Raw genomic sequence first — 57,671 nt, forward strand, 5'->3', positions numbered from 1 at the left:
CCAACCAAACAGCCTCCGGGGTTACCGGCGCGGTTCAGCAGCCGATTCCAGATCGCCATCACAAAGATACTCGACATCCAATGCGGCCGCGGCTTGCAGGCATTCTTCACGGCGGATCTTGTAGCGCCCGTCAGCGAGCGCCCTGCCGATACCGGAATGGATTACCGCGATGCTCCAGTCTTCTGGCACTGGTATGATCTGGTAGGAGCAGTCGCGCGTGTCGAGCGCCAGCACGTTCCCGGTCTTTCCGACCGCGACGGCCATCTGATCCATGATTCCGCAGGGTACTCCGATGAAGTCATTTTCGATCGATTTGGCGGCATCCGCGATGAAGACAGGATCGGTATCTGGCAGATGAGCACTCGCCGCTTTCAGGGTGGCGACGATTGTCGCCGCCGATGACGACAGGCCGGCGCCAACCGGTATGGAACTCGCGAGGGTGACATCCTGGCCGCCGGTGATCCAGCCTTGCGCGCGCGCAAATTGCAGGCCGCCGCGGACATAGTCCGACCAGTGACCGGCAGCAGGCGCTTCGATATCGAAGTCGTTTCGATCCGGAAACTGCGCCGACCGCACACGGTCGACGTTCAAGCGATTGGCGCCCAGTTCGAGCTCTACAGACTGCGCAAGTGCCATCGGCAGCACCGTGCCACCGTTGAAGTCGATCCACTCGCCGATCAGGTTCACCCGGCCTGGGACGCGCGCGCGGTTTGTTGTATCGGGTCTCGAAACAGTCATAGCGCCCTCAGCCGCTGGGCGGCGTCCTCAGGCACGACATCTACGGTAAAGACGCCGGTGAACTGCTCGACACTGGCCAGAAACTTGAGGCGCTCAGCCGCGCGAAGCACCGGGAAGAACTGCGCCGTGAACTGGAAGCTTGCCTCCGCACCCCTCGGGGCGGCCTGGAAACTCATCATGTAGGGCATCGCCTCGCCAAACAACGCATCGAGTTTGCGGGGCACCTCGGCGAGCAGGCGCGCTAGCGAATGGATGCCGCTGGCGGACAATGCCCAAGGGCCGGAGCAGGGCACGCCCGGCATGATCCAGGTTTCGTAGGGAAAGCGGGCAAAAGGCGGGCAGAACGCGAAGAGGTCGCCGTCCTTTGCCACATCAAACGCCCCATCCCATGACGCGTGCGCAGCGATCAGGTCGTACCCGTTCTCAAACGCCCGAGCTGCCGCAGCCTGTGGCCCCGGAACGTCGGCGAAGGCATAGATCTGGCCGTGCGGATGCGGCAACGTCACCCCGACCTGGGAACCACGGTTCTCAAACGGCAGGACATAGGCAAATCCGGCTTCGTGGAGCTGCCGGTACCGGTCGATCAAGGCCTCGATCAGAAGCACGCGGCGCGCCTCGCTCAGCGAGCCCAGGCTGCCGACCTCGTCTTTCGAAAAGACGACAACGTCGCACTGGCCATGGGCAGGCCCGCAGGACCATGGACTTGGCGCCGCCGCCGGACCGTTTGCTGCAAGGCTGGGGAACCGGTTCTCGAAGATCGCCACTTCGAAATCCTCGAAAGGGATCTCGGTCGCCGGCGCGCCCGGTCGTGCGGGGGCCAGGGGGTCTTCAGCCGACGACGGCTGGAAGGTTCGGGTTTGGCGATGGGGCGCATAGATGGCCCAGGTGTTGCGCAGCGGATCCCGGCGCAATTCGCCCGGAACGGTTTCAGGCCGCAGCAATTCGTCGAGCGCGGGGCCTTCGTGCGGCCTGTGCCCGTACAGCGACAGGAGCCGGCCGTCCGCCTTGCGGTGGTCGCGCCGATAAAACGGCCCCGTCATCCCCTCGAGTTTTCTGGCTGGCAGTGTAGATGACATGAGGCCTACGTTTGTTTGACGTTTGAAAGAAGGATGATGGACAGCCGGACCAATTCGCAGCAGGGCGATGGATCAAGAAGACCGCACACCAAGGGTACCGACGCGAGCGATGCAGAAATGACAAATAGCCTGTACATCCATGGCGGCGGTATTGCCCTGAAAATGATCCACGAGGAAGGGGGCGGCTTCAGGCTGACCTACCTCGGACCTGAAGCAGGCGCCGCGGATGCGCCTTCGGCGGCCGTGCCGGTTCTTCCGGCCGGGCCCGACGCGCCGCCGGCCGCGTCGCTCCTCGCGCAGAGGGGCCACGGCTATGCGGGGGCTGGGCACGCGGATGCGGTGCGCATGACTGATGGGCGCTCGGCTCGGCTCTCGCCTGTGTCGATTGAAAGGCTGGCAGCCGACCGCCTGGTCTTGAGATCGGCCGACGCCTCGCTCGGCCTGTCGGCGGACGTTGAACTCCACCTGTCGAACGGTCTGATGCGGGCTCGGACCCGGTTGCGCAATGCTGGCCCGCATCCGATCCTGCTGATCCGATGCGCAGCGCTTCAGCTGCCTTTGATGGACTGGGCAACCCAAGTCATCACGTCCCACGGCGCCTGGGCGCGAGAGGGGCACGAACTACGGCGCTCATTTGAGGGTGGCTTCGTCGGCAGGACCTCTCGCCTTGGCCGGTCAGGCTTTGACGGCCCGCCCGGCGTGACCGTCTGCGACGCCAGCACGACGGACTCGGCGGGTCGCGCGCTGGGCGTTCAGCTGGCCTGGAGCGGCAGCTATCTTATACAGGCAGAGCGCCAGCGTGATGGGGCAGCTGAACTGGGCGCCGAGGCGCTCTACGAGCCGGGCGAAGTGGTTCTCGAACCCGGTGACCAGTTCGAAACGCCCGAGGTCCTGGTCGCAGTCTCCGCAGCGGGATTCGATGGCTTGAGAGACGTGTGGCACAGCCATGCACGCTGCCTCGTACGGCCCGTTTCCCGCCCCGTGCATTTCAACACGTGGGAAGCGCGCTATTTCGATTTTGATGAGGCGTCCCTCATCGACCTGGCCGCCCAAGCCAGAGATCTCGGTGTCGAGCGCTTTGTGCTTGATGACGGCTGGTTCTCCGGGCGGCGGAATGACAAGACGTCACTCGGAGACTGGACGCCGGACGTGGAGCGGTTTTCGAATGGGCTGGCACCTCTGATCGCAGCCGTTCACGGACTGGGCATGCAATTCGGCCTGTGGGTCGAGCCCGAGATGGTGAGCCGGGAGAGCTGTCTTTACCGGGCGCATCCCGAATGGGCGTTGGGATATCCCGATCCCGAAGCCCCGACCGGCCGGAACCAATTGGTTCTTGATCTCGGAAACCCCGAAGTTTGCGACTTTCTCTTCGAGGCGTTGGCAAACCTGCTTCGTCCGGGAGGGATCAGCTATCTCAAATGGGACTGCAATCGAGAGCTCTACCCCGCCACGAGCAGCGGATCCTTTCGTGCCAATGCACAGGTGCTGGGATTGTACAGCCTGCTCGACCGTCTGCAGGCGGAGTTTCCTGATGTTGAAATCGAGAGCTGCGCCAGCGGCGGTGGACGGATCGATTTCGGCATCCTGCCGCGCGTGATGCGCTTTTGGGCCAGCGATGCAACCGATGCTGAGGACCGTATCCGCATACAGGACAGCCTTTCACGCTATATCCCCTTGGAACTGATGGGCAGCCATGTAGGCCCGTCGCCGAACCCGATCACCGGCCGAAGCTTTCCGATGCTGTTCCGTGGTCTCGTGTCTGTGTTCGGCCATTTTGGTGTTGAACTCGATCCAGCCAGATTGAGCCTGGACGACCGGAATATGCTGGCTGGACTGATCGCGCTGTACAAGCGGGTCCGGCCCGTCGCCGTGCGCGGGACCTACCGGGTACTGAGCGCTATTGATCCGGCCGTACATGCTTCGACCATGACAAGCGAAGACGGCAACGAGTTTGTATTGCGTGTCCTCAGAACAGCGATGTCTGACTACCCGTTGCAGCCGCGTATCGTCATACCGGATTTGCCGGCGGGCGCGCGGTACCGGGCGGTTGAACTGCTTCCGGGCAACGATGCCAGGACGGACGCGGGTGAGTATTCATCAGAAGCGCTTGCCTGGACGGGATTTGGCGGCGACCCGCGCAGGCCGCATCACGGCCGTCTGTTTCATTTCGTTCGAATCCAGTGAGCATCTCCATGAAGCTTGGCGTTTGTTACTACCCGGAGCATTGGCCCGAAAGCGACTGGGCCGAAGACGCGCGCATGATGCGCGAGGCGGGGCTCACCCATGTACGTATCGGTGAGTTCGCATGGGCAAGGATAGAGCCGTGCCGAGGAGAATTTGATTGGGGTTGGCTGGACAGGATCATCGATCTTCTTCATGCCGCTGGCCTTGAGGTCACGCTGGGAACACCCACCGCGACACCCCCCAAATGGCTGATCGATGCGCATCCGGATATCTTGCCCCGCGATGAACATGGCCATCCCCGCAGGTTCGGATCCCGGCGCCACTATTGCTTTTCATCGCGAACCTATCGTGCGGAAAGCAGCCGGATCGTCGAAGAGCTGGCGCGCCGTTACGGTGAGCATCCGGGCGTCACAATGTGGCAGACGGACAATGAGTACGGTCATCACGGGTCGGATGAAAGCTTCTCGAGCGACGCTGTCGAGGCGTTTCGCGGCTGGCTTGCGGCGAGGTACACGGACATCCAATCGCTGAACATGGCTTGGGGAACGGTCTTCTGGTCTCAGACCTATAACGGCTTCGACGAGATTGACCCGCCCGGCGCGACGGTGACGGAAGCCAATCCGTCCCACAGGCTGGATTGGCGCCGCTTCTGTTCAGACCAGATGTGCAGCTTCAACCAGGCGCAGGTTGATATAATCCGGCGCTACAGCCCGGGGCGTCCGGTCACGCACAATTTTATTGGTGACTTCTTCCGGCTGGATCATCGCGACATTTCCCGATCACTTGATATCGCGTCCTGGGACAGTTACCCCATCGGATTGTTGAGCGAGAGCCAGGCGCCTAAAGAGCACAAGGCACGTTGGCTGAGGTCAGGCGACCCCGATTTTGCGGCGTTCAACCACGATGTCTTCAGGGCCTGCGCGCCCCGCTGGGCGGTCATGGAGCAGCAGCCCGGGCCGGTGAACTGGGCCACCTACAACGCCGCCCCCGCGCCCGGAATGGTGCGTCTGTGGACCTGGGAGGCCTTTGCCCACGGCGCCGACTTCGTAAGTTACTTCCGATGGCGGCAGGCCCCGTTCGCACAGGAACAGATGCACGCGGGCCTTCTGGCGCCAGACAGGCCGCCCCAACCGGTGCAGGAAGAAATCCGCCAGGTCGGCCACGATGCTGCGCAAATTCCGGCGCTAAAACAAAGCAGGGCGGACGTCGCGATCCTCCTGGACTATCCGAGCGCGTGGCAACATGAAATCCAGCCTCAGGGAAATCTGCGCGGGCCACTCGAGCCAACCCGCGCTGTCTACACAGCCTGTCGGCGACTGGGCCTTAACGTGGATTTCGTTTTCGATGACAGTGACATGGACGGTTACAAATTGATCCTGCTTCCCAGCGTGCCGGTCATCTCCGATGCGGCGTGGAACAACTTGAAGTCCTCCGGGGCGACCGTCTTCGCCACGGCGCTGACCGGATCCCGGACGATAGACGGCCGCATTCCGGACGGCCTTGCGCCCGGCCCGCTTCGGCCCGATCTTGGTCTGCGCGTTGAGCAGCTTGAATCACTGCCGTCTTTCGAGAAATGCAGTGTGCGGATTGAAGATAAAAACTACGGTTCAGGTCGCTGGCATGAGACGATAACCACCGACGCGGAGGTGCGGGCGCGATTTTCGGATGGAAGCGCTGCCTGGGTCCGCAGTGGCCGGTTTCAGTATCTTGTCTGTTGGCCGGAGGAAGACCTGATGCGGGAACTTTTGGAACGTCTGTGCCGCGAGACGAGCATCCAATGCCGGGACGTGGGGCCGGACCTGCGTCTGCGGCGGGCCGGCGACCTGACGTTCGCTTTCAATTATGGTCCCGATGCGCTCGATCTTTCGCAGATTGGCGCGCCGGCCGACAGCGGTGGATACAAGATCGGATCCCGGCACCTGGCGCCATATTCATTGGCGGCTTGGAACGCGGGCCTCTGACGCGGCGCGCCGCCAGGCATTCAGGCAGTCCTCAGTTGTGCGTCCACTCCAACGCTTTGCGCATCAGAATTCCGGCCCCGTCAGCTGGGCAGATCGGCCTTGATGGCTGATCCGGTCCGTCCGCCGAGGCGCTGCCGGATTGCGGCGCGGCGGCCGAGGCCGACCCGGATCAGATTTCCGGCCGTTGTCCGCAGCTGCAGGCCCTCGCGTCCCAGTCTTTCTGTCCCGACGATATGGGCCACGTTGACCAGAGCGGAGCGGTGCGCCCGGATGAAAACGTCAGGGTCCAGACGCGCCTCGAGGCTCGCCATCGTTTCACGGAGTATGTGCGTCCGGTGCTCGGTATGGACCAGCATGTAGTCGCGCGCCGCTTCAACCCAGACCACTGAAGACGTCGGAATTCTCGACAACCCGCCCGCGCGCGGAGCCCACAATTCCTCATCATACTTCTGCTTGGCGCGGCCCTTCCCCTGGGAATCGCGCAGGGCGTTGACGACAAGTTCGAGTTCCTCGACACGCTGGCTCGCGAGGCGGGAGTCGCGCCGCCGGATGGCCCGGTGTACGGCGCTTTCGAGCCGGTCGAGCCGCACCGGCTTGACGAGGTAGTCCGCAGCGTCGACTTCAAAGGCCTCGCTCGCAAAGCAATCGAACGCTGTCACGAAGACGATTTCAGAACCCTGTCCCTGTGCCTTCAGTGAGGCCGCGACTTCCACGCCCGACAAGCCGGGCATCTTCATGTCCAGGAACACAAGATCTGGCTCCAGGTCGCAGATCTCCCGTATTGCGGCCGCGCCGTTGCAGGCCGATCCGACCACTTCGGCGCCCTTTACGGCGCGCAGTACCTGTTTCAGCCGGTCCACTGCCAGGGGCTCGTCGTCCACAATGAATATGCGCAGGTCGTTCACCGATTGGCCTCCGTTGCCGGGATATCAGAGAAAGGCAGGGTGATCGTGACCTGAAATCCGGAGCTGCGCTTGTTCACGTTCATGCTCGCAGAGGCGCCGTAGAGGGCTTCAATCCGGCTACGGACATTCTCCAGGCCGACGCCTTCGCCCGGCGGTGTGTTTCCGGCCGCCGATGTGCCGGTGTCCTCGACCGACACATGCAGGACATTGTGGGTGCGGCTGGACGAGATTGTGACATCCACAGGCTCCGTCGAGGGCGCGACAGCATACTTGATCGCATTCTCGACCAGAGGCTGGAGCAGGAAACTCGGAATGAGCCCGGCGCCGGATCCCTCGCCCATGACAATGCTGGCCTTCAGCCGGTCCGGGAAGCGGAGCTGCTCCATTTCAAGATAGGATTCCAGCATTTCCAGCTCATCGGCCACGGTTACCAGCTGCCGGCGCTCGGCGGCGAGACTTGCCCGGAAGAACTCGGACAGCCGCATCAGCGCTTCCTCCGCCTCCTCGTACCGGCCGATCGTCATCAGGGACGATATCGCATTCAGCGCGTTGAAGAGGAAGTGCGGGTTCACCTGCGCGCGAAGCGCGGACAGCACCGCTTTCTGCGCCTGGCTTTCGGCCTCGGCGAGGCGACGCTCCTGCTCCACGATCAATTGCGACCGGATAATGGTCCACGCGAATGCGGCAAAGAACGCATGGATCCAGATGAAGAACTCGAACGTTTGGCCACTGAAAAACAGCAGCTGCGAATACGTTTTGGAGGGTTCGTCGGTGAAGCTGCGCACGAGCTTGGGAAAGTCCCGGAGCGCATCGGCCATCAAGGTGTCGATGGTGGAGTGTACCGCCGCAATCAGGACGATCGAAACAATGAGGAAGGACGTTCTGCGAAAGCCTGACAGGTTCCAGGAACGTACAACAGCATACTGGACCGGGCCGCTGAAGATGAAGCCGAGAGCGCTCGTCGCCAGGAAGATGTAGAGTATCGACCAGTCGGCCCGGCCGGCGAACATGAACATCGTGAAGTACATTAGGCCGGCCGCCAGCCAGATAAGGGCACGGACGGTCAGCAAGGTGCGGCGGGGAAGTCTGGCGATTTCCAAGTTTGGCTCCGGTTCTCGAGCTCGGAATATAGGCGGATCCGGCGCTGCGGGCGCCTGCTTTTGTCGCTCGAAAACGCAGGTTTATCGCAAAGTTCCCGGTTTTGCCGCTCGATTTTCGGCCTTGATCGTAAACCGGAAGCGGGAATCGGAGCTGCCGCCTAGGTCTCTTGGTCATGACGCCGCGCGGGGCGGCGTACACTTGCAAAATCCAGGGGAAAAAATTGACCGATACCAAAGGAAAACGCTCCCAGTTGAAGCGGCCGGCTGCGGCCAGCCGCGTGATCGCCAGTGCCTTGGCGATCATGGCGCCGGCGGCTGTGGTTGCCGGCGTGACGGCGCCGCTACCGGCCAGTGCGCAAAGCTACACGACAGGCGCACTGAACGGCACGTTGCGGAATGAGACCGGCGCGGCCATTGCCGGCGTCGACGTGTCTGTGACCTCACTCAGCCAGGGTTTCACCAGGACGTCGCATACCGACGCTGGCGGCGCATTCCGCATCGGCGCATTGCCGGCTGGGGAATACCGGGTGACGTTCACCCTGCCCGAAGGCGGCACGCTTGAAGAGACCGTCAAGGTCCAGGTCGGCGCAGATACCGCCTATGGCTTCACGGCCGAGACCATCCGCAAGCTGGATCAGGTTGTCGTCAACGGGACAGCGTCAAAGGAATTGACGTTTGCCCAGACAACGTCCGGGATCACCGTGGACGTGCGCGAAGCGCTCCGCACACAGCCGATCGGACGTTCGATCGAAGCCGTCACATTGCTCGCGCCGACTTCCGTGCAGGCCGACTCAAACTTTAGCGTTGGTGCACCGACGCGCAACACCAACGTGACGATTGGCGGTTCCTCGCCGGCCGAGAACGCGTTCTACATCAACGGTCTGAACATCACGAACTTCGACACCTACCTGGGCAGCGCGACGGTTCCGTTCGACTTCTTCCAGTCGGTTGACGTCAAGACGGGCGGCTACCCCGCCGAGTACGGACGTGCAACGGGCGGCGTGATCAACGCGGTCACACGTTCGGGCACGAACGAGTGGGAATTCGGCGTCAGCGGCGACTGGACACCTGATGAACTGCGCGATACGTCGCCCAATACGTACCGCGCCTTCAACGAGCTCAATGAGCGTGACGCCAGCTCCATGACGTTCACGGCCGGCGGCCCGATCGTCAAAGACCGGCTTTTCATTTTCGGCCTCTACGAAGCACGCGACACGCGTTCGCTCAGCCCGTCAATTTCGCTCGGATCGGCGGTGCTCGATGAGTCGGACGATCCCTTCTACGGCGTGAAGCTGGATGGCTACGTCACGGATGCCCAGCATCTCGAGTTCACCTACTTTGACTCCACGCGCGAAATCGACCGGACCAGCCTGGCCTTCGATCCGAGCACACAGGTCATCGGGCAGCCCGTTGGTGGCACCACACTTCGCGACGGCGGCGAAAGCTGGGTTGGCCGGTATACGGGTCAGTTCACGGACTGGATGACCCTGTCAGCCGCCTACGGCGTCAGCAAGGACCGCAACCACCAGGAAGCCCTTGATCCGGATACGCCCTTTGTGGTCGAGACACGGTTCGGAACTGTTGCGCGGGTCGGGCCCCAGACGACGGTCAGCAACGACATCGGCGACACGGAGCGCAAGTTCTACCGCTTTGATGCGGACTTCTCGTTCGACTTGCTCGGCACCCACCAGCTTCGCTTTGGTTTGGATAACGAACAGACGACGCTCGAGCACGTTTCGGCCCGCACAGGCACGTCCGACTATCGTCTGTTCCGGGTGACAGATGCAGTCTCCGCAGATACTTATGGCGTTCCGATCGGTTCTGATTTGGCGCGGGTCACCACCATCCGCCTCGGCGGCAAAGTGGAGGGTGAGAATGAAGCGTTCTACATCCAGGATTCATGGGACATCACGGATCGTTTGAATCTCCAGCTGGGTCTGCGCAATGACCGGTTCAAACTCGACAACCTGATCGGCGAGAATGTTCTGGACCTTAAGGACAACTGGGGTCCGCGCGTTGGGTTCAACTATGACGTTGATGGATCGGGTGAAACACGCTTCTACGGCAGCTATGGCCGGTACTTCATCCCACCGGCATCGAACCTGAGCTTCCGGGGAGCAGATCTCTTCGTCCGGGAATACTTCGATCTTGTATCATTCGATGCCGCGACTGGCGCCGTGGTGCTTGGAGATCAACGTACGAATCTGAACTCCAACATTGTCGACGATCTGGGTGCCAGCGCGTGTCCCAATGGCGCGGTCGGCCCTGCGGGCAGCGTCGCGTGCCTCGTGTTTGGAAACGGTTCCCAGGAGCCACCGATCTCCAAGACCTCCCGCGATCTGTCTGCGACGTATGAAGACGAGTTCGTGCTCGGTGTGGACCGCATCCTCAACGACGACTGGTCGGTCGGCGCCCGCTTCTCATGGCGGACGCTTGGAGATGTCTCTGAAGACGTCGCCATCGACTACGCGATCCTCAAGTATTGCGATCGCAATGGTATCACCGGCTGCGGCGACATCTGGTTCGGAGACTATCAGTATACAGTGCTAAATCCGGGGCGGGCCATTGACGTTTACACGCGTGATCCGCTGCCGGGTCAGACGACACGTCAGCTCATTCACCTGACTGAGGCCGACCTTGCCATTCCGGAGGCGGAGCGCGACTATGTTGGTCTGGAGCTGAGTGCATCGCGCGCCTTCGACGGGGTCTGGTCGCTTGACAGTTCCTATGTATGGTCGTCCTCCCTCGGCAACTACGAAGGGACCGTTCTGTCCGACATTGGCCAGGACGATGCGGGATCGACGATTCTGTATGATCACCCCGGTCTGACGGACAACCAGTACGGTTATCTTCCGAACCACCGGCGTCACCAGCTCAAGGTTCGCGGGTCCTATCAGGTCCTCGACTCCCTCATGGTGGGCGCAAACCTGACCGTGGTCTCGCCGAAGAAGTACGGATGTCTCGGCGTCCACCCGACCGATGGCGCCTCGGCGGCCTATGGTGCGGACTCGCGCTTCTGCCAGGGCGTGGCCGTGCGGCGCGGAACGGCGTTCGAGACCGACTGGCTCACGAACCTCGATCTGGCCGTGCGCTATGACGTGCCGTTCAAAGTGCCCGGAAAGCTCACTCTGCGCGCCGACATTTTCAACGTGCTCGGCCTGGAGAATGTCCTGACGTCCAACGAGGCAGGCGACCTGCCGACGGGCGGTGTCGATCCGAACTATCGCCAGCCGCTGACCTATCAGTCTCCCCGCGCCATCCGGCTCGGCTTCGACTGGAACTTCTGACGACCTGAAAACCGGGGATGCCGGACCTTCCGGCATCCTCATTTCCTGTTTTTCGAAGGGGATCGTCGATGTACCTGATGGATTGCATTGCGCAGGCGCCGCGCCGTGTCGCGTTTCGCGACGGCCTCACCGGGCGCAACCTGAACCTGCCCGGTGCGGGGGCGTGCCGGGACGATCTCGTGAAGACGCCCGTCCGGTATGTCATGGATGATGCGATCACAGCGCTTTGTGCCGACATCGTCCGCAGTCGCCAGAATTTCTTGTCCGAAGCGCTCGATATCTTCCGCGCACCCTTTCCGGAATTCTGGGTCGAGTGGAATGAAAGCGTCCGGGCGCGTCTGCTCGCCGATCAGCCTCCGGCCAGCCAGGCGCCGGCGTGCTCCCGGGCCGGTATACTGGTCAGGATGGACCCGTCTGAACGATCAGGAACCCTTCGCGTATTCTGGTCCAGGGACGGCCAGTCATGCGACATCAACCCGGCCATCCTCGAATTCGATCTTGATGCGGTTCAGTCCGCACAAGCCGGTTGGGCCGTGAAGGCGCCCAACGAGGCGCTGCAGGGCATCTTTGACACCGCTTCGGTCCGCCTCGATCCGGAATGGGATGCCTACTATCGCCAGCGCGCCCACTCGCCCACGCATCTCAAGGATCTGCTCGCCCAGGCCGTCGGCCCGGCTGCGCTCGATTTCCCGTTCATGCTGGCGTTCGTTTTTCTCCTGATGGCCCAGGTGCGCGAGATGCCGCGCACGGATCTGTCCGCGCTCAATCGCCGCCGGGTCCAGAGCGGCAAGCCTGAGCTTCTGGAGCATGTGGCGCTGACCCACACCATGTTCGACGCCGCGTCCGAAAGTGGACCCGGAACGAGCGTATTCGATCGCGCCGGGCCTCGCCTGCATCTGGTCCGTGGACACCTCGTCCGGCGGGGCGACAAGATCTTCTGGCGCAGTTCACACTTCCGCGGCCGGGTGTGTGGACCGCCGCTGCAGAAGACCATCCGGCTCGTCCTGCCGAACGCGGCTTGAGCCCATCCTGCTCAACGTCCGGCCCCCGTTGATCCGCTTCTGGACCCGGGGTGAACCGGCGTGACCCACGCTTGGACCCCCTTGAACGGGCTTTGGCCTAGGATTTGACCCAGATCGGTGAGGTCCAGGCGCGCTCCTGAAGCGTCGTCGGCAGGGCAGGGTTCGGGGGCGACCCCGCGCGGACAGCGTCCCAGGTGCTCCAACGGCAAGTCGGATTTTCAAGCACACGGACATAGTAAGCCGCTTGCCGAGACGGCATCCAGTCAGGATCGCTCCAATGCGCTTTGAGGTCATTGGCGCCCGTGCCCGGCTCGGTCTTGCAGGTCGAGATATCGACGCTGGCGCCATTGTCCGGGCAGCGATGCGTCGCAGGATCGGGCATTGAACCGCCTGAACAGGCCACATCGAACACCGCTTCGCGGGCTTCGCCGCCTTCTTCCCAGACCTTGATGATCTGCAGTCGCTGCAACGGGGCCGAGAGCGGGTCGCGCATGGCCCAGGCGATGAAGTCCGGCGAGCCGGCCCCTTTCGCGCGCACAAGGTCGCCGCCGATCGGAACACCGCCCGCATAGGCTTTCTCAAGCAGGTCCGGCGCCTCAAGCACGTCCGGATCATAGTCGCCGGCGAACAGGCGGACACTGATCCGGGGGCCGCTGGTGCCGAACGTTTCGCGGCGACGCATGGCATCGAACAGGGAGTCGCGCGTATTGGACTCGGCCCAAACCCCGGCGAGGCCGCTGGCACTGTATTTGGGAGCAGAGAGAAGGCGGCGGGACTCAGCGGCAGGAACTTCCGCCCAGCTTGCATAGCCTTCCGGAAGCACCGACTGGCGCGCAACGGGGCTGGCGCCGTCCTGCGGGAACTTGCCCCAATAGACTTCCTCGGAGAAGTTTCCGGCGGCCACGTGGGTGTCGCTCGAGCCGATGAAGCCGAAGGCGTAGGGGTTGTAGCCAATCTCTTCTTCCAGCGAGATGCCGCGCGACAAGGCGCGGCGCACATAGTCGCCTTCGTTCACGGTGGCGAGCATCGCGCTGCCGATAAACTGGTCGTAGAGTTCGAAGTTCGCCCATTCGTCATTGGGCGAGTAATCGGGATGCGTTTCGGACGTGCCCTTTATCTGCGAAATCTCGACAAGGGGCTCGTTCGCAAGACGCGTGCGCGCCCAGCTCTCATCGACGGGCTGGCCTGCATAGGTTTCGAGCGCGAACATGCCGCCGTTGGACGCATTGGAATTGTGCGGAATGGCGAGCACGTCACGCCCGTCATCGCGCTGTCCCTGCATCCAGGCCCAGAGGTCTTCCGGATTGGTCGATTGCAAGGTGGAGTAAATCTGGTCCGGCGCACCGCCCTTGAAAATGACGTTGCGGTGCAGGTTGCCCGCTGCGCCCGCATCGGCGCTGATCACCTTCATGGCTGTGAATTCATAGGCTGCGAAGGTTGTGAACTTTCCGGGCTCATTGAATCGTTCGGCCGCATCGACCGTCTTCGCCCAGACCGTGTTCATGACGCCCTGATCGTTGATCTCTTCAATCGGCTGACCAGTCACGAAGGATATCCCGATCTGCTGGAAAACCTTCGCGGCATCCTGCGCATTCTCGCCGAATGCGATCTTCGCCGTCTCGGTCTGCGAAAGGGCCGTCCCTTCGGTATTCATCGCCGGAACGATGCCCAGGTATTCGCCGTGATCAGTCACGGCGAGGAAATCGAGCGGTGGGCCCTGCAGCTGGATGTCGTAGCCGGCGTCGGCATGGATCTTTTCGCCCTTGGCGTAGCGGTAGGCGTCGTCAGGTGTGGCGCGGACCCCGAACACATAGGCATCGAACGAGTTGGACGTGTGTACGTGGAGATCGCCGAAATAGGCGTTGCGAGTCGCGTTGTAGGGAATGCCGGGCGCAGCGGGGGGCGATGCTGCGTCTTCGGTAATCCCGGATGCCGGAACATCCGGCGCGGCGCAGGCTGCCAGAAGGGCCGCAAGCGACAAATATACCGCTCTGATTTTCATGGTATTTCTCTCCCCGTCCGTTTTTTCTTTAGTGCAGTTTATCCCAATCGCGTTCCGCGCAAAGCTTTTCGTTGTCGAGACCTACCGTCTGGCGCTACCCTAGGCTCAATCAAAAAACAGACTGAATCCGGGGAGGATGAATCATGAAACATACACTCGCGCTGTTGATCGCGCTGGGGCTGGTGGGCTGTGTGGCCCCGAAGGTCGAAGAGCCGGCACTGGGCGCGGCGGCGACTTCGGAAGAGCCGATCGCGGAGGCGCACACGCCCGGATACAATCCCGATCGCAATGCCTATTTCGGCGACATGCACATCCACACTCGCAACAGTTTCGATGCCTACATTTTCAACGTGCGCCGTACGCCCGACGACGCCTATCGCTTTGCGAAAGGCGAAACGATCCGCCATCCGGCCGAGTTCGACATGACAATCGCGGGCGGGCCGCTGGACTTCTATACGGTGACCGACCATGCGGAATACCTGGGCATCCTGCCGGCCATGGACACGCCGGGAACGGCCCTGTCTGAACTGCCCCGCGCAAAGGACATGTTTTCGACTGATCCGCAAAAGATCGTTGCCGCATTCCAAGGCGTCGGCATGTCCGTCCGGACCGGCGAACGCATTGAAGACATGTTCGACGAATCGATGATCAATTCGGTCTGGGCCGACACCGTGGATGCGGCTAACCGGCACAATGATCCCGGCAAGTTCACCACCTTTGCTGCGTTCGAATACACCTCCGTCGGCACGGTTGCGGACGATGGAACGTTCGGCGGTGCGAACCTGCACCGAAACGTCTTCTTCCGCGGCGAGGCCCCTGTCCGGGTCTTCTCGACGCTGGATTCGACCAATCCAGAAGACCTTTGGGACTGGATGGATGGCTTGCGGCAGGCGGGGATCGAGTCGATCGCTATTCCGCACAATTCAAACGTGTCGGACGGGCAGATGTTCCGGCTGGAAACATTCGATGGTGCGCCGCTTTCGGCCGAATATGCGGCGCAGCGGATGCGCAACGAGCCGCTTGTCGAAGTAACCCAGGTCAAGGGCACTTCGGAGACCCACCCCGATCTGTCGCCCAATGACGAGTGGGCGAATTTCGAAATCTACGACCGCCTGTTGGGCGTCTATACCGTGTCGAAGACCAATGGCAGCTATGTCCGCCAAGCCTATCAACGCGGTCTTGCCCTTGCAGAGGAAAAGGGGTTCAACCCTTTCCACTTCGGCCTTGTGGGGGCTTCGGATTCGCACGTCGTTGGCGGCGCGTATTCCGAGAACGACTACTGGTCGAAAGTGGGCATCGTCGATGGGACGCCCGTCGCGCGCGGGTCCATTCCGGCCGATGGCGCCAAGGACTGGTCGAACCAGCCTGACACCCTTCAGGTCAACAACGCCCGGGAATGGTTCTCGCGTTGGAGTGCGGCCGGCCTCACAGGCGTCTGGGCGGAGGAAAACACCCGGGATTCCATCTTCGATGCCTTCCGCCGCAAGGAGACCTTCGGCACGACTGGCCCGAGGATGAAAGTCCGCTTCTTTGCCGCCGAGAGCTTTGGCGACGATATCCTGAACGCTCAGGATCTTGTGTCGAGGGCTTATAAGGCGGGCGTCCCGATGGGCAGCGACCTGATGGGGCCGACCGAGGCATCGCCAGAATTCCTGGTCTGGGCGCAGCGCGATCCGAATGCCGCGCCCCTGCAACGCGTCCAGGTCGTGAAAGTGACCAGCTCGAGCGAAGCTGTGTTTGATGTTGCGTGCGCCCAGGGTGAACCCGATGCGACGACGCATCGCTGCGCAGACAATGGCGCGACTGTTGATCTGGCGACCTGCACGCCGAGCGGGGACGGGGCGGCCGATCTGCGGGCCGTGTGGCGCGATCCGGCATTCAAGGCGTCAGAGAATGCGGCTTACTATGTCCGTGTACTGGAGAACCCGACGTGCCGCTGGTCAACCTGGGAAGCGAACCGTAATGGAACGCCGCCAAGACCGGATGTTCCAGCCACCATTCAGGAACGCGCCTATACGTCGCCCATCTGGTACATTCCGGCAAACTGATCCGTGTTCCAGAAACTTGTCCGGGACCCGCTGGTCCACTTTGTTGTGGCGGCGCTGCTGATCTTTGGGATCAGTCAGGCCGTTCGGGGCTTCAGCACGCGTGAGGATACGATCCGGCTGAGCCGCGCGGATATCGAGCGTCTGGCGGCGCTGTATGCGACGGAAACTGGCACGCCGCCCGGGCCGGATGAATTGCGTTCGCTCGTCGTCGACCAGGTGGAGACGCTGGCCCTCGCGCGCGAGGCGCGGCGGCTGGGACTGGAAGCGGGCGATGTGGTGGTCGAACGCCGGCTGGCGCAGAAGATGCGGTTCCTGGTCGACGATCTCGCCAACCCTGCCGACCCGGACGAACGGGAACTGCGGAAGTGGTTTGACGAGAACCGGGACCAGTTTGCGGTGCCGGCCTTGTACAGCTTTGACCACGTCTATTTTCGTGAGGCATCTGACCCGCGCGCGCAGGTGGCGTTGGCCGAGCTGCGCGGCAAGCCGGATACGGATTGGCTCGCGGAAGGCGATGCGTTCATGCTCCAGCGCCAGTATGGAGAGTTGCCGATCCGCGAAGTCGTCCGGTTATTTGGCGCTGACTTTGCGCAGCTGCTGACGTCCCTGCCGGCGGATGGTACCTGGCAGGGACCGGTGACGTCTGCCTTGGGCGAGCATGTTGTGCGCGTGACGCATGTTTCCCCCGCGACTGCGCCCGAGTTCGACGCTGTGCGGAGCGTTGTGCTCGAGCGCTGGCGGAATGAAGCGCGCCTCAAGGCCAACGCCAAGGCGGTGTCCGATATCGTGGCCCGCTACAAGGTCGAGATCGAGGGTATTTCGCCGTGATCGCGGGCCTTCGCGTTTGGATGCTCGTGCTCGCGCTTTGCCTGATGGCGGGAGACGCGGCGGCGCATGAGGTTCGGCCGGCCTATCTGGAGATCCGTCAGACGGCTGATCAGGTGTATAACGTCACCTGGAAGCAGCCGATCCTGGGCGAGCGTATCCTGCGGCTGGAGCCGGTCTTTCCGGAGGGCTGCGAACTCGGCGCGGAGGCGGCCGAGAATGTGGGCGCGGCTCTGGTGCGCCGGTTCACGGTCCGCTGCGAACTTGAAGGCGGGGAGGTCGGCATTGCCGGGCTCGACCGGACACTGACGGATGTCTACCTCCGCATCGAGCGGCCGGACGCGCCGGTCTTCTCCGCGGTTCTGCGCCCCGGATCGCCTTCTGTCGTGTTTGCGAATGCCGGTAATCCGGGTGTCTGGGCCTATCTGATGATCGGGGTCGAACACATCCTGTTCGGCTGGGACCATCTTCTTTTTGTCGCAGGGCTGGTGCTGCTGGTGCGTTGGCGCCAGCTCGTCGCAACCGCAACGGCGTTCACGGTGGCCCATTCGATCACTTTGTCCCTGTCAGCGCTCGCGGGCATAAGCCTTCCGGGTGCACCTGTTGAGATCGTGATCGCCTTGTCGATTGCCCTGATCGGTCTGGAAGCGATCCGCCGGATGCGCGGCGATGAGGGGCTGAGTGCGCGCTTTCCCTGGGCCATCGCGTTCGGTTTCGGATTGATCCACGGGTTCGGATTTGCGGGCGCGCTGGCCGAGATCGGATTGCCGAAGGGCACGGAATTTGCCGCGTTGCTGCTGTTCAATCTGGGCGTCGAACTCGGGCAGGTTGGTGTGATCGGAGCGTTGCTTGTGACGGGTTGGATCGTTGCGCGCCTGCGGCCCGGCCAGCTCGTCGCGCTGCGATACGCAGGGGCCTACGCCGTCGGGATTGCGGGGGCCTACTGGGCGATTGAACGCCTTGCCTTGCTCCTCGGCCCGGCGCTCGCGTTGGCCTAAGGTGGACGCCATCCTGGACTGCGTCCGGCCCAGGGCTTTCACATTGCAGGGCGCAGGGCGTAGAATGAACCGAACACGTTTCCGGGCCGCTGACACAGCGCCAGCCGCCACCAATCGAAGGATACCGACATGCCTGCCATCTCCATGACGCCCCAGGAAATTTCCGATTACATTGCGCAGGCGGGCCGCGATGCCTGGATCGTGCCGGATGTGCCGGCCGATACGCCGCGCCGCAAGATTGCGAAAGTGGGCGTCATCGGCGCGGGCACCATGGGCGGCGGCATTTCGATGAACTTTGCCTCAGCCGGCATCCCGGTCGTGATCCTCGAGCAGAAGCAGGAGGCGTTGGACCGCGGACTGGGCGTCGTGCGCGGCAACTATCAGCGAAGCGCCGACAATGGCCGGTTTCCGCAGGAAGAGGTCTCCGAGCGGATGGCGCGGCTGTCGGGGACGCTGGACATGAAGGACTTCGCCGACTGCGATCTGGTGATCGAAGCCGTGTTCGAAGACATGGGGCTGAAGAAGCAAATCTTTGCCGATCTGGATCGCATCGCCAAGCCCGGTGCGATTCTGGCGACCAATACGTCGGCGTTGAACATTGACGAGATCGCCAGCGCAACCAAGCGTCCGCAGGACGTGATCGGGCTGCACTTCTTTTCGCCGGCCAACGTGATGAAACTGCTCGAGATCGTGCGCGCCGATCACACGGCCGATGATGTGATCATGACCTGCATGGATCTGGCGCGCACGATCAACAAGATCGCAACGCTAGTGGGCGTGTGTCCGGGGTTTGTGGGTAACCGGATCCTGTTTGCGCGTCAGGCGCAGGCGCAGAAGCTGGTCGCTAGCGGGGCCATGCCCTGGGATGTGGACGCCGCGCTCAATGCATTCGGCTTCCGGATGGGGCCTTATCAGATGTCCGACCTTGCGGGCCTGGACATCGGCTGGAAGAAGGGCGCGAAGACGGCAAACCCCATCCGCGATGCGCTCTGCGAGCTGGATCGCCGCGGCCAGAAGACGGGTGCAGGCTATTACGACTATGACGAGAACCGCCGTCCGATTCCGTCTCAGGTGACAGCCAAGATCATTGCTGAAATCACCGGCGTTGCCGCCGGCGCAGCACCGGGGCCGGACGAGATCATTGCGACATGCATCCATCCGATGATCAACGAGGGCCTGAAAATCCTTGAAGAGAAAAAGGCCCAGCGCGCTTCGGACATCGATATCGTCTGGCTCAACGGCTATGGCTGGCCGGCAGACAAGGGCGGGCCGATGCTCTATGGAGACCTGGTGGGCGCCGAAGCAGTTCTGGCAACCACGGAACGTCTCGGTGCGGAGGATGAACGGTTTGCGCCGAGCAAGACGCTCAAGCGGCTCGCGAAGGACGGCAGCCGCTTCATCGACGTGCAACCTGGTTGATGGACCCGGCGCCAACCGCGCTTGAGGGCGACTACGATTATATCGTCGTCGGTGCCGGCTCTGCGGGGTGTGTCGTCGCCAATCGCCTGTCGGCGGACCCATCCAGTCGCGTTCTGCTTCTGGAGGCGGGCGGCAAGGACGACTGGATCTGGTTCCATATTCCCGTTGGCTATCTCTTCGCTATCGGAAATCCGAGGGCGGACTGGATGTTCGAGACGACGCCTCAGCCCGGGCTGAACGGGCACGCACTTGCCTATCCGCGCGGGAAAGTGCTCGGCGGTTCGTCGGCGATCAACGCAATGATCAACATGCGCGGTCAGGCGGCGGACTATGACGGCTGGCGCGACAGCGGACTGCCGGGTTGGGGGTGGGAGGATGTTCTGCCGGTCTTCCGGAAGATCGAGGATCACTTCATTGGGGAAAGTGACGTGCACGGTGTGGGCGGCGAGTGGCGCGTCGAGCCGCCGCGCGTGCGCTGGGACATCCTTGACGCTGTCCGCGATGCCGCTGAACAGATCGGTATTCCCAAAAGGCCGGACTTCAACACCGGTGACAATGAAGGGTCAGGCTACTTCCATGTCAACCAGAAGGCCGGACGCCGCTGGTCCGCCGCAAGAGGATTTCTGAAGCCTGCGCAGAACCGCGCGAACCTCCGCGTGGAGACGAATGCGCTGACGGAAGCTCTGACGTTTCAGGACAATCAGGCGACAGGTGTTGTTTTCCGGCAGCGCGGCCGGCGTTTCGTCGTGCAGGCCCGCGCGGAGGTCATCTTGTGTGCCGGCGCGATCGGCAGTCCGCAAATCCTTCAGCGCTCCGGCATCGGACCCGCGAAGGTCCTGAAGCAGGCTGGTGTGATACCACGGGTCGACCTGCCGGGCGTGGGCGAAAATCTGCAGGACCACCTGCAGCAGCGCGCCATCTACCGGATTTCCGGCGCCGAGACGCTGAACCAGACGTATCATTCGATCTGGGGCAAGGCGAAGATGGGGCTGGACTATGCCCTTCGTCGCAGGGGGCCGTTGACCATGGCGCCATCCCAGCTCGGGATGTTTACGCGATCGGATCCGTCACAAGGCCGCGCGAATATCCAGTTTCACGTGCAGCCGCTTTCGCTCGACAAGTTCGGCGAGCCTCTACATCGTTTTCCGGCGATCACGGTAGCGGCGTGCAACCTGCGCCCGACGTCGCGTGGCACGATCAGGATTCCGTCCGCGGATCCGGATGCAGCCCCGGAGATCAATCCGAACTATCTCGAAACGGAGGATGACAAGCACGTCGCCGCCGATGCGATTCGGATCACGCGGCGCCTGATGCAGCAACCGGCCCTGAAGCCCTTCGCGCCGGACGAATTCGTGCCGGGCGTGAAATCCGAAGACGAAGACCTGTCGCGTGCGGCCGGTGACATTGGTACAACCATTTTCCATCCGGTCGGGACAGCAAAAATGGGACGTGCGGATGACCCAATGGCGGTCGTCGATGGCGCGCTGGCGGTTAGAGGGGTCGACAGACTGCGGGTGATCGATGCGTCCGTCATGCCCTCGATTACCTCCGGAAACACCAACACCCCCACAATCATGATCGCCGCCAAAGGCGCAGCGATGGTGAAAAGGCGCTGACCCGTGTTTGAGGCAGGGCTTCGGGGCTGGTCGACCGGTGGAAAATGCTGCCAATTCTCGCGAATGCCGTTGTAAGTAGCGACTCGGAACCGGCGCGCCGCCTGCGTCTTGTCATGGCGCGCCGCCGGAATGTGAAGGCAAATGTTGATGCAACTGGACATTCCTCTGTCGCGCGATCTTGTCCTGATCGGCGGGGGGCACACGCATGCCCTGGTCCTGCGCCAGTGGGGAATGAACCCGCTGGCAGGCGCCCGTTTGACCGTCATCAATCCGGCGGTGACGGCGCCTTATACCGGCATGCTGCCAGGCTTTGTCGCCGGACATTATAAACGGGACGAACTCGACATCGATCTTGCGCGGCTCGCCCGGTTTGCGGGGGCAAGGCTCGTGCTGGACGAGGTCGTCGGCATAGATCGCGCCGAGCAACTGGTTCTGCTCAAGCAGCGCCCGCCGATCCGGTATGACATTGCATCGATCAATATCGGCGTGACCTCGGCACTTTCTTCCTTGCCAGGCTTCGACGCAAATGGAGTTCCGGCAAAGCCACTCGGCCCGTTTGCGGCGGCGTGGGAACGCTTTGTGGCGGATGTGGCGGCGTCGAACCTCAAGGCTGATTGCGTGGTCGTGGGGGGCGGCGTTGCAGGTGTCGAGTTGGCGCTGGCGATGGCGCATCGCTTAGAGACAATTGGCGCCGGAGCCGCTTCGGTGACGATCCTGGAGGCACGAAAAGGCCTGCTTGAAGGCAGTGCATCCGCCGCGCGAGGGATTCTGGCGCGTCACCTTGAGCGGTCGGGAATTGTTACGATCACCGGGGTTGGACCGGTGGAGATCCAGCCAGGGTCCGTTCGGTTGAGCGACGGCCGGACATTGCCGGCGGATTTCGTGGTCAGCGCCGCGGGCGCGAGACCTCATGCATGGGTCGCCAACACGGGGCTTGATTTGACCGATGGCTACGTCGACGTCGATGCCCACCTGCGGGCGCCCCGCGATCACCGCCTGTTTTCGGCCGGAGATTGTGCCAACCTCGTCCACGCCCCGCGTCCGAAAGCCGGTGTATTTGCTGTACGTGAGGCACCGGTTTTGTACGACAACCTTCGAAATGCGTTGGCGGGCAAAAATCCTTTGCGAACATATCATCCGCAGGGAGACTATCTCAAGCTGATCTCGGCAGGCGGAAAAGTTGCGGTTGCAGAGAAGTTCGGTTGGGCGGCATCGGCGGCTGCGTTCTGGAGCTTGAAGAACAGGATCGACAAGGACTTCATGGAGCGCCTGACGGCGTTGCCACCGATGAAGGTGCGACAATTACCTGCCGCGCATGCTGCGCTGGACGAGGCTGTGCCGGCCGGTCAGATGCTCTGCGGAGGCTGCGGCTCGAAAGTGTCCCGCCTGAGCCTTGATGCAGGTCTCGCGGCGGCGCGGGCCGCCGTGCGAGAGGATACGGTGCGCGGGCAAGGCGACGATGCGGCTGTGCTGCGCATTGGCGACAAGTTGCAGGTGATCAGCACGGATCATCTGCGTGCGTTCACGCCGGACCCTTACACGATGGCAAAAATTGCGGCGGTACACGCCTTGGGAGATGTCTGGGCCATGGGCGCGCGGCCCCAGTCAGCGCTTGTGTCGCTGATCATACCGCACATGAGCGAACGCATGCAGGCGGACACCGTTGCTGAAATCATGTCGGCGATCGGGGATGTGCTGCGCGAGGCCGGCGCCGATCTCGTCGGCGGCCATTCGAGCATGGGTAGCGAGATGACAATCGGCCTGACCGTCACAGGCCTCGCCGGTGAACGTTTGATCGGGTTGGAGGGCGCCGTGCCCGGTGATCAATTGATCCTTACAAAGCCAATTGGAACGGGCGTCATCCTGGCGGCCGACATGCGCGGAATGGCCTCCGGTCAACTTGTGCAGAACGCCCTTCGCAGCATGATGCATCCCAACGCGGCGGCATCCGAGATCCTTGCTCCGGTCGCGCATGCCATGACGGATGTTACCGGATTTGGTCTGGCAGGGCACCTCATGAATATTCTGAAGGCTTCGAAAGTCCGTGCGCGGCTCGAATTGGACCGCGTCCAGTGTCTGGAGGGCGCGGAGCTTCTGGCTTCAAAGGGGGTAAAGTCCTCGATCTGGCCAGCAAACGTCCGGTCAGTTTCCGGCATCGTTCGGCCGGAGAGCGCCAGGAGTGATCTGTTTTTCGATCCGCAAACCGCTGGAGGGCTGCTGGCAGCGGTGTCAGCTTCGGAAAGCGAGCGGATTGTCGCGGCGCTGGCTTCTGCGGGAGAAACCGTCTCGGTGATCGGCCACATAGAGGCGGGCGAACCTGCGATTTCAGTCGTCTAGGTTTTTGCAAGGCGCTCTTCCAGAAGGCTGGCGATTCTGCGCGTCACCGCGTCGAGGCCGGCGGTGTGAAATTCGCTCACGGCAATCACGCTCAGCACGGGCTGTGTTTCACGGGCGCGCTGGCGTGCGTAGGTCGGGTCGTAGTGAAACGCCATCAGCTCCTTGGCGAGCGTTGACATGTCTCCTTCCGCTGCCAACGCCTTCCATGCCTTGATGCGCGTGGCGGGCTGATAGGGGGCGAGCTTGTTCAAGGTTGCATCGAGCCGGACCGGGTCGTTTGTGATATCGGCATATGCATCCGCCAGATATTCGGCGCGGGCGTCCAGGCTCGCCTGCAGGCGGATGCGCGGGGCGGTACGCATTTTCGCCCACAGGGCTTTGGGCAGATTCAACGCGCCGATCTTGCTTGACTCGGCTTCGAGGATGATTGGCCGATCGGGTGTGAATGCAGCGAGGTGCATGGCTATCGCCGAGTCGAACGCCTTCTGCGGCGGCTGCGGAGAGGCAGAGGCGCCAAACAGGGATCCACGGTGCCGGGCGAGGCCTTCAAGATCCAGAACCTGTACGTCGAGACGGGCAAGCCGCTGGAGGATTTCGGTTTTGGCAGTGCCCGTATTGCCGTCCAGAACGACAAAAGGTCCTGACCACTCCGGCGCATCCTGGTCCGGCTCATAGAGCGTGTGCACGACGGCGCGCCGATAGCTTTTGTATCCGCCAGCAAGCGTCTCGGCGCGCCATCCGATCTGTCCGAGGATGGTCGCGAGGGAGCCAGAGCGCATGCCGCCGCGCCAGCAATAGACCAGCGGGCGATAGTTGCCGGGCTTATCGACAAAGTGGGTTTCAATATGGGCGGCGGCGTTGCGGGCGACGAGTGCAGCGCCGATTTTCCGCGCAAGAAAGGGACTTTCCTGCTTGTAGATCGTGCCCACCCTGATGCGCTCAGCGTCGTCCAGTACCGGCAAATTGATCGCGCCGGGCAAATGATCTTCCGCAAACTCGCCGGGCGATCGCACATCGATGATCTCGTCGAAGCCGCTGCTCACGAGTTCGGCAAGATGCGTCAGGGTGAAGACCATAGGATTTCCTAATCGGTCCTCAAATGTGCGCAAGTGCCACGCAAACCGGTGCCGTTCATGAAAATCTCGATTGGGCGCGGTCCGCCGCTCTCGGGAGTACTTTTTGCATGCCAATGTCGTCTTAATCTGTGGTCCCTGAAGGTAAATCGGTCAGCAAGCCGACATCCAGCACGGGCGATGCGTCGATCGAAACGGCGCCGAGCAGGGCCACCAGCCGGGTCAGGGCCGCGTTTATGTAAGCCTGTTCCCACTCGGGCAGCTTCTCGAATTTCGCACCGAAATCGACCTGAAGAAGGTCTGGCGCGGCTGCCAGGGTCTGGCGGCCATCCTGCGTGATCTGGACGCGGACAGTGCGCCGGTCGGTCTCGCCGCGTGCGCGCTGCACGAGACCGCGCTCCTGCAGCCGGTCCAGAAGGATCGAGATTGTCGCCTGCTTGAGGCCGGCCCGGCGCGCCAGTTCGCCGGGCTGCGCGCTTTCGGCGCCTGCAAGTTCCTTGAGCACCATCAGTTGTGACGGCGTCAGGCTGGTGTCGCGCGCGAGCGCCCGGGATTGCGCGTCGACCGCTTTCACGATCCGGCGCAGCGAGATCAAAGCCTGATCGGCTGGGCTGGAGGACGATTCGGAGGCGGGCGGCGTGTTCATCCTGCCGTTCTAGAGGATATCGTTTTACGAACAAATAATTAGATGCACGAATTATTCCCCTGCTTTCAGGGGAGTCTAGCGTTTGGGAGTTTTCAGAATGCAGGCGATTATCACCATCAGGGTTGACCCCGGGGGGGCAAATAATATTTTGACCACCAAAACAAGAAACCAAGGGAGCCATCATGCCACATGAGGCCACCGCCAACTCGGGGACGTTGATCACCGTCGATCTAAGTCCGGCGACGGAACTTGCAGACTTTCAGATTTCTTCGCCCACTGCCGAAGACGCCGCAGAAATACACGCGCTCATCGCGTCTTGTCCGCCGCTCGACCAGAACTCGCTTTACGCGAACCTGATCCAGTGCACGCATTTTGCCCGGCATTGCGCCGTTGCGCGATCGGAGGGGCGCGTTGTCGGTTGGATCTCGGGGCACCTGCCACCCCAGAACCGGGATACGTATTTCCTTTGGCAAGTCGCCGTTCATCCGGACATGCGCGGCAAAGCGCTAGCGCGCCACATGCTTGCGTCGATCCTTTCCCGCCCGGAGCAGTCCGGAATCAAGCGCATCGAGACGTCGATCACGCGCTCCAATGAAGCATCCTGGGCGCTTTTCCGCAGCCTTTCTGGCTGGCTGAAAGCGCCCATGCACTCTGCGCCATGGTTTGACCGTGAGCGCCATCTCGCTGGCCAGCATGCCAGCGAACACCTCGTGACGATCGGGCCGATCACGGCGCCGTCGTCAGCCGGCTGATCCAAGTCCGGAACCTGAGCAGTCAAAAAAACGAAAAAGGGAGCCTTCAATGGCCTACGATCATGTTTCCGCCTCAGCAAATATCTTCGAACGACGCGAATCCCGAGTGCGCAGCTATTGCCGCGCGTTTCCGGCGGTTTTCCGTTCGGCAGAGGGATCACACCTGACCACCGAGGACGGGCGGCGCTATATCGACTTCCTGTCGGGGTGCTCCACCTTGAACTACGGCCATAACCATCCGGCCCTGAAGCAGGCGCTGATCGAATACATCACCAGCAACGGCGTCGCGCACGGCCTCGACATGCATACGCGCGCCAAGGCTCGGTTTCTGGAGACGTTCGAGCAGATCATCCTCAAGCCTCGCGGGCTTGATCACCGGGCCATGTTCACCGGTCCCACGGGGGCGAACGCTGTTGAAGCGGCCATCAAGCTTGCAAGAAAGATCACGGGACGGACGAACGTGGTGGCTTTCTCGAACGGCTTCCACGGCATGACGTTGGGCGCACTGGCGCTGACCGGGAATGCCGGCAAGCGCGGCGGCGCGGGCGTGGCGCTCAGCGGCGTGACGCATGAGCCCTATGATGGATATTTCGGCGACGACACTGATACGGCAGACCAGCTTGACCAGCGCTTGTCAGACCCGTCTTCGGGTATCGACAAGCCGGCGGCCTTCATCCTCGAAACCGTGCAGGGTGAAGGTGGTCTGAACGTCGCATCCAAAGCCTGGCTCCAGCGCATCGAGCAGATCGCGCGCAAGCATGGCGCGCTGCTGATTGTCGACGACATCCAGGCGGGTATCGGCCGGACGGGCGGCTTCTTCAGTTTCGAGCGTGCCGGTATCCGACCGGACATCATCACGCTTGCCAAATCCTTGTCGGGCATGGGCTTGCCTTTTGCCCTGACGTTGATCCGACCCGAGTTCGATCAATGGAAGCCGGGCGAGCACAACGGAACGTTTCGCGGCAATAATCACGCCTTCGTCACGGCCACCCGCGCACTCGAACTGTTCTGGTCGGATGATGCCTTCGAGACCGAGACCGCGCGCAAGGCCTCGCGGCTCAGGAAGGTTCTGAAGCAACTTTCCGATTCAAGTTCGCTGGTCCTGCGCGTCAAAGGCAAGGGCATGATGTCCGGCATCGAAATGCAGAGCGGCGAAATTGCCGCCGAGGTCTGCAAAGAGTGTTTCCGCAACGGTCTCATCATCGAAACCAGTGGCAGCCATGACGAGGTCGTCAAGGTGCTCGCACCGCTGACGATCCGGGAAGAGGACCTGGATGCGGGTTTGAAAATCCTCGCAGACGCTGTGCGCGCGGTCACCGCGCGTCGCCTGAAATCCGCAGCCTGAAGGAGACGGAAAATGATTGTCAGAGATCTAGCAAAAGAAATTCTCACCGAACGCCGCGTTGACAGTGACGGGTGGTCGTCCGTCCGTCTGCTGTTGAAAAATGACGGCATGGGCTTTTCGTTCCATATCACCACGATCCATGCGGGCGCGGAGCTGAAAATGCACTACCGCAACCATCTTGAGAGCGTCTTCTGCATGGAAGGCACAGGCTCGATCGAAGACCTTGGTACGGGCGAGCGTCATCAAATCCGTCCCGGGGTGATGTATGCCCTCAACAAGAATGATCCGCATATCCTGCGGGCCGATGCAGGTGGTCCAATGCTGATGGCTTGCGTCTTCAATCCTCCCGTGACCGGCAAGGAAGTGCACGGCGCAGATGGCGCTTATCCCGCCGACACCGAAATGCCGGAATCGGTATGAGGGAGGCGCGCATGATGATCGACACAATTGAAGATCTGTACCCCTCCCGGCAAAAGCCAGAAGGCGAATGGCTGGATCGCCGCGATCCCGTTGTGCGCGGTCAGCCGGGGGCGACGCCGCCGGTCGACCGGGCTCTGATCGAGGCCTTTGCGAGGGACGGATTTGTCGTTCTGGAGGATGTTTTCACCCCGCTGGAGGTGAAGGCGCTGCTTGAAGAATCAGAAACCCTTCGCCGCCGGGAGGACCTCTTGCCCGAAAGCCGGATCTCCGAGCCCGGAAAGGACGGCGCCGACGCGGTCCGCTCGGTATTCGCGCCGCATCGTCAGTCCGCTGTCTTTGAGTGTCTGGCCGCCGATGAGCGATTGTCGGGGCTCGCAAAGTTCATACTTGGAGACGAGGTATACATCCACCAGTCACGGATCAACTACAAGCCGGCCTTCCGGGGCAAGGATTTCTACTGGCATTCCGATTTCGAGACCTGGCACACAGAAGATGGCATGCCACGTATGCGGGCGCTGTCGATGTCGATCATGCTGAACGATAATCACCCGCAAGCCGGTCCGACCATGTTCATACCCGGTAGCCACATGAAATATGTGACCTGCATAGGCGAGACGCCGGATGACCACTATCGCCAGTCACTGAAGAGACAGGACTACGGTGTTCCGGATCCGGGCAGTCTTTCGAAGCTCGCCGAGGAAGGCGGCATCGTGGCGCCCGCGCCCAAGGCCGGCTCGGTTGTCGTCTTCGACTGCAACACCATGCACGGATCGAACAGCAACATTACGCCCTATGAGCGGACCAACGCATTCTACGTCTTCAATGCGTGGAGCAACCGGCTGCAGGCGCCGTTTGCAGGAACACGGCCGCGCCCGGAATTCGTTGCCCACCGCGATGTCCGCGCCCCGCTGAAATCGCTGAAGGCATCGCCGCCGCGGCCATCAGGAGGACGATGACATGAAGCGCACCGTCGAAAAGATTGGTGGCACGTCGATCTCGAACACCAGAGCGATTCTGCACAATGTGCTAATCGGCGGCCGGACAGGTGACGATGTCTACAACCGGATCTTCGTGGTCTCCGCCTATTCGGGCATGACGAACCGACTTCTTGAGCACAAAAAGTCCGGTGAGCCCGGCGTGTTCAGCTTGTTTGCCAGTGCCGGCAACAAGTGGGCATGGACGCAGGCGCTTTCCGCCGTTTCTGTGGCCATGCAGGAGAAAAACGCCGAGATCTTCGCGGGTGATCCCGAGCAGGCTGTCGCTGACAATTTTGTCCGGGAGCGGATTGAAGACGTTCGCAACTGTCTGATCGATCTGCACCGTCTGTGTTCGTATGGCCAGTTCCGGATGGATGAGAACCTTGCGACGGTCAAAGAGGTGTTGTCGTCGCTCGGCGAGGCGCACTCCGCCTTCAACACGGCGCTGCTGCTTCAAGCCCATGGCGTCAATGCGCGCTGTGTAGACCTGACCGGCTGGCGCGATGAACGGCCGCTTGCCATGGAAGAGCGCTTTGCCGATGCGCTATCGGGCATGGATCTCGCGCACGAAATTCCGATCGTCACGGGATATGCGAGTTGCCCCAGCGGTCTCGTGCGGCAGTTCGGGCGGGGTTATACGGAAGTGACCTTCGCGCGGCTGGCTGCGTGGACGCAGGCCGATGAAGCAATCATCCACAAGGAGTTCCACCTTTCCAGCGCCGACCCTAAGATTGTCGGCAGCAACAAGGTGCGCAAGATTGGCTCCACCAACTTCGATGTGGCAGATCAGTTGTCCAACATGGGCATGGAGGCTGTGCATCCGAAAGCCGCCAAGATCCTGCGTCAGGCCGGTATTTCGCTTCGCGTGAAGAATACGTTCGATCCTACCGATGCGGGCACGGTCATCCAGGCGGACTACGCGCCGGAAAAGCCGCGCGCCGACATCATCACAGGCCTCAAAGGCGTCTTTGCGCTTGAGGTGTTTGATCAGGATATGGTGGGTGAAAAAGGGTATGATGTGGCAGTGCTGGATGCGCTGGCCCGTCATTCGATCCGTATCGTGTCGAAGTGCTCAAATGCGAATACGATCACGCACTATGTCGAAGGCTCTCGCAAGGCGCTGAAGCGCGCTATGGCCCATATCGAGCAGGCGCTGCCGGGCGCATCGGTTTCGATGAGCCGGGTTGCGATCGTGTCGGTGATCGGGGCAGATATCGACGTGCCCGGCATCACGGCGATCGCATTGTCCGCCCTCCATGCGGCGGGTGTGCCGATTGCCGGGCTTCACCAGGTGTCGCGCAAGACCGACATTCAGGCGGTTATCGACGAGGCGGATTTCGACAAGGCGATCTGCGCGCTGCATGCGGCATTGGTGGAAAGCGATCTTTCTGTCGCTGATCATGAAGAGCGCTTGCGCCCGGCTGCATGATGCGGTGGAGCCGACTGTCGATGCCGGTCCGCTTCGGACACGGCGACTTCGCGTCGTATCGCAACATCCTTGTTCTGGTCGCGGCGCTCACACTGCTCCAGGGCGCTATGGCGTCTCTGGCCGTCGTGATGTCGCTGTACCTTCTGGCCAGCGGCGTCGCGACAGCCGGAATCGGCTTTGTTGCATCAGCCTACTCGGCGGGATTTCTGGGCGGAACCCTTATCGCGCCGCTCGAGATCGGGCGGATCGGTCACATCCGTGCGTTCACTTTGCTTGCGGGCATTTGCGCGCTGGTCGCTTTGGTTCTCCCATTGGCAGGCAGCGCGATCATTGGATGGGCGGTGCTGTTGGCGGTCGCGGGCGCCGGATCGGCCGGCATGTTGACCGCGGGCGAGAGCTGGATCGCGAATGCGGCGCCTCCCGACAAGCGCGGCGCGATCCTCGGCTTCTATCACATGGTTTCCAAAACGGGCGCCATCGCGGCGCCTTTCCTTGTGGCTGTGGCCCTGTCGGGGCTCGGCGCGTTCATGATCGTTGCCGCCCTGTTTGTTGCCGCCTTGCTACCCATTGCAGGCACCAACCGCAGCCAACCGGAACTCGTCGCTGCGCAACCGTTTGGTCCCCGGCGCCTGATGTCGCTCGCGCCGGCCTCGGCCTTCGCCGCCTTCAGTGCCGGCGCTGTCAATAACTCTGTCGCTCAGCTTTATCCGGTGTTCGCTGCCGGCGTCAGACCGGAAGACCCGGCCGGATTCGCCGCGCTGATCAATGGGGCGATCCTGCTCGGAGCGATGATCGGACTTTGGCCGATCGGTTTGCTCTCAGACCGGTTTGACCGGCGCGTGATCATTGCCAGCGCAGCGGGTATTGGAGCGGTTGCGGCTGCAGGCATAGCTCTGTCTACGGCGTTCTCAGCGCCCGGCGTCACCCTCTTGCTGGCCGCACTCTTCGGGGCGGGGTCTCTGAGCTATTACGCGGTCGCGGTTGCGAACGCGGCCGATCGTGCGCGAACAGAAGATATCACTTCGATGATGGCGGGCATCCTCGTCATCTGGGGGATCGGCTCCGTGATAGGCCCCGTCGTTGCGGGCGTGATGATGCAACTGGTGCCGGGCGGCGGCGGTCTTTTCGTCTTTGCTGCCATTGCGCTCACCTGCCTCGCGCTTCTTTCGCTGTCCCGCATGGCGATCACGCCTCCGGTGCCGCCCGCCGCACGCGCGCCCTTCAGCGTTTCGCCGGCAACAAGCCTCGCCATCGCTGAATTTGATCCGCGCGGCGGCGACCAGCCCGATCTCTTTGCAGCGCCGGCTTCGCACGGCCAACAGGAGCCTGCCTCATGATCGTCGCTGTCAGTTTTGTCCTGATCCTTGCCTTCTTCATGGCGGTCGGTCTCGCATCCGGCCGGAAGGCGACGGGCGAGCGCAAGGATTATTATCTGGCCAGCAGTAGCGTCAGACCGTGGCTGGCCGGGCTCTCGGCCGTCGCAACAAACAATTCCGGCTACATGTTCATCGGCGTGATCGGTTTCACCTATCAGACGGGCCTTGCGTCCATCTGGTTGATGTTCGGCTGGATCCTCGGCGATTTCCTCGGCTCGACGTTCATCCACAAACGCCTGCGCGAAGCGACCGCGACGACCGGTGAAGCTTCCTTCGCAGCGGTGATCGCACACTGGTACGGAGAGACATTCGGAGTCTGGCGCCGGATTGCGGCGCTTGTGATGCTTGTATTCCTCATCGCCTATGCGGGCGCGCAAGTGTCGGCGGGCGGAAAGGCGCTTGAAGGCGTCCTCGGCGTGGATCCACGCGCGGGCGCGATTTCTGTCGCCGTCATGGTGCTGGTCTACTCCATCGTCGGCGGCATTCGCGCCTCCATCTGGACCGATGGCGCCCAGGCGATCGCGATGATGGCCGCGATGACGATCCTGTTTGTTGCGGGTCTGCAGGGACTCGGCGGCATCGGCGGCACGATTGACGCCTGGCGCGGCGTACCTGGATATCTGAACCTCTTTCCTGACGATCTTCTGCTGCCCGGCCTTGCCGGCGTAGGATTGTTCGTACTGGGATGGTTGTTTGCCGGTTTCTCCGTTGTCGGCCAGCCGCACGTGATGGTCCGGTTCATGGCGCTCGACTCTGAAGGAAACATGGGCCGGGCGCGGGCCTGGTATTATGGCTACTTCACCATCTTCTATGCGTTGGCGACCGGCGTCGGTATGCTCTCCCGCATCTATCTTCCGGATCTGGCAAGTCTCGACCCCGAACTCGCCCTGCCGCACATGGCTGTGGAACTTCTGCCGCCCGTCCTAGTCGGCCTTATCCTCGCCGGCATCTTTGCGGCAACGATGTCGACGGCAGATTCGCTTGTTCTGTCCTGTTCAGCAGCCTTTACGCACGATCTCGTGCCGCAGCGCCTCGAAACGCCGATCATGATGAAGCTCGCGACGGCGGTTTCGATCACGATTGCCCTCTTGTTGGCCCTTTCCGGCAGCCAAAGCGTGTTCAGCCTGGTCATCCTGGCCTGGTCCACGCTCGCAGCTGCCTTTGCGCCGCTGCTTGCGCTATACGCATTGCGCCGGCGGGTGAGTGAACCCGCCGCCATAGCCATGCTGATTGGCGGCGTATCCATCGCGCTCTTCTGGCGGTTCGGTCTCGGCTGGCACGACCAGATCAATGAAGGATTGCCGGCGATCAGCCTCGCCTTCGCGTTCGGCTGGTTCGTTTCGAAACGCGTTGATACAGCGGCATGACCCGTTGGCGATAACCAATAGCGTTGAATGGTCGACGTTTCGGCATAATTCAAAACTCGTTTGCGCTGTAGGAATGTAGTCTCCCGGCCAGACATGAGGACCATTGAATGCCGCGTTCTGCATACCTCAGCGTTTTGAAAGCTGCTGGTTTGAACGACTGCCAAGGCCGCTATACCGAACGTCAAAAGCGGACTAGTTTTGCTCAACAATCAGGGTGGATGGAATGCGCGTTTCGATCGTAACTGCTTGTGTTTTATTTGTATTTTCGATTGTCACCCCTGTGTCCGGTGCGCTTCGGGCTCAGGCCGAGCCGAATGACGAGGAAACACAGGCCTTCGTGCGCGGATTTGTGCGGTTTCTCGCGTACCACGAAGCCGGGCATATGCTTATGGGCCAGATTGCCGACATGAACCGGGACCCGGATTGGACCAATTCGGACCGGGAGGACTACGCCGACCGGTTCGCGATGATCCTGCTGGCGCCCGATGCAGGCGACCCCGACGGTGTCGACGAAATCATCAGCGCGGCCGCAGGCTGGCTGCAGGTCGACAGCAGCATCATCCGCAATGAACCGCATGCGCCGGCGTCTTTCCGGGCTCAGGAGATCCTTTGCCTGTTGTATGGAAGCGATCCGGACAGCTTTGCCGAATTTGCAGAACTGGCGCCGTCAGACAGGGATTGCGCTGCGGACTACCAAGCGATCGAAGCGGACATTAATGAAGTCTTCAAGGACTATTCGGGCGAAACCGGACAAGAAATCAGAATTGTGTATGGCCCGCCGAATGGTGGTATGCAGCCGGCACGCGACTTCCTCTTTGAGAGCGGCGTCATGGAGGATCTGAAAGCAGACATCGAGTTTGACTTCTATCTAACGCATCCAACAACGATTCAGGCGGTGAGCTGCCAGGGTAAGGCGAAACCCGATACTTTCTACACGGATCGTGTGCGCGGTGCGACGCCGGATCAGGACCATTTTGTGATCAGCTTGTGCTACGAAATGATCGACGAACGCTTGAAATACGGCATGCGCGGCTTTGAAGAGTCCGAGGAGTGACGTCTCTGCTGCGTGACCGATGAGAATATTGATGTTCGCTGCTGAAGGTCTGCGATACTGTGGCCGACAGGAGTATTCACTGAAAGGGACGCAAATGAAAAGCATCAACAAGACTATCGCCTCGGCTTCGCTGCTGTTGGCAGCCTTCGGCACAATCGGAATTTCCGCTGCGCTGGCGCAGGGCGACGAGGCGACGGCCGAAGACGTTATCGAAGCCACTGACGAGACCGCAGACGTTGAAGCTTGCGTAGACGACATGGATTGCGCGACGGATGAGGCGGTTGAAGCTGTCGAAGCCGATGCGGCCGTCGAAGAGGAAGCGCCTGCTGAGGAAGCGCCTGCGGCGCCTGAGGCTGCGCCGGACGCCGGTGGCGAAGTTGTCGTTGTTCCAGGTTCAACAGAGGAGAGCCAACCGGGCGGCTCCACCCGGCCCGGCACGACGCCAGACACCTGATTGCATCTCGGCTGACACGGTTCGGCCCCGTGACGGTTTAATTTGTGGGGTCGGGAGTCTCAGCCCCTTGGGCCTGAAGTTCGCATGCAGCTTCAGGCCCGGAGTCTTCGTCCTCCCGATTTGATCAGTCGTCTGATGGCCTCAGGCGGCTACTGTGTTTTTCTGGTTTTTGCGCGTCCGGTACATACGTCGCGATTCGCGTCAGGCCATTCGGACTTCAACAGCTGATCCGTCGTTATCTGGAGCGGCGTGAAGTAGCGGCTCCGGGCGCTCAATAGATGTGTGCAGGCATCGGCAGCAAGCTTCTCCCAGGACCCGGTCAGACGAGCGATGTCCCAGATCCGGACCTTGCCATCGTCGCTCGCCAGAACGACCTGTCGACCATCTGCAGAGAATGTTGCGCTGCGCACATTGCTTCCGAAGCTTGGCAGGGTTCGCAACAGGCGCCCGTTGTTGGCGTCCCAGATGTTGGCTGTTTCGTCGAGATTGGCCGTCGCAATTCGTGTTCCATCCGGCGAAAACTGGACGCCGGAAACGCGCCCCCTGAATCCGCCGAGCGAGAGCAGAACTTCGCCGGTCCGCGCATCCCAGACGCGTGCGGTGCCATCATCGCTACCCGTCACAATTTTGGCGCCGTCGGGCGAATAGGCTGCCGCTCCGAGTCCGCCGAGATGCCCTTCGAGAGCAGGGCCGATCTGACCGGCTGTTACGGAATCGAAAATCCGCGCGGCGCGGTCCTGGCCCGCCGTTACAATGCGCGTGCCGTCCGGCGAAAACTCTGCGCCGCGCACCTGATCGGAGTTGCCCTCAAGGTTTGCCAATAGCGCCCCCGTTTCAGCATCCCAAACTTTCGCGGTCTTGTCCTTGCTGGCGGTGACGATGCGGTCGCCCTGCCGCGAATAAGACGCGCTGTTCACCGCTGCAGCATGACCGTTGAGCTCAGCGATCACTTTGTCTTCCCGCCAGTCCCAGATTTTGCTGGTGCCGTCTTCGCCGGCCGTTGCAACACGTCTCGCATCTGGAGAGAATGCGACGCCTGAGACACCGCCTCTATGCTTGGCAAGCGTGGCAATACGTTGTTGCGTCGCTGTTTCCCACACCGAAACGGTTCCATCTTGCACGGCGGTGACAAGATAGGCGCCATCGCGCGACATTTCCGCGAACGCAACTTGGTCGCCGCCGGCCTCGATTGTCGTGAGAAGCCTTCCTTGACGCTCCCAGATCTTCGCCGATTGATCGCCGCTCGCCGTAATGATCTTGTCGCCATCCGGAGAAAATGAACCGGCGCGGAGGCGATCTTCGTGCCCGCGCAATGTGCGCTCTAATGCGCCCGTCCCTGTATTCCAGAGCCTTGCGGTGGTGTCGTCGCTGATGGTCAGCAGCCAGCGCCCATCGGCAGAAAACCTGACGTCCCGAACCGCTTGCGCATGGCCTTCAAGCCTGAACTTTTCCCTGCCGGTGACGCCGTCCCAAAGCCGCGCGCTGCCATCGCCGCTCGCCGTCGCGATTGTTTTCCCATCAGGCGAAAAGTTCGCCGTCAGTACGCTGTCGAGATGCCCCGTCATCGGCGGCGCCAATGGTCGCCCGGTTTTTGTGCTCCAGAGCCGGGCAGTCTGGTCGAAACTAGCTGTCACGATCCGTTCGCCGTTCGGCGAAAAATTGGCGCCGTAAATGGCACCATCATGACCTTTCAATGTGTGAACGAGCGTTCCACTTGCGGCGTTCCATAGCCGCGCCATTCCGTCGTCATGCGCCGTGAGGACCAATTCACCATCCGGCGAAAACACAGCGGTCCAGACCGGGCCGGCATGCGCGTTCAATTCGTGAACTCCTTCGCCGGTCGCGGTTTGCCAGATACGGGCGGCGCCATCGCGCGCGGCGGTGAGCACAAGCGTTCCATCGGGTGAAAACTGGATTGCCTGTAGCCCGTCGGTGTGTTCCTCGAACCGTTCAAGCGGCTCGAATGTGACCAGGTCCCAGATAATCGCGGTATGATCCCTGCTTGCAGTGGCGAGGCGGGTTCCGTCAGCCGAAAAAGCAACAGCGCCCACACGAGCGGAATGGCCTTCGAGCGTGTCGATCAGTTCGCCGGTCTCAGCATTCCAGATTTTTGCCGTACCGTCTTCGCTTGCTGTGACAGCGGTCAATCCGTCCGGCGAAAAAGCTGCCGCAAACACCGGGCCATCGTGCATCAACGGGGGAAGCGTTTCGCCTGCTTCGAACATCGCGGCGCCCAACGCGGCGTGATAGTCATTCTCGTGCTTTTCCGACAACTGCATGCCAGCCAAAGCGTAGCGAGCAGCTGCAAGTGTGTCCTCATTTTCAAGACTCTGCCAGGCGCGTTCGGCAAAGAAAGCGGCGAGGTTGTCATGCGCCGTGCGGGCATTCTGGCGCGCTTGCAGCCCCATGAAAATCGCGGTCGCAGTCAGCACGGCGAACACGGCGCTGAGTGTCGTCAGCCCAAGGAGCAATCGGCGCTGCCTTGCCTCCTCACGCCGGCGGTCGCGCTGCCATAGATCGTCAAAGTCGATATCAAGCAATCCAGCTGCAAGTCGCGCGATCGCTCGGTCTTTACCATCCTTTCGAACGTCCAGCCCCAGGGGCTCTATGGGCAAGTCGAGTTCGTCGTCCGGATTTTGTCGCCGCCGTAGTGAGACCGGGAAGCATTCCGTATCGGGATCACCAGAGTTCGGAACGCCATCGATGATGAAAGCAAACACCTTGCCATCCCGGCCGCGGCGCCGGAACCGTTCGATCTCGGATGCCACCCACTGTGACTGCGCGGAGCGCGGCGAGCAGATGACGATCATGCTCTCGGATTCGTCGATCGATCGTTCGACGATTTCCGCGATGTTGGCCGCCGCAGCCATCTCTTCGTCGTCACGGAAGAAGCGGCCCAGCCGTTGGCCTTCAGCGAGGTCTCCCGTCGTTCCGGGGGGGACGCGGTAGCCTTCCAGCCAGCCATGCAGGCGCTTCCCCCAGATCTTGTCTTGTTGGGAATAGCTGATGAAGGCGCGGTAGGTTTTCGCCGTGTCGGTCATGCCGCTGCGTCTTACGCCCCCTCGTCCCAGCAGCAGGACATTAGGCGTGCGATCTCCAAAGTCAAAGGCAGGGGCGTGAACTTCAAGTGCGCCCCATGGCGCAGGGGGTGTTTACCTTGAAGAGGCGCGAACTCCAGTCGGACAATTGCACTTTGTCCTCGCAGACGGTAACCGGGCGATTCAGAGCCGGGAACAGACAAACGCTCGCGACCGACCGATGAAACTCAAGCAACCTGTGATGTGATTTACGATGCGCCTGCCGTTTCCACTACTTTCGTTTGCTTTCCTGGCGGCTGCTGCCCCGTTTGCAGGATCGGAGCGGGCGCACGCTCAGGATGCGCCCGATGGTGCGGGCGAAGCGCGCTACGACACCGTGATTGTGAACGCCCGCCGGCGGGACGAGCCGATAAACGCCGTGCCGGAAACTCTTACAGCGTTCCAGCGCGACGATATCGAGCGCATGGGCATTACCAGCCTGAGGGACGTTGCCGATCTGACGCCGAACTTCACGCTCCTCGACAATTACAGGCCTGGATTGGAGCGGTTCCAGATCCGTGGACTGATCACGCCTCAGGTGGGTGAGCCGCCTTTGGCAGTCCTGGTTGACGGGATTACGGCCCCAGACGCGGAATTCATCAACCAGAACCTGTTCGATATCGCGCGGATTGAAGTGCTTCGCGGATCTCAGGGAGCGATCTACGGACGCAGCGCCGTTGGCGGTGCGATCAATATCATCACTGAAGCGCCAGCGGATACATTTCGGGCAAGCCTTCGCGGCATGCTTGCGAACGGCTCGACACACGAAGTGTCAGCCACAGTGTCCGGCCCCCTTGCTTCAGATAAGGTCCGCTTCCGACTCGCAGGCTACTACAACGAGAGTGATGGCTTGATCGACAATGCCTTCCTTGATGAGCCTGCCGACGCGTCGCGTCAGCACGGTGTTGTCGGACAGGTGAATTTCGACCTGGCCGCTGCAACGCGCCTGATGGCGCGTGCACAATATAGTCACTCAGAAGATGGAATCGGATACTACAACGCGGTCGGCACGACACGTGAATCCATTGAGAGCTTCGCGTCGCCCGTTTCGCAAAACGTACTTGGCAATAACGAGCGCGCGATCTTCCAGTTCAGCACCAAACTCGAACATGACTTCGAGGATGCAACCCTGTCTTTGGCAGGCGGGTATTCCAAAGCCGATGATAACGGGATCGCCGACGGCGATCTGATCTCTGCTCCAAGCGACGGCGTGACGTTCTTCCCGAACTGGCAGCAGGCCATCGATGCCTATGAGGCCTGGACCGTTGAAGCGCGGTTGACGTCACGGAGTGAAGGCAGGTTCAACTGGGCTCTCGGCAGCTTTTTTCAGGACAAGAGCCGCGTCAGCTCGTTCAGTGTGTATGACGACCCGACCGGAACGGACCGTCTGACCAGGTCAGACCTATCGCCCGCCTTGCTGCTGTTTGCGATCCAGGACGACGGCGGCAGCCGCGCCTGGGCCGTCTCCGCAGAAGCGAGCTACGCAGTCACGGATAGACTGACGTTGAGCCTGGCCGGCCGGTTTGACGAGGACCACCGCCGGTCAGTCGATCCCCGCGATGTCGAAACGACAAGTGCCAAGGCGGCTTTCCGCGAGTTCCAGCCGAAAGTATCGGTATCCTATAAGGCAGCCGACGACGTGCTTGTGTACGGAGGATATTCGCGTGGATTCCGCAGCGGCGGATTCAACGAATACAGCCCGGTTGTCTCGCGGCTCTTCAAGGCCGAAATTACGGACAGCTATGAACTTGGTGTGAAGGCTTCGGCACTCAATGGACGTCTGATGTTTGATGCGGCCGTGTTCCGGAACGAGCAGGACGATGCGCAATTGACGCGGTTTAATCCTGACAGCTTCACATTGGAAAATGTCGGGATTGGTCGCGTGCGGTCGCAAGGCGCTGAGCTGGAAGTCAGCTTCCATCCCACCGACACGCTGGGTGTGAGACTGGCGGCTGGAATCGTCGATTCCGAAATCCAGGAATTCGCGCAGGATCCAACCCTTGTTGGAAAGAAGATGCCCTACGTTGCGGACTATAATACCGCCTTGTCATTCGACTATGAAAGACCGCTGAAAGGTGAATTGCACCTGCTGGGTAACATCGCGTTCCGGACGGTTGGACCCAGAAGTTTTACGCTGGATTTTCCGGATCTGCGCGCTGCGCCGCATCAGTTTGTCGATCTCCGGTTAGGACTGCGCGGTTCTGATTGGAGCATTGTGGCCTTTTCCGATAATCTGTTTGATGAACGTCAGCCTGAGGACATTTTCGGGATGTTCAATGGCGCCGTGGAGCTTGCTCGTCAGCCCAACAAGCCGCGTCGGTACGGCGTCGAGCTGCGCCGCGATTTTTAGACGCCTCAGTTCAATAATAGTACGACCTGCAGACGTGAAGTCGCTTTGCGCTGGCGCTCGCCTTGCGGTCTCCGAGATTCCAAAGGGCGAAATCTATTTCCCGGGCCGTTATGCCGACGCCTTGTTTCTCCAGTGTCTGACGCAGGAGCTCGCAGGCGACGATACTATTGGCGCGAAGCTCCAGTTCGGCGGGGCTGCCCATACCGAGATCCTCGCCAGCCTGGATCTGGCGGGAAAGCACGTCGGTGTAGGAAAGCACTCCTTCCGATTCGAGGATGAAGGGCAGCATGTTGTCGGCAAATACAGTCAATCTCTCCAGCCCCTGAACACCAAGCCCGGAGAGACCCGGTTCTGCCGACGCGATGGCAATGTCCTGCACGCAGATCTGGGCGCGCTTGAGGAAATACACGTCCTCGCCCTCGTACATGGCAATGTCCCGAAACATCGGCATCTCACAAAGCATCGCCACCATGTCGAGCGCGCTGTGGTCTGCGTTGATCAGCAGGTTCTCGTATCGTCCGCCGAGCCGGTCTTGCGTGAACTCACCGAGTTCGCGAAGCGCCCGGGTGAACCAGTCGATCAACCGAGCGAGCTCCGGCCGCTTCGGTTGGCCCATCAATTCGAACACTTCGTCCGGCGTTATCGATTGAAGCGTTTGCGGTGACGGAGCACGGTTGTGATGAATCCAATCGCGCAACGCGCTCGCGACTGCGTAGTAACCATGCTCGCCATTGTAAGGCGCAAGATGTTGAAAAAACCCGGATCCGAAGTTCAGCGCATCAAGCACAAGAAAATAGCCGGCTGTCGACTCGGGCTCGCCAATGAAATGATGCTGCGTGTGGCGCATTTCCCGAGGCAGGGCGGCAGCGAGATCACATGCAAATTCCGCAAGCCGAGGTCGGTTGATCTGAACGAGGCGCGACTTTTCCGCAACTCGGAAACAGCTGGGAAGCACTCGGCCTAACAGGTCGATATCGCTCATCGGCCTATCCGCCGAGCCATATCCGGCGGGCAGGTTCCAGAGAGCCGCCCGCGAGACCTGCTCTCACGTCAGCCATGACCCGGTTCATGGTGGCAATATTGTGCATCGTCAGGAGGATCTGCGCGAGCGTTTCGCGTGCCTTGAGCAAGTGATGCAGGTAGCTGCGGCTGACCGTTCGGCAGGCTTCACACGGGCAATCCGGATCGATCGGTGTGACGTCATGCCGGAACGTCGCGTTGCGCAGGTTCAATGCAGGTTCGCGCTTGTGAACACCGCAATCTGCCGCGATTTGCGCAGGCACTAGTGCCCAGCCGTGGCGCGCAGCGCGGGTTGGCGAGACGCAGTCGAAGGTGTCGATACCGTAGGGGACACAGCGGAAGATGTCCTCGATGCCGCCAATGCCGAGCAGGTGGATCGGCTTTTCGCAATGGAGGCCTTCAGATGCGAACTCGACAACCTCGTACATCTGGGATTTGGAGTTGCCGAGGCTGCCGCCCACTGCATACCCGAAGAAAGGCTGTGTGCGGAGGGTTTCGGCCGCGCGCTTGCGCAGGTCCGGATAGACGCCGCCCTGGGAGATCCCATAAAGGCCTTGCGCGCCGGCCGATCCATGACGCGGCGCATAGTCATCGACCGGCTGCAGGTAGCTGGCGATGGAACGTTCGGTCCACCGCTGCGTCCGTGCAAGCGAAGCCTCAGTATAATTGCGGTCCACATGAAAAGGCGTGCATTCGTCGAAGGTCAGGATGATGTCCGCGCCGAGCTGGCGTTGCACGCGGATGGAGCTTTCCGGGGTCAGCATCACCCGGCTGCCGTCGATGTACGATCGGAAGGCGACACCTTCTTCGGTGATCCGAAGCACATCCTTTTTGGGACGCTCCGTCTTTCGCGCGCTCTTGATCTCGTCCGCAACGCCGCCATGGGCTAGCGAGAACACCTGAAAACCGCCACTGTCCGTCAGGAAGGGGCCATCCCAGCCCGAGAATTTATGCAGGCCGCCGTGATCTGCCACGATCTGCGACCCCGGCTGGAGCATCAGGTGATAGGTGTTGGACAGGATAATCTGCGTGCCGGTCGACTTCACGGACGACATGGGAACTGCTTTGACGTTCGCCTTGGTGCCGCAGAAAATGAAGGCGGGAGTTTCGACCACGCCGTGGGGTGTTTGAAGCCACCCGAGACGTGCCTTGCCATGTGCGGGGCAGGGCGTGGCTTCAAAACGGAAGCCGGGAAGTTCCGGATCTTCCCAGATCGTGGTGGGCGCCTTTTGATCGGTCATGTGCGGGCGTCTTCAGCTGGGGCGGCATAGTGCGGAGAGTTCCGGAACACGCGGCGCGAGAGGTACATGAAAGGCGTATCAAGCAGCGCGATGAATACGCGGGCAGAGAAGGTTCCGAGGATATAGGTGTAGATCAGCGTATCCCAGGGCACCGGCGTTGCGGCGAAGATCCGCCAAGCCAGAAGCGAGAAAACCGTGTTGTCGATAAAGGCCGCTGCGATTGCGGAAACATTGTTGCGCAACCAAAGGGATCCACCGCTCGTCTTGCGCTTGAGGTAGGCGAACAGCCAGACATCGAGATGCTGACTGATCAGGTAGGAAGTGAGACCCGCAACCAGAAGCCCAAGCTGCGGCTGGATCACCAGTTTGAGCGCACGTTCCGTTTCGACGGCGAAGGCGTATTCAGGGCCTGAAGTCTCAACATCAACCGGACGGTATCCGAGCATCAGGATCATGAAAACGTTGAAGAGCAACACGCAGCAAAAGCCGAGCCAGATGATCCGGCGCGCGAGCGCTGAGCCGTAATATTCCGTGACGAGATCAATCGCGAGGTAGGAGCTCGCAAACAGGATGGTGCCCAGCGCAACCGGATGGGGAAAGACGGCGAACTGGACGACCTTCAGAACCTGGATATTGGCGCCGAGAATGGCCACGATGACGAAGGCGACGAGCCCGTAGATGCCAAAAAAGCGCATCAGCACAAGAACACCGCCATACGCCGTCAACAGCATGAACAGCGCAACCAACCCTGGCGGGGCGCGATTCATGGCCTCGACGAAGATGGTGATGATTTCGTGCACAGTGATGATTTTCTAGGATATTTTCGGGTCTCGGATACCATGGGCCGCTGGTCGCGGCTCATCCCAACCGGGGTTGTGGCCCATTCGCACGGTCCGGTTGTGTCACGCGACAGATGGGGGAGAGCCCTCCTAGTTAAGTTTCGGGCTCATGGCAACTCGGCCGGCGCACGGGCGAGCGAGCACTATGGTGTGGATTGCGGCGCGGCAGTTAGTGTCCGGGGCGACCGTAGAAGCTGCAGAGCGTGTCGATCAGCAAGTGCCCGATGCCGGGCTTGCAGCGGTAGAAGATCGTCTGACCATCGCGGCGGCTTTCGACCAGACCCGCCGCCCGCAGCTTTGCCAGGTGCTGTGACACGGCAGACTGCGATTGGCCGGTCAGTTCAGCCAGCTGGTTGACAGGGCGCTCTTCGTCGCTCAGCGCACAAAGGATCATCAGCCGCGTTTCACTCGCCATCGCCTTCAGAGTGTCGGCCGCTTCCTGGGCGCGGTAGGTCACGCGCTGAAGGGCTTCCGCCTTCTTAAGCTTGGGATGTGCCATGCGTGGTCCCTTCTGCAGACTGAGTCGCATCATTCTGTGCCGGGGTAGGCGACGCGTTTGCGGGTGTCCATTCCGGCCCTCTCAAGGCGATATAGATCGCCGGAATGACCAGTACAGTCAGCGCCGTTGATGAGGCCAGACCGAACAGCAGCGAAATCGCAAGGCCCTGGAAGATTGGATCGGACAGGATCACCGCGGCGCCGATCATGGCCGCCAGAGCGGTCAAGAGGATCGGTTTGAACCTGATCGCGCCCGCATCAAGCAGTACCTCCTTCAGCGGCGTGTGATCGTCCGTCCGGTGGCGCACGAAGTCCACGAGCAGGATCGAGTTGCGCACGATGATGCCCGCCAATGCAATGAACCCGATCATCGACGTTGCCGTGAACGCAGCGCCGAACAGCCAGTGGCCGATCATGATGCCGATCAGTGTCAGCGGCACAGGCGTCAGGATGATCAGCGGTACGCGGAACGTCCCGAACTGTGCGACCACAAGGATGTAAATCCCGATCAAGGCAACGCCGAAGGCCAGCCCCATGTCCCGGAACGTCACATAGGTCACTTCCCATTCGCCGTCCCACAGCAGGGTCGTATGGGTCTCGTCTTCAGGTTGGCCGTACATGCTGATCACAGGCTGGGCGAGTCCTTGGCTGGCCCAGTCATAGACCTTGATGCGCGATTCGATTTCGAACATGCCGTAAATCGGCGCTTCGAACCGGCCGGCCAGTTCGCCCATCACCATATCTGCGAAGTGTCCGTCGCGGCGGAATATGGAGAGGGAGCCTGTGTCTTCATGCGTTTCGACCAAAGCTCCCAGTTCAATCGGCACAACATCCGTTCCGGCCAGCCGCCGAGGGACGGGCGTCGCCGCAATTTGCTGTGTCCAGCTGCGTTCCGATCGTGGCAGGTAAACGCGGATATTAAGGGGATCGCGGCCCTCACCGCGTGGGGATACGCCTGCGGTCCGTCCCTCGAAGGCAAGAGAAATCGTATCCAGAATATCCTGCTGCAGCACGCCGGCATCGGCCGCGCTGGGCTCATCGATGTCAAAGGCCAGCCTCGGCGCGGCATCGCCGAGAGAGTTATCGACGTCAACGATGAAGTCGGTCTCATTGAACATCTGTTCGATGATGCTCGCCGTCTTCCGTCGCGCTTCGGGAGACGGGCCGTAGATTTCTGCCATCAGCGTAGAGATCACAGGCGGACCGGGCGGGACTTCCACGACTTTCACGCGTGCGCCTTCCGGCAGAGGAACGGCGGCGAGCCGGGCGCGAATGTCGAGCGCGATCTGATGGCTTGCGCGCTTGCGTTCCGTTTTTTCCGAGAGGTTGACCTGAAGGTCGCCGAGCTCAGGGCTCGAACGCAGGAAGTAGTGACGCACCAGGCCATTGAAGTTGAACGGCGCAGCGGTGCCGGCATAGGCCTGCAGGGTAATCACTTCCTCAACTGGGCGGATAGCATCTGCCAGCGCGAACAGGGCCCGTTCGGTGTCTTCAAGGGCGGCGCCTTCAGGAAGATCGACAATTACCTGTACTTCGGACTTGTTGTCGAAGGGCAGCAGTTTCACCGGCACCGCGCGCGTGACGAACAGCAGCAGCGACAACAATGTGGCAATTCCCACCGCGATCAGGAAGATCCAGGCATTGCGTTTCGACTCCACGACGGGCGCTGCCACCCGGCGGTAGAAGCCGCTGAGGCGTGTTTCTCCGCCATGCGCGTTGATGTGCGCTGTTGCGCCAGCTCCGCTGACGATCTTCATCATCAGCCATGGCGCAATACCGACCGCAACGAAGAAGGAGAACATCATAGCCGCAGACGCGTTCGCCGGAATGGGGGCCATATACGGTCCCATAAGTCCGGAAACGAACATCATGGGCAGCAAGGCCGCGATCACTGTCAACGTCGCAATGATGGTTGGATTGCCGACCTCCGACACCGCCTGGATGGCAGCTTCGGTCCGGCTGCGACCGTCATTCATCGCCCAATGACGAGAAATATTCTCAATGATCACGATGGCATCATCGACCAGGATGCCGATGGAAAAAATCAACGCGAACAGGCTGACGCGGTTGATCGTGTAGCCCATCATCAGCGAAGCAAACAACGTCAGCAGGATCGTCGTGGGAATGACGATCAGGGTGACCAGGGCCTCCCGCCATCCGATGCTGAATGCAATCAGGACGACAATGGAAACCGTCGCGAGTCCCAGATGGAACAGCAGCTCATTGGCCTTGTGATTGGCCGTTGCGCCATAGTCGCGTGTCACCTCGACATCAATGCCTTCCGGAATCAATGGGCCTTTCAAGGTCTGCAAACGCTCAAGAACGGCGCTGGAGACAACCACAGCATTCGCCCCGGGCCGTTTGGCGACGGTGACGGTCACAGCGGGGCGCGCCGCGAATCCGTCGCTTGCATTGGGTTGCATTGTCCAGACGCGCATGTCGGAATCGGCGCCGGCGACTTTCACGGTCGCAACGTCGCCCACATACACGACCCGGCCGCCAGCCCCCCGGATCTGAAGCCGTTCCAGTTCGTGCACGGCGTTCACGCGGTTACCGGCCTGCACGATCAGGGATTCGCCATCCTGATGCGCCCGGCCTGAGGGCGTGGCCGCCGCTGCGCCCTGAATGCTCTGCACCAGTGTCTGAAGGGAAACACCCTGCGCCGACAGGGCCTGGATATCCGGCTCAACCCGCAATTCGAGCGGCCGGCCTCCAATTACTTCTGTAAGGCCAACATCTTTGACCTTCGTCAGTTCATTGCGCAGTTCGTCAGCCAGCATACGCAGCGTTGTGTCGTTCCACACATCGCCGGTTGCTTCATCCGGCGACAGCGTCAGCGTGACAATCGGGACGTCGTTGATTCCGCGCCCGACCACGAGCGGCATCGGCACGTCATATGGAATGGAATCCAGATTGGCGCGTATCTTCTCATGCACGCGAAGGATCGCGTTGTCTGCATCGGTGCCAACCTTGAACCGGGCGGTAACGAGTGCGCCGTCGTCTCGCGTCTGGGAGTAGACATGCTCCACATCCGGGATGGCCATCAGGATACTTTCGAGCGGCTTGGTGACCTGCTCCACCGCATCGGGCGCTTGCAGTCCCGGGGACGACACCATGATGTCGACCATCGGTACGGAGATCTGGGGCTCCTCCTCGCGCGGAATCGTAAGGAGTGCGATCAGGCCGACTGCCAACGCGGCGAGGAGCAACAGCGGTGTGATCGGTGAACGGATCGTGGAACGCGTGATCCCGCCGGAAAGGTCGGTCTTCACGGGCGGGGTTCCGGCTTTTCGATCTCGTCGCCGGGTTTGAGCCCCGACAGGATCTCATACTGACCCGTTGTGTCGACCAGCGGCGCGGCGAGGGCTACGGGCGCGTCGATGAAGCGTTCTCCGACCTTCACGCGGACAAAATCGACACCGAACCGCGTCGAAACATAGTCCTTGGGAATCCGGATGGCCCGGCGTTCGCCCACCGGCGCCAGAACGTCCACGCGCTCACCGAACAGCGCCGTCAGGCCGCCTTCGACTTTCGCGTCGGCTATGACGGATCCTTGCCGTAGCTCGGGATAGATCTTGATGATGGTCGCTGTGCGCACTTCGTCGGATCGCGCTGGCAAACGGAGCGTGATCAGCCCACCTTCCCTGATGTTCGGCGCATGGCGTTCGGGCAGCGCGAGCCGGACGACGCCGTCAACGGTGGCAAACGTGGCCAGCACGTCTCCGGGCGAGACAACCGATCCCCGGACGACCTTGACATCTGTCACGTGGGCGTTTGCGGGCGCAAGGATGCGTCCCTCGGACTGCCGGGCGCTCAAAGCGCGCCGTTCAGCTTCGGCAGACGCGAGGCTGCGCTTCATTACCTCGAAATTGGTTTTTTCTTCATCCAGCCGAACGCGCGGGTAAAAGCCTTGTGCGAGCAGGCCCTCGTTCCGAGCGATGTCGTTTTCCATCTGCTTCACCTGGGAGTTAAGTCCATCGATCCGTGAGCTCAGCGATGACAACTGCGGAGCAATCGTGTCGTCGGTAACGACGGCTATCACGTCGCCTGCCTTGACGATCTGCCCTTCGACGGCATTGAGCTGGGTGACGACGCCCTGCAGGCGCGAGCGAGCAGTCGCCGTGTCGCCCGCCTCAATCCGCGCAATGACGGGGCGGTAGTCGACAACAATTGACTCCTCCACTTTCAGGGTTTGGGCCGCGGCGATCCCTGGAAACGCGATCAGAAACGCCAACAGGAGTCCGGAGCCGCGCATTTGGCGGGCGCCCGCCTCAGGTTGCGGGGAAGGTGACTGGGTTCTCATATTCACTCCATCATCCGGCGACGGCTGCATGCCCCTGCAATCGTCCGGATTTGACAATTCCGACATCCGTAAGCATACGTATATTATAAAATTCTAAAATACCAGACCCTATGGAACAGCAAGGGAGAAAACGAAATGGCAAAGATCGTGGTACTCGGTGCCGGGCTCGGCGGCGTGCTGGCGGCCTACGAAATCCGCAAGGCGGTGCGGCGTGAAGACGACGTCGTCGTGATCAACGAGAACAGCTTTTACCAGTTTCTGCCATCAAATCCGTGGGTTCTGGTGGGCTGGCGTGACCGCGAGGACATCGTCGTCGATCTCGAAGGACCTATGAAGAAGCGCAAGATCGCGATGATCGTCGGAAAAGCGTCGAAGGTTCAGCCCGAACAGAAAACCGTACTGCTCGCGGATGGATCTACCGTTTCGTATGACTACCTGGTGATCGCAACCGGGCCGGAACTGGCCTTCGACGAGATTGATGGACTGGGCCCCAACGGCCATACACAGTCCGTGTGCCATATCGATCATGCGACACAGGCCAACACCAAGTTTGAAGAGTTTTGCAAAGATCCCGGGCCGATCATTGTCGGAGCGGTCCAGGGCGCCTCGTGCTACGGCCCGGCCTACGAAACACTGATGATCATCGAAACCGAGCTGCGCAAGCGCAAGATCCGTGACCAGGTCCCGATGACCTATGTGACATCGGAGCCGTATATTGGCCATCTGGGCCTTGATGGTGTCGGCGACACAAAAAGCCTGCTCGAAAGTGAAATGCGTGAGCGCCACATCAAGTGGATCACCAACGCGCGCGTGCTGAAAGCTGAAGCCGGAAAGATGACCGTCGAAGAGGTCAATGAGGATGGCAGCGTGAAACAGGTTCACGAACTGCCGATGAAATTCTCTATGATGCTGCCGGCCTTCCGCGGCGTCGGCGCTGTCTACGGCGTCGAAGGTTTGACCAATCCACGTGGATTTATCCTGGTCGACAAGCACCAACGTAATCCGAAGTACCCGGACATCTTCGGGCTCGGTGTCTGCATCGCCATTCCGCCCGTCGGCAAAACGCCGGTGCCAGTCGGCGTCCCCAAGACCGGTTTCATGATCGAATCGATGGTGACGGCGACAGCCAGCAATCTCGGCCAGATCGTGCGCGGCGAAGCGCCGACGCACCAAGCCACCTGGAACGCGATCTGCCTGGCTGACTTCGGCGACAAGGGCGTTGCCTTCGTGGCGCAGCCCCAGATTCCGCCGCGCAATGTGAACTGGTCCGGTGCAGGCGGCTGGGTCCACACCGCCAAGGTTGGTTTCGAAAAATACTTCCTCGGGAAGGTGAAGTCCGGGAAGTCAGAAACGTTCTACGAGAATGCCGTGCTCGGCCTGATCAAGACCAACAAGATAAAGGCAAGTTGAACCCGAAAGGCTTCCGGATATGTCTGCCAATGAACAAATGATTTATTGCGTCGCATGCGGCGCGACCAACCGTGTGAGCGCGGGCAAATCACTGACTGCAGCCAAATGCGGCCGGTGCAGCAAACCGCTGGCCACGCCGGCACCTGTTGACGTGAACTCGGAACAGTTCGCGGCTCTGCAGGCGAAGGATACAGGCGCGTATGTGCTGGATGTCTGGGCGCCTTGGTGCGGTCCCTGCCGGATGATGGCGCCTCACTTCGAAGCGGCCGCAGCCAGGTTCAGCGCCGACGTTCGCTTTTTCAAACTGAACACGGACACCAACCAGGCTGCCGCCGGCCTTCTCCAGATCCGGGGCGTGCCCACGCTTATTGCGCGCAAGGGCGGGCGCGTCGTGGCGCACGAGGCTGGCGCGAAAACCGGCGCGGCCCTCGACAACTGGATACAGACCTCGCTCAAAGTTACGTCCAAAGCCAATTGAATCCTCAGGAGCTTCCAAATGAACCTTGATCGTGCTGTTCTCGCCTTCGCAGGCTGCGTTGTTCTCGTCAGCCTCTCGCTTGGCTATTTTGTATCGCCCTACTGGTTCCTGCTGACCGCTTTCGCCGGCGCGAACATGCTGCAGGCGGCTTTCACGGGCTTTTGCCCTGCGGCGATGATCTTCAAGCTCTTCGGCGTGAAATCAGGCAACGCGTTCCGCTGACTTGATCACGAAGGCGTCTTGGCGCCGAATCGCAAATCGAGCGTATGCGGAAAGTCGTGGTTTAACTCGAACGGCGCTGCGGTAACCTTGCCCGGTGTGTGACCCATAGCGGCAAACCGCGACATCCGTCGGCCTTCGGCTTCATTTTCGTTGACTGGATAGGTCTCGAAGCTGCGGCCGCCGGGATGCGCCACATGATAGGTGAACCCGCCCAGTGACTTCTCGTTCAGCAGGTCGATCACATCGACGACGAGAGGGGCCTGAGGTTTCAGGCGCGGGTGCAGGCTCGAGGGCTGTGACCAGGCCTTGAACCGGATGCCGGACACGAACTTGCCTTCGTCGCGCGTCGGCGCCAGCGGCAAGGCGCGTCCGTTGCAGGTGATCTGGTGCCGTCCGGGAACCAGTCCCGTCACGGTCAGCTCCATCCGTTCGACGGTCGCATCAACCGATCGACTGACGCCGCCGCCTGAAGGTTCTTCGCCCATCACCGGCCAGGGTTCGAGCGCATTGCGAAGCACCAGCGTGGTCTCGCCGATCTGTGCCTGCCCGCATTCCGGGAAGCGGAACGCAAAGAAGGGCTCGAACCAGGCGGGCGCGAAATCGAACCCGGCATGACGCAGGCTGTCGAGCACAGCGTGCAGGTCTTCGCGCACGAAATGTGGCAGCATGAACTTGTCGTGCAACTGTGTGCTCCAGCGAACGAGTTGTCCTTTGTACGGCGTCTTCCAGAACCAGACGATGCAGGCGCGCAGCAGCAGGCTCTGGACCAGGCTCATCTGCGGATGCGGCGGCATTTCGAATCCCCGCATTTCCAGCAAACCCAGCCGGCCGCGTTCACTGTCGGGGCTGTAGAGCTTGTCAATGCAGAATTCTGCGCGGTGCGTGTTGCCTGTCAGGTCGACGAGAAGGTTGCGGAACAGTCGGTCGACCACCCAGGCCGGCGTGTCGCTCGATTCAGGCACCTGCTGGAACGCAATCTCGAGTTCATAAAGGGAATCGTGGCGCGCTTCGTCGATGCGCGGTGCCTGGCTTGTCGGCCCGATATGGGTACCGGCGAACAGGTAGGACAGTGACGGGTGGTTCTGCCAGAATGTGATCATCGAGCGCAGCAGGTCGGGGCGCCGCAAGAAAGGGCTGTCCTCCGGCTGCATTGCTCCGAGCACGATATGATTGCCGCCGCCGGTGCCCGTGCGTCGCCCATCCAGCATGAACTTTTCGGCCGATAGCCGCGCCTGTCGCGCTTCATCATAGACCGTCTGGGCAATGGTTTTTAGATCCACCCAGTCTTCGGCCGGTTGAACGTTGACTTCGATCACGCCCGGATCCGGCGTGACGCTGAGGTTCACGATGCGTGGATCGCGTGCGGGCGTGTAGCCTTCAAGCACAACCGGAATGCCGATCTGGCGCGCCACGGTTTCGATGGCCTGGATCAGCATCAGGAAATGTTCTGCCCACACGACGGGCGGCAGGAACAGATGCAAGGTTCCGCCGCGAACTTCGGCGCAGATCGCGCTGCGGATCAGACCGTTCGGATCGTCACGGAAATTCGCATCGTCCAACGCACTGGCAGCTTTGATCGATTTCTTGAGCGCGGAAGCGCTGGGCAATTTGGACCGCATGCTCAGCGCGCTGCGTTCAGGTATCAGCTCGTCTTTGGCTTCGTCGGGCGAGGGCAGGCTGCTCAACGGCAGGCGCAGGCCGATGGGCGAATCGCCGGTGAGCAGGATGAGGTGCCCACTTTTGAAGGCCCAGGCGTTGCTGATCCACCGCTGCCGAGGATGAGAAAAATGCAGCGGAAGGACAAAGCCGACGGGCGCGTTCAGGTTCTTGTCCATCAGCGCCTGCAAACGCTCGCGTTCGGTGCGCTCAAAGACATCAGCTTCCAGAATGTCTCCCGCGATGGGGAGCCGGCGATCCTTCCACAGATAGTAAGGCGTGTCCTCCCGGGCAGGCAGCACATAGGAGTCCGGGATGCCCAATGTCGAGCTCAGTGTGCTGAGGAAATTTTTCGCAGTATCGAGTGTGTGGCCCAGATCTGCATCCGGGTCGGCCAGTAGGGCGGGATCGTTCCACATTGCCACGCCGTCCGCGCGCCAGAAACATTGCATTGCCCAACGCGGAAGGATTTCGCCCGGATACCACTTGCCCTGCGTGAACATGTGCAGTGCGCCCGTCGCGAACCGGCCGCTCAACCGATAGAGCAAATCCTTGGCCAGAACCTTCTTTTCACCGCCGAGCGCGCCGTAGTGCCAGGCATTGTCCTCCCGCTCGTCGATTGACACGAATGTCGGCTCGCCGCCCATGGTCAGGCGCACATCGGATTTGGCGAGTGCGGTATCGACCTGCGCCCCCAGTGCATCGATTTCGGCCCATTGCGCCTCGGAATAAGGCTTGGTCACCCGGGGCGCCTCAAAGATGCGCCGGACCGACATCTCGTGATGCAGTACTGCTTCCACGCCACCTTCCAGCGTGCCCGATATGGGCGCGGCGCTGGAGGGATTGGGTGTGCAGCAAAGCGGGATATGGCCCTCACCGGCGAAAAGGCCCGAGGTCGGATCGAGACCTATCCAGCCGGCGCCTGGCAGATAGACTTCTGTCCACGCATGCAGGTCGGTGAAATCGACGTCCGTTCCTGACGGTCCATCCAGCGACTTCATGTCTTGCGCCAACTGGATCAGGTAGCCGGATGCAAACCGCGTCGCCAGTCCCAGATGACGCAGCGCCTGGCAGAGGAACCACGCCATGTCCCGGCACGATCCCGTGCCGATCGAAAGTGTGTCTTCACAGGTCTGGATACCTGGTTCCAGACGCACGGTGTAGCCTAGCGACTGGTTCAGCTTCTGGTTCACTGCAACGAGGAAATTGATGATTCCGGTGGGTGTCCGGTCCAGGCTCTCCAGCCAGTCTGTCAGCCCGCCGCCGCGTTCCTTGACCTCCAGATACGGTGCCAATTCTTCGCGCAGCGCTGCCTCGTAGGTAAACGGAAATGTCTCCGCATAGGGTTCCAGAAAGAAGTCGAATGGATTGAAAACCCGGATCTCGGTAACAAGGTCCACCTCGACCCGGAATTGTTTGACGTTTTCCGGAAAGACAACACGGGCGAGGAAATTGCCGAACGGATCTTGCTGCCAGTTTATGAACTGGTTTTTCGGTAGTACCTGCAGGCTGTAGGATTGGATGGCGTTTCGCACATGCGGTGCGGGTCGCAGGCGGATTGTCTGTGTTCCCAGCGACGCGGGCCGATTGTACGTGTATGAGGTTACATGGTTGAGCGCGACGGTTATGCTCATACGGAGTGTTCCTTTTGGCGCGGATCGTGGAGCTCGGGGGCTGCGGGGGACCGGGCCGGGTAACAGTAAGCCAAAATTCGTCCGCCGAACGGTGGGTTGAGAAGCAGAAAGAGTCATAGTGTTCCAGATACCTACACTGAACAGCGATATCCTGCTGATCAACTTCGACTCACCGAGTTCGCCCTCCATCAACATCAATCTGGCTAAAAATCTGTCAGGCAGTCACACGCATGGCTGGGGACTTGGCTGGTATCCGGGAAACCAGTCGTCTGCGATGGTGATCAAGGACCCGGCGGCCCGCGGCACGCAGGTGTTCACCGATAGTCTCACGGACTGGTCGAACTTCCGGTCGCACGTCTTCTTCTGCAAAGTCCGCGGCGCTGATCAGGGGTACAATCAGGCCGACACACAGCCGTTCACCCGCAGCTTTGCGGGTTCCGACTGGCTGTTCATGCACAATGGCGACCTCGACAAACAGGCGCTGACGCAGATCTTCGAAGGCGACGTCCGCCTGCTCGAGCCGGTCGGCGGCACCGATTCGGAGCTCGCTTTCTGCAACCTGCTCGCCCACATGCAGGCCCACGGCGCCCGCAAGCTGGCTCAGGTTGACCCCAATGAAATCCTGTCCTGGTTCCAGCGTTTCGACCAGCTCGGCAGTTCGGATATGTACCTCAGCGACGGGCAGACCGTCTGCTGCTTCCATGGATCGCGCTCACCCAAGAAGCTCTACTATTCGCGCCTCCGACCACCCAACAACCTCCACGTCCTCGATTCAGAGGCAATCCGGGTTGCCGTCGATGACCCGCGCGATGCCTTCCGCACGGCGCTGGTCGTCACCTCCACCCGGTTCGACACCGGCGACTGGATCGAGATGCAGCCGGGCCAGCTGATCCTCGCCAATCGCGGCGTGGTCACCTGGAACAGCAGCGCCGGCGGCGCCGTCTGGGCCGTTCAGCCGGACACGGTCATACGGCCCGCAGGCGGCACCGCCGGCTCGCTGATGCATCAGACGCAGGCTGCCCAGGGGCAGGCGCAAGCCGTGTCGATCGCTCCGGTGATCCAGGAGTTCGTGACGAGCACCCGCGCGATCACCCAGACGGTTGAAGGGCGCAGCCTTTCCTACCGCCTGTTCGATGTGACCCACACCACGCACTACCAGTATTCAGAACCCGTCGAACGCAGCACGCACCTCTTTCGCCTGATCCCGACGGACGATCTGATCCAGGAAGTTGTGCATTCGAAGTTGACCCTGTCCTCGGCTGCTGAAGAAATTCAGTATGAGGACGTGTTCGGCAACCAATCGGTCCATTGTGAGATTACAACGCCCTACCAGGACCTGTCAGTCACGGCGACCAGCCGGGTGAAGATCTACCAGTCCCCGCCGGACGATCACGGCATTGCGTTGCGCCAGACGTCGATCCCGCTAATCTGGATGCCCTGGCAGCGCCAGATGATGCTGCCTTACCTTCTGCCGCCGGAACTTCCGGAGAGCCAACTTCGAGAGCTGACCAATTACGCGATGAGTTTTGTCGAGCGGAACGATTATCATCTGCTCCGCACGATCAACGATATCAATCTCAGTATCTACAAGGACTTCCAGTACGTGCCGGGTAGCACCCAGATCAGCACGACGCCGTTCGAGGTCTACACCAACCGGCGCGGGGTCTGTCAGGACTTTGCCAACCTGTTCATCTGCCTCACGCGGTTGCTCAGCCTGCCTGCGCGTTACCGGATGGGCTACATCTACACGGGCGCCAACTACACCAACAAGATCCAGTCGGATGCGTCGCACGCCTGGGCGGAAGTCTATCTGCCTTATGTCGGCTGGCGCGGCTTTGACCCCACCAATGGCTGCGCCGCCAATCAGGATCACATCCGCGTGGCGTGCGGGCGCAACTATGTGGACGCCACGCCGACTTCGGGCACCATCTACAAGGGTGGCGGCATCGAAAGCCTTCGCGTCGAAGTGCGCATGGATGAAGTTCAGGGGCCGTAGACATTTCTACGGCCGTCTGGGGTCAGGCAGATTCGACTTTGGGGCTCAAACGGTCACGCAGTTCGCGCTTGAGGAATTTGCCGCTGGCATTGCGAGGCAAGGCCTCATCGAGGAACCAGATATAGCGAGGGACTTTGTGCTTCGCCATGATCACCGCGCAATGTTCGCGCAGCTCTGAATCGCTCACACGTTTGCCCGGTTTCAGCACCACTGCCGCGCCGACTTCTTCTCCGAGACGCTCGTCCGCCACACCGAACACGCAGCATTCAGCAACGGCGACATGCCGATAGATCGTGGCTTCGACCTCGGCGCAGTAAACATTCTCGCCGCCGCGCAGCACCATGTCCTTTTTGCGGTCAACGATGAAGATGAAGCCGTTCTCGTCGATCCTGGCGACGTCACCGGTGTGCAGCCAGCCGTCGGTGATCGACGCCGCCGTTGCTTCCGGACGGTTGATGTATCCCTTGATGACGGATGAGCCTTTGACCCAAAGCTCACCCACCTGGCCGGGCGGAACGGTGTTGCCATCGTCATCGACGCACTTGGCTTCAAAGTTCGGCATGTAAGGGCCGGCGGTGTCCGGTTTGTCCACGAAGAAGTCGCCGGAAACCGACGTGATGATCCCGCAGGTTTCGGTCATGCCATAGCCGGTGCTCGGCCGGGCAGTGGCCACCTGGGCTTCGATCTTGAGCACAAGATCCGGCGGCACTTGTGCCCCGCCGCCCGCCAGCGCGGTCAGGCTCGACGTGTCCGTCTTGGCGAAGTCCGGATGGTTGATCAGTTCGCGCGCCATCACGGGCACGCCGCTCATGCCGGTGACCCGCTCGCGCTCGATCATCCGGAGCGCTTCGCCGGCATCCCAGCGATACATCAGCACCAGCGTGCCGCCTGCGGCCGTTGCCGCGTAGGCTCCGCAATTGTTGGCCGTCACGTGGAACAGCGGCGTGGTGATCAAGGTCACAGGAATCGGGGGAGTCGCGGGCGGCACCAATCCGGTGGCACGCTCCATGGCGAGCGCCGTGGAAGCACCTGCAAACATCATGTTCATCAGGTTCGCCACACATCCGCGATGGGTCAGCTGAGCTCCCTTGGGGAATCCTGTCGTTCCGGAAGTGTAGAAAATGCAGGCGTCGGAGTCGGGATCGACCTTCACATCCGGCATGTCGCCGCCCTGTGCGATGACGTCGCTCCACGACGTGACATCCGGGCCAGCATCCGGAATGCGCACGCCTACCAGCTTCAGCTTTCCAGCCAGATCCGTGCATTCGCGGAACCGCTCAAGGCGCTCGGCATCCAGGAACATGACTTTCGGCGCCGAGTCGTTCAGCGCGTAAGTCATTTCCTCGGGTGTCCACCAGGCGTTCATGCCAACCACAGCCACGCCGATCGACACGCAGGCCCAGTAGATCAGCATCCATTCGGGATAGTTGCGCATGGCGATGGCCACGCGGTCACCCGGCTTCACGCCCTGGCTCACAAGCCACGCGGCAACGGCGTTCACTTGCTTGTGGGAGTCGGCATAGGTGAGCCGTTCGTCGCCATAGACCAGATAAGGCCGTTCCGCGAACTGGACGGTGGACAGCCAGAATTCCCGGACACTCGGCGGGGCGTTCTTGTAGTTCAGGAGGCGGTGACCCAGCACGTCGGCGACTTCGATTTCGAATGCGCCGCCCGGTCCGGTCAATTCTTCGCGGGCCTTCTTGAGCTCGGCGTAATGCATCTCTCTCCCCAATTCCATTCAACTGATTTTGGGAAGATCATGCACAGAACGCGGGGGAAAGGAACACATGGCGCAAGGGCAGGCACTGCATCCGGCGGTGCAGCGGCGAGGGCCTTTTAAAGGGCTGTCATTTACCTCAGCTTGGGCCTCGGCATCAGGAAAACAGCCGAAAACACCAATACGAACCAGAGCATGATCACGTAGAAACAGTCGCGGAAGGCCAGCTCGGTCGCTTCGGAGGCAATCTGCTGGCTTATGTTTTGGAAAGCGCTTGTGAACGCCGTCAGCTGGGGCATTCCGGTCGTCTCCAGTGCCTGCGCCTGCAGCGCGTGCTGGTACAGGAACTCCGAGTTCGCTTCGTTCATTTCCGAAACCAGATGCTCGCCATGAAACAGCATGCGCCGCTGCAGCAGCACGGCCAGCAGGTTCACGCCGAATGCGCCGCCCGCCTGCATCAGGAATGAGACGCCGCCGGTCGCCGAGGCAAGCAGGTGCTGTGGCACGGCGCGGACGGCCGTGGTGTTCGCCGGCGACATGCTGAAACTGATGCCGACCCGGCTGAGAACGATCCAGCTGACCAGCACCCAATAGGGGGTCAGCGCCGTGACGCCGGAAAGCAGGAACGCAGAGGCAGCAAAGCTGAACGTGCCGAAACCGAGGAGCCAACGCGGGTCGATCTGGTCGGTCAGCCGGCCAGCAATCGGAAAACCGACCACCATGGCGAGGCCGGCGGGGATCATCATCACGCCGGCCGCCGTGGGAGAATACCCCTGAACAAGCTGCACAAACAGCGGGATAAGATAGGTCGACCCATAG

The 57,671-nt window shown here is 61.2% G+C and carries 41 protein-coding genes (1 of these 41 running past the window's edge); 24 read left to right on the forward strand and 17 right to left on the reverse strand.

Features of this window, described 5'->3' with window-relative positions; translation table 11 throughout:
* Positions 1–21: 21 nt before the first annotated feature.
* The gene (locus GC148_RS03315) at positions 22–738 is read right to left on the reverse strand and encodes a galactokinase family protein (RefSeq protein ID WP_291068659.1); all 717 of its coding nucleotides are present in this window, start codon (positions 736–738) and stop codon (positions 22–24) included.
* Complete coding sequence (locus GC148_RS03320) at positions 735–1,778, reverse strand: hypothetical protein (RefSeq protein WP_291068661.1); 1,044 nt, start codon at positions 1,776–1,778, stop codon at positions 735–737. The genes GC148_RS03315 and GC148_RS03320 overlap by 4 nt, the downstream gene beginning before the upstream one ends.
* A 69-nt stretch (positions 1,779–1,847) precedes the next feature.
* Between GC148_RS03320 and GC148_RS03325 the strand changes: the two genes are divergently transcribed.
* Together GC148_RS03325 and GC148_RS03330 are read left to right on the forward strand one after the other, a co-directional pair.
* The gene (locus GC148_RS03325) at positions 1,848–3,998 is read left to right on the forward strand and encodes an alpha-galactosidase (RefSeq protein WP_291068663.1); all 2,151 of its coding nucleotides are present in this window, start codon (positions 1,848–1,850) and stop codon (positions 3,996–3,998) included.
* Positions 3,999–4,006: 8 nt separating this feature from the next.
* The gene (locus tag GC148_RS03330) at positions 4,007–5,959 is read left to right on the forward strand and encodes a beta-galactosidase (RefSeq protein WP_291068664.1); all 1,953 of its coding nucleotides are present in this window, start codon (positions 4,007–4,009) and stop codon (positions 5,957–5,959) included.
* A gap of 80 nt (positions 5,960–6,039) precedes the next feature.
* Here the strand turns inward: GC148_RS03330 and GC148_RS03335 are convergent, their stop codons facing one another.
* Together GC148_RS03335 and GC148_RS03340 are read right to left on the reverse strand one after the other, a co-directional pair.
* A complete protein-coding gene (locus tag GC148_RS03335) occupies positions 6,040–6,864 on the reverse strand; it encodes a LytTR family DNA-binding domain-containing protein (protein WP_291068665.1) in 825 nt (274 codons plus the stop codon).
* On the reverse strand, positions 6,861–7,964 hold the full coding sequence (locus GC148_RS03340; RefSeq protein ID WP_291068667.1) for a histidine kinase: 1,104 nt from the start codon (positions 7,962–7,964) through the stop codon (positions 6,861–6,863). Before GC148_RS03340 ends, GC148_RS03335 begins: the two co-directional genes overlap by 4 nt.
* 221 nt (positions 7,965–8,185) lie before the next feature.
* On the opposite strand from GC148_RS03340, the gene GC148_RS03345 reads away from it, so the two are divergent.
* A complete protein-coding gene (locus GC148_RS03345) occupies positions 8,186–11,251 on the forward strand; it encodes a TonB-dependent receptor (protein WP_291068668.1) in 3,066 nt (1,021 codons plus the stop codon).
* Between the two features lie 68 nt (positions 11,252–11,319).
* Positions 11,320–12,273 carry a hypothetical protein gene (locus GC148_RS03350; RefSeq protein WP_291068670.1) on the forward strand — a complete coding sequence of 318 codons (954 nt, stop codon included), beginning with the start codon at positions 11,320–11,322 and terminating at the stop codon, positions 12,271–12,273.
* Between the two features lie 97 nt (positions 12,274–12,370).
* On the opposite strand, the gene GC148_RS03355 is transcribed toward GC148_RS03350, so the two are convergent.
* A complete protein-coding gene (locus tag GC148_RS03355; RefSeq protein ID WP_291068672.1) occupies positions 12,371–14,275 on the reverse strand; it encodes a DUF3604 domain-containing protein in 1,905 nt (634 codons plus the stop codon).
* 143 nt (positions 14,276–14,418) lie between these two features.
* On the opposite strand from GC148_RS03355, the gene GC148_RS03360 reads away from it, so the two are divergent.
* The 6 genes from GC148_RS03360 (at position 14,419) to selD (ending at position 23,518) form a co-directional block, all read left to right on the forward strand.
* A complete protein-coding gene (locus GC148_RS03360) occupies positions 14,419–16,323 on the forward strand; it encodes a DUF3604 domain-containing protein (protein WP_291068674.1) in 1,905 nt (634 codons plus the stop codon).
* Between the two features lie 3 nt (positions 16,324–16,326).
* Positions 16,327–17,151, forward strand: a complete 825-nt coding sequence (locus tag GC148_RS03365) for a peptidylprolyl isomerase (RefSeq protein WP_291068676.1) — start codon at positions 16,327–16,329, stop codon at positions 17,149–17,151.
* On the forward strand, positions 17,148–18,146 hold the full coding sequence (locus tag GC148_RS03370) for a HupE/UreJ family protein (protein ID WP_291068677.1): 999 nt from the start codon (positions 17,148–17,150) through the stop codon (positions 18,144–18,146). Before GC148_RS03365 ends, GC148_RS03370 begins: the two co-directional genes overlap by 4 nt.
* Before the next feature lie 129 nt (positions 18,147–18,275).
* A complete protein-coding gene (locus tag GC148_RS03375; RefSeq protein WP_291068678.1) occupies positions 18,276–19,565 on the forward strand; it encodes a 3-hydroxyacyl-CoA dehydrogenase in 1,290 nt (429 codons plus the stop codon).
* Positions 19,565–21,181: a GMC family oxidoreductase N-terminal domain-containing protein gene (locus GC148_RS03380; protein WP_291068680.1), complete on the forward strand. Its 1,617-nt coding sequence runs from the start codon at positions 19,565–19,567 to the stop codon at positions 21,179–21,181. Before GC148_RS03375 ends, GC148_RS03380 begins: the two co-directional genes overlap by 1 nt.
* Before the next feature lie 147 nt (positions 21,182–21,328).
* Positions 21,329–23,518, forward strand: a complete 2,190-nt coding sequence (gene selD / locus GC148_RS03385; protein WP_291068682.1) for a selenide, water dikinase SelD — start codon at positions 21,329–21,331, stop codon at positions 23,516–23,518.
* On the opposite strand, the gene mnmH is transcribed toward selD, so the two are convergent.
* Both mnmH and GC148_RS03395 read right to left on the reverse strand, forming a co-directional pair.
* On the reverse strand, positions 23,515–24,594 hold the full coding sequence (gene mnmH, locus GC148_RS03390; protein ID WP_291068684.1) for a tRNA 2-selenouridine(34) synthase MnmH: 1,080 nt from the start codon (positions 24,592–24,594) through the stop codon (positions 23,515–23,517). The two genes, selD and mnmH, sit on opposite strands and share 4 nt — an antisense overlap.
* 121 nt (positions 24,595–24,715) lie before the next feature.
* Positions 24,716–25,237 (reverse strand): MarR family transcriptional regulator, encoded by a 522-nt coding sequence (locus GC148_RS03395; protein WP_291068686.1) that lies wholly within the window; start codon positions 25,235–25,237, stop codon positions 24,716–24,718.
* A gap of 182 nt (positions 25,238–25,419) precedes the next feature.
* On the opposite strand from GC148_RS03395, the gene ectA reads away from it, so the two are divergent.
* From ectA to GC148_RS03440, 9 genes are all read left to right on the forward strand, one after another.
* Positions 25,420–25,989, forward strand: coding sequence for a diaminobutyrate acetyltransferase (gene ectA / locus GC148_RS03400; protein WP_291068688.1), 570 nt, complete (start codon positions 25,420–25,422; stop codon positions 25,987–25,989).
* A 49-nt stretch (positions 25,990–26,038) separates the two neighbouring features.
* Complete coding sequence (ectB, locus tag GC148_RS03405; protein WP_291068689.1) at positions 26,039–27,334, forward strand: diaminobutyrate--2-oxoglutarate transaminase; 1,296 nt, start codon at positions 26,039–26,041, stop codon at positions 27,332–27,334.
* A gap of 12 nt (positions 27,335–27,346) precedes the next feature.
* Entirely contained in the window at positions 27,347–27,754 is a 408-nt protein-coding gene (locus tag GC148_RS03410; RefSeq protein ID WP_291068690.1) for an ectoine synthase, read from the forward strand.
* A gap of 26 nt (positions 27,755–27,780) precedes the next feature.
* Positions 27,781–28,710 carry an ectoine hydroxylase gene (gene thpD / locus GC148_RS03415; RefSeq protein ID WP_366063092.1) on the forward strand — a complete coding sequence of 310 codons (930 nt, stop codon included), beginning with the start codon at positions 27,781–27,783 and terminating at the stop codon, positions 28,708–28,710.
* Position 28,711: 1 nt separating this feature from the next.
* Positions 28,712–30,160: an aspartate kinase gene (locus GC148_RS03420; protein ID WP_291068693.1), complete on the forward strand. Its 1,449-nt coding sequence runs from the start codon at positions 28,712–28,714 to the stop codon at positions 30,158–30,160.
* Positions 30,157–31,497: an MFS transporter gene (locus tag GC148_RS03425; protein ID WP_291068695.1), complete on the forward strand. Its 1,341-nt coding sequence runs from the start codon at positions 30,157–30,159 to the stop codon at positions 31,495–31,497. The genes GC148_RS03420 and GC148_RS03425 overlap by 4 nt, the downstream gene beginning before the upstream one ends.
* A complete protein-coding gene (locus tag GC148_RS03430) occupies positions 31,494–32,903 on the forward strand; it encodes a sodium/proline symporter (RefSeq protein ID WP_291068696.1) in 1,410 nt (469 codons plus the stop codon). The genes GC148_RS03425 and GC148_RS03430 overlap by 4 nt, the downstream gene beginning before the upstream one ends.
* Positions 32,904–33,126: 223 nt before the next feature.
* Positions 33,127–33,957, forward strand: a complete 831-nt coding sequence (locus tag GC148_RS03435) for a DUF4344 domain-containing metallopeptidase (protein WP_291068697.1) — start codon at positions 33,127–33,129, stop codon at positions 33,955–33,957.
* Positions 33,958–34,051: 94 nt separating this feature from the next.
* Positions 34,052–34,411, forward strand: coding sequence for a hypothetical protein (locus GC148_RS03440; RefSeq protein ID WP_291068699.1), 360 nt, complete (start codon positions 34,052–34,054; stop codon positions 34,409–34,411).
* A gap of 149 nt (positions 34,412–34,560) precedes the next feature.
* Here the strand turns inward: GC148_RS03440 and GC148_RS03445 are convergent, their stop codons facing one another.
* Positions 34,561–37,452 (reverse strand): TIR domain-containing protein, encoded by a 2,892-nt coding sequence (locus GC148_RS03445; protein WP_291068700.1) that lies wholly within the window; start codon positions 37,450–37,452, stop codon positions 34,561–34,563.
* A gap of 250 nt (positions 37,453–37,702) precedes the next feature.
* Between GC148_RS03445 and GC148_RS03450 the strand changes: the two genes are divergently transcribed.
* The gene (locus tag GC148_RS03450) at positions 37,703–39,838 is read left to right on the forward strand and encodes a TonB-dependent receptor (protein ID WP_291068702.1); all 2,136 of its coding nucleotides are present in this window, start codon (positions 37,703–37,705) and stop codon (positions 39,836–39,838) included.
* Between the two features lie 10 nt (positions 39,839–39,848).
* On the opposite strand, the gene GC148_RS03455 is transcribed toward GC148_RS03450, so the two are convergent.
* The 6 genes from GC148_RS03455 to GC148_RS03480 all read right to left on the reverse strand — a co-directional run bounded on the left by GC148_RS03455 (position 39,849) and on the right by GC148_RS03480 (position 47,691).
* Entirely contained in the window at positions 39,849–40,820 is a 972-nt protein-coding gene (locus tag GC148_RS03455) for a queuosine salvage family protein (protein WP_291068703.1), read from the reverse strand.
* Positions 40,821–40,824: 4 nt separating this feature from the next.
* Positions 40,825–42,099 carry a tRNA guanosine(34) transglycosylase Tgt gene (gene tgt, locus GC148_RS03460; RefSeq protein ID WP_291068705.1) on the reverse strand — a complete coding sequence of 425 codons (1,275 nt, stop codon included), beginning with the start codon at positions 42,097–42,099 and terminating at the stop codon, positions 40,825–40,827.
* Entirely contained in the window at positions 42,096–42,899 is an 804-nt protein-coding gene (locus GC148_RS03465) for a queuosine precursor transporter (RefSeq protein WP_291068706.1), read from the reverse strand. Before GC148_RS03465 ends, tgt begins: the two co-directional genes overlap by 4 nt.
* Positions 42,900–43,107: 208 nt before the next feature.
* On the reverse strand, positions 43,108–43,437 hold the full coding sequence (locus tag GC148_RS03470; protein WP_291068708.1) for a metalloregulator ArsR/SmtB family transcription factor: 330 nt from the start codon (positions 43,435–43,437) through the stop codon (positions 43,108–43,110).
* Entirely contained in the window at positions 43,418–46,708 is a 3,291-nt protein-coding gene (locus tag GC148_RS03475; RefSeq protein WP_291068710.1) for an efflux RND transporter permease subunit, read from the reverse strand. Before GC148_RS03475 ends, GC148_RS03470 begins: the two co-directional genes overlap by 20 nt.
* The gene (locus GC148_RS03480) at positions 46,705–47,691 is read right to left on the reverse strand and encodes an efflux RND transporter periplasmic adaptor subunit (protein WP_291068711.1); all 987 of its coding nucleotides are present in this window, start codon (positions 47,689–47,691) and stop codon (positions 46,705–46,707) included. Before GC148_RS03480 ends, GC148_RS03475 begins: the two co-directional genes overlap by 4 nt.
* 183 nt (positions 47,692–47,874) lie before the next feature.
* Between GC148_RS03480 and GC148_RS03485 the strand changes: the two genes are divergently transcribed.
* From GC148_RS03485 to GC148_RS03495, 3 genes are read left to right on the forward strand one after another with little or no spacing between them, the layout of a single operon-like run.
* A complete protein-coding gene (locus tag GC148_RS03485) occupies positions 47,875–49,149 on the forward strand; it encodes an FAD/NAD(P)-binding oxidoreductase (protein WP_291068713.1) in 1,275 nt (424 codons plus the stop codon).
* A gap of 37 nt (positions 49,150–49,186) precedes the next feature.
* Entirely contained in the window at positions 49,187–49,627 is a 441-nt protein-coding gene (locus GC148_RS03490; protein ID WP_291068715.1) for a thioredoxin domain-containing protein, read from the forward strand.
* 18 nt (positions 49,628–49,645) lie between these two features.
* Positions 49,646–49,849: a DUF2892 domain-containing protein gene (locus tag GC148_RS03495; protein WP_291068717.1), complete on the forward strand. Its 204-nt coding sequence runs from the start codon at positions 49,646–49,648 to the stop codon at positions 49,847–49,849.
* A gap of 5 nt (positions 49,850–49,854) precedes the next feature.
* On the opposite strand, the gene GC148_RS03500 is transcribed toward GC148_RS03495, so the two are convergent.
* Positions 49,855–53,139 (reverse strand): transglutaminase family protein, encoded by a 3,285-nt coding sequence (locus tag GC148_RS03500; RefSeq protein ID WP_291068719.1) that lies wholly within the window; start codon positions 53,137–53,139, stop codon positions 49,855–49,857.
* 118 nt (positions 53,140–53,257) lie between these two features.
* Between GC148_RS03500 and GC148_RS03505 the strand changes: the two genes are divergently transcribed.
* Positions 53,258–55,135: a class II glutamine amidotransferase gene (locus GC148_RS03505; protein WP_291068721.1), complete on the forward strand. Its 1,878-nt coding sequence runs from the start codon at positions 53,258–53,260 to the stop codon at positions 55,133–55,135.
* Positions 55,136–55,157: 22 nt separating this feature from the next.
* Here GC148_RS03505 and GC148_RS03510 read toward each other — a convergent pair whose 3' ends face one another.
* Positions 55,158–56,873, reverse strand: a complete 1,716-nt coding sequence (locus GC148_RS03510) for a class I adenylate-forming enzyme family protein (RefSeq protein ID WP_291068723.1) — start codon at positions 56,871–56,873, stop codon at positions 55,158–55,160.
* A gap of 113 nt (positions 56,874–56,986) precedes the next feature.
* A protein-coding gene (locus tag GC148_RS03515; RefSeq protein WP_291068725.1) for a DHA2 family efflux MFS transporter permease subunit crosses the window boundary here: on the reverse strand, positions 56,987–57,671 show its 3' portion. It continues 923 nt past the right edge of the window; 685 of the gene's 1,608 nt are visible here — the last part of the coding sequence; its start codon lies off the right edge, out of view — the gene reads right to left on this strand; it ends in the stop codon at positions 56,987–56,989.

The organism is Hyphomonas sp., assembly GCF_016125515.1.
In the GTDB taxonomy this organism is placed as follows: domain Bacteria; phylum Pseudomonadota; class Alphaproteobacteria; order Caulobacterales; family Hyphomonadaceae; genus Hyphomonas.

What these genes read in the sequence shown, in the direction of transcription:
- GC148_RS03315 (WP_291068659.1), bottom strand. Translation starts at nt 738, where the DNA reads ATGACTGTTTCGAGACCCGATACAACAAACCGCGCGCGCGTCCCAGGC.
- GC148_RS03320 (WP_291068661.1), bottom strand. Translation starts at nt 1,778, where the DNA reads ATGACGGGGCCGTTTTATCGGCGCGACCACCGCAAGGCGGACGGCCGG.
- GC148_RS03325 (WP_291068663.1), top strand. Translation starts at nt 1,848, where the DNA reads ATGATGGACAGCCGGACCAATTCGCAGCAGGGCGATGGATCAAGAAGA.
- GC148_RS03330 (WP_291068664.1), top strand. Translation starts at nt 4,007, where the DNA reads ATGAAGCTTGGCGTTTGTTACTACCCGGAGCATTGGCCCGAAAGCGAC.
- GC148_RS03350 (WP_291068670.1), top strand. Translation starts at nt 11,320, where the DNA reads ATGTACCTGATGGATTGCATTGCGCAGGCGCCGCGCCGTGTCGCGTTT.
- GC148_RS03355 (WP_291068672.1), bottom strand. Translation starts at nt 14,275, where the DNA reads ATGAAAATCAGAGCGGTATATTTGTCGCTTGCGGCCCTTCTGGCAGCC.
- GC148_RS03360 (WP_291068674.1), top strand. Translation starts at nt 14,419, where the DNA reads ATGAAACATACACTCGCGCTGTTGATCGCGCTGGGGCTGGTGGGCTGT.
- GC148_RS03375 (WP_291068678.1), top strand. Translation starts at nt 18,276, where the DNA reads ATGCCTGCCATCTCCATGACGCCCCAGGAAATTTCCGATTACATTGCG.
- GC148_RS03380 (WP_291068680.1), top strand. Translation starts at nt 19,565, where the DNA reads ATGGACCCGGCGCCAACCGCGCTTGAGGGCGACTACGATTATATCGTC.
- selD (WP_291068682.1), top strand. Translation starts at nt 21,329, where the DNA reads ATGCAACTGGACATTCCTCTGTCGCGCGATCTTGTCCTGATCGGCGGG.
- mnmH (WP_291068684.1), bottom strand. Translation starts at nt 24,594, where the DNA reads ATGGTCTTCACCCTGACGCATCTTGCCGAACTCGTGAGCAGCGGCTTC.
- GC148_RS03395 (WP_291068686.1), bottom strand. Translation starts at nt 25,237, where the DNA reads ATGAACACGCCGCCCGCCTCCGAATCGTCCTCCAGCCCAGCCGATCAG.
- ectA (WP_291068688.1), top strand. Translation starts at nt 25,420, where the DNA reads ATGCCACATGAGGCCACCGCCAACTCGGGGACGTTGATCACCGTCGAT.
- ectB (WP_291068689.1), top strand. Translation starts at nt 26,039, where the DNA reads ATGGCCTACGATCATGTTTCCGCCTCAGCAAATATCTTCGAACGACGC.
- GC148_RS03410 (WP_291068690.1), top strand. Translation starts at nt 27,347, where the DNA reads ATGATTGTCAGAGATCTAGCAAAAGAAATTCTCACCGAACGCCGCGTT.
- GC148_RS03420 (WP_291068693.1), top strand. Translation starts at nt 28,712, where the DNA reads ATGAAGCGCACCGTCGAAAAGATTGGTGGCACGTCGATCTCGAACACC.
- GC148_RS03425 (WP_291068695.1), top strand. Translation starts at nt 30,157, where the DNA reads ATGATGCGGTGGAGCCGACTGTCGATGCCGGTCCGCTTCGGACACGGC.
- GC148_RS03430 (WP_291068696.1), top strand. Translation starts at nt 31,494, where the DNA reads ATGATCGTCGCTGTCAGTTTTGTCCTGATCCTTGCCTTCTTCATGGCG.
- GC148_RS03435 (WP_291068697.1), top strand. Translation starts at nt 33,127, where the DNA reads ATGCGCGTTTCGATCGTAACTGCTTGTGTTTTATTTGTATTTTCGATT.
- GC148_RS03440 (WP_291068699.1), top strand. Translation starts at nt 34,052, where the DNA reads ATGAAAAGCATCAACAAGACTATCGCCTCGGCTTCGCTGCTGTTGGCA.
- GC148_RS03445 (WP_291068700.1), bottom strand. Translation starts at nt 37,452, where the DNA reads ATGACCGACACGGCGAAAACCTACCGCGCCTTCATCAGCTATTCCCAA.
- GC148_RS03450 (WP_291068702.1), top strand. Translation starts at nt 37,703, where the DNA reads ATGCGCCTGCCGTTTCCACTACTTTCGTTTGCTTTCCTGGCGGCTGCT.
- GC148_RS03455 (WP_291068703.1), bottom strand. Translation starts at nt 40,820, where the DNA reads ATGAGCGATATCGACCTGTTAGGCCGAGTGCTTCCCAGCTGTTTCCGA.
- tgt (WP_291068705.1), bottom strand. Translation starts at nt 42,099, where the DNA reads ATGACCGATCAAAAGGCGCCCACCACGATCTGGGAAGATCCGGAACTT.
- GC148_RS03470 (WP_291068708.1), bottom strand. Translation starts at nt 43,437, where the DNA reads ATGGCACATCCCAAGCTTAAGAAGGCGGAAGCCCTTCAGCGCGTGACC.
- GC148_RS03480 (WP_291068711.1), bottom strand. Translation starts at nt 47,691, where the DNA reads ATGCGCGGCTCCGGACTCCTGTTGGCGTTTCTGATCGCGTTTCCAGGG.
- GC148_RS03485 (WP_291068713.1), top strand. Translation starts at nt 47,875, where the DNA reads ATGGCAAAGATCGTGGTACTCGGTGCCGGGCTCGGCGGCGTGCTGGCG.
- GC148_RS03490 (WP_291068715.1), top strand. Translation starts at nt 49,187, where the DNA reads ATGATTTATTGCGTCGCATGCGGCGCGACCAACCGTGTGAGCGCGGGC.
- GC148_RS03495 (WP_291068717.1), top strand. Translation starts at nt 49,646, where the DNA reads ATGAACCTTGATCGTGCTGTTCTCGCCTTCGCAGGCTGCGTTGTTCTC.
- GC148_RS03500 (WP_291068719.1), bottom strand. Translation starts at nt 53,139, where the DNA reads ATGAGCATAACCGTCGCGCTCAACCATGTAACCTCATACACGTACAAT.
- GC148_RS03510 (WP_291068723.1), bottom strand. Translation starts at nt 56,873, where the DNA reads ATGGAATTGGGGAGAGAGATGCATTACGCCGAGCTCAAGAAGGCCCGC.